At 39.5% G+C, this 57,671-nt stretch carries 55 protein-coding genes and 1 riboswitch (2 of these 56 running past the window's edge); of the genes, 13 read left to right on the plus strand and 42 right to left on the minus strand.

Features of this window, described 5'->3' with window-relative positions; genetic code table 11:
• The 4 genes from mrcB to PMAN_RS10765 all read right to left on the minus strand — a co-directional run.
• On the minus strand, positions 1-321 hold the 5' portion of the coding sequence (mrcB, locus tag PMAN_RS10750) for a penicillin-binding protein 1B (RefSeq protein WP_010556987.1). Its footprint begins 2,022 nt before the window's first position; only the first 321 of its 2,343 coding nucleotides appear in the window; its start codon is at positions 319-321; the stop codon falls past the left edge of the window.
• A 144-nt stretch (positions 322-465) separates the two neighbouring features.
• Entirely contained in the window at positions 466-1,695 is a 1,230-nt protein-coding gene (locus tag PMAN_RS10755) for an ammonium transporter (RefSeq protein ID WP_010556986.1), read from the minus strand.
• A gap of 9 nt (positions 1,696-1,704) precedes the next feature.
• Positions 1,705-2,043, minus strand: coding sequence for a P-II family nitrogen regulator (locus PMAN_RS10760; RefSeq protein WP_004587162.1), 339 nt, complete (start codon positions 2,041-2,043; stop codon positions 1,705-1,707).
• Between the two features lie 212 nt (positions 2,044-2,255).
• Complete coding sequence (locus PMAN_RS10765; RefSeq protein ID WP_006791513.1) at positions 2,256-3,479, minus strand: response regulator; 1,224 nt, start codon at positions 3,477-3,479, stop codon at positions 2,256-2,258.
• Between the two features lie 391 nt (positions 3,480-3,870).
• Between PMAN_RS10765 and PMAN_RS10770 the strand changes: the two genes are divergently transcribed.
• Positions 3,871-5,382: a S10 family peptidase gene (locus tag PMAN_RS10770; protein WP_006791515.1), complete on the plus strand. Its 1,512-nt coding sequence runs from the start codon at positions 3,871-3,873 to the stop codon at positions 5,380-5,382.
• Between the two features lie 74 nt (positions 5,383-5,456).
• On the opposite strand, the gene PMAN_RS10775 is transcribed toward PMAN_RS10770, so the two are convergent.
• Positions 5,457-6,149 (minus strand): START domain-containing protein, encoded by a 693-nt coding sequence (locus PMAN_RS10775; RefSeq protein WP_010556985.1) that lies wholly within the window; start codon positions 6,147-6,149, stop codon positions 5,457-5,459.
• Positions 6,149-7,672 carry a CYTH and CHAD domain-containing protein gene (locus PMAN_RS10780; RefSeq protein ID WP_010556984.1) on the minus strand — a complete coding sequence of 508 codons (1,524 nt, stop codon included), beginning with the start codon at positions 7,670-7,672 and terminating at the stop codon, positions 6,149-6,151. The genes PMAN_RS10775 and PMAN_RS10780 overlap by 1 nt, the downstream gene beginning before the upstream one ends.
• A 213-nt stretch (positions 7,673-7,885) precedes the next feature.
• Here PMAN_RS10780 and PMAN_RS10785 point away from each other — a divergent pair, with 213 nt between their 5' ends.
• Positions 7,886-8,494 carry a TIGR04211 family SH3 domain-containing protein gene (locus tag PMAN_RS10785; RefSeq protein WP_010556983.1) on the plus strand — a complete coding sequence of 203 codons (609 nt, stop codon included), beginning with the start codon at positions 7,886-7,888 and terminating at the stop codon, positions 8,492-8,494.
• Between the two features lie 118 nt (positions 8,495-8,612).
• Here PMAN_RS10785 and PMAN_RS10790 read toward each other — a convergent pair whose 3' ends face one another.
• The 3 genes from PMAN_RS10790 to PMAN_RS10800 all read right to left on the minus strand — a co-directional run bounded on the left by PMAN_RS10790 (position 8,613) and on the right by PMAN_RS10800 (position 11,794).
• A complete protein-coding gene (locus PMAN_RS10790) occupies positions 8,613-9,680 on the minus strand; it encodes a DUF21 domain-containing protein (RefSeq protein WP_010556982.1) in 1,068 nt (355 codons plus the stop codon).
• 21 nt (positions 9,681-9,701) lie between these two features.
• Entirely contained in the window at positions 9,702-11,054 is a 1,353-nt protein-coding gene (locus PMAN_RS10795; protein ID WP_010556981.1) for a magnesium transporter, read from the minus strand.
• 257 nt (positions 11,055-11,311) lie between these two features.
• The gene (locus tag PMAN_RS10800; protein WP_033035753.1) at positions 11,312-11,794 is read right to left on the minus strand and encodes a winged helix-turn-helix transcriptional regulator; all 483 of its coding nucleotides are present in this window, start codon (positions 11,792-11,794) and stop codon (positions 11,312-11,314) included.
• Between the two features lie 168 nt (positions 11,795-11,962).
• On the opposite strand from PMAN_RS10800, the gene putA reads away from it, so the two are divergent.
• Both putA and PMAN_RS10810 read left to right on the plus strand, forming a co-directional pair.
• Positions 11,963-15,766 carry a bifunctional proline dehydrogenase/L-glutamate gamma-semialdehyde dehydrogenase PutA gene (gene putA, locus PMAN_RS10805; protein WP_010556979.1) on the plus strand — a complete coding sequence of 1,268 codons (3,804 nt, stop codon included), beginning with the start codon at positions 11,963-11,965 and terminating at the stop codon, positions 15,764-15,766.
• A 118-nt stretch (positions 15,767-15,884) separates the two neighbouring features.
• A complete protein-coding gene (locus PMAN_RS10810) occupies positions 15,885-17,078 on the plus strand; it encodes a cyclic di-GMP phosphodiesterase (RefSeq protein ID WP_010556978.1) in 1,194 nt (397 codons plus the stop codon).
• 46 nt (positions 17,079-17,124) lie between these two features.
• Here the strand turns inward: PMAN_RS10810 and PMAN_RS10815 are convergent, their stop codons facing one another.
• The 6 genes from PMAN_RS10815 to PMAN_RS10840 form a co-directional block, all read right to left on the minus strand.
• Positions 17,125-18,147: a general secretion pathway protein GspB gene (locus tag PMAN_RS10815; RefSeq protein ID WP_010556977.1), complete on the minus strand. Its 1,023-nt coding sequence runs from the start codon at positions 18,145-18,147 to the stop codon at positions 17,125-17,127.
• A gap of 11 nt (positions 18,148-18,158) precedes the next feature.
• Positions 18,159-19,076 (minus strand): ExeA family protein, encoded by a 918-nt coding sequence (locus PMAN_RS10820; RefSeq protein WP_010556976.1) that lies wholly within the window; start codon positions 19,074-19,076, stop codon positions 18,159-18,161.
• A 173-nt stretch (positions 19,077-19,249) separates the two neighbouring features.
• Positions 19,250-19,765, minus strand: coding sequence for an Lcl C-terminal domain-containing protein (locus PMAN_RS10825; protein WP_006791527.1), 516 nt, complete (start codon positions 19,763-19,765; stop codon positions 19,250-19,252).
• A 9-nt stretch (positions 19,766-19,774) separates the two neighbouring features.
• Positions 19,775-21,430, minus strand: coding sequence for an Lcl C-terminal domain-containing protein (locus tag PMAN_RS10830; RefSeq protein WP_010556975.1), 1,656 nt, complete (start codon positions 21,428-21,430; stop codon positions 19,775-19,777).
• Positions 21,431-21,495: 65 nt separating this feature from the next.
• Positions 21,496-21,828, minus strand: coding sequence for a hypothetical protein (locus PMAN_RS10835; RefSeq protein WP_010556974.1), 333 nt, complete (start codon positions 21,826-21,828; stop codon positions 21,496-21,498).
• A 22-nt stretch (positions 21,829-21,850) separates the two neighbouring features.
• A complete protein-coding gene (locus PMAN_RS10840; protein ID WP_010556973.1) occupies positions 21,851-22,558 on the minus strand; it encodes a DUF2982 domain-containing protein in 708 nt (235 codons plus the stop codon).
• 247 nt (positions 22,559-22,805) lie between these two features.
• On the opposite strand from PMAN_RS10840, the gene PMAN_RS10845 reads away from it, so the two are divergent.
• The 3 genes from PMAN_RS10845 to msrA all read left to right on the plus strand — a co-directional run bounded on the left by PMAN_RS10845 (position 22,806) and on the right by msrA (position 27,579).
• On the plus strand, positions 22,806-23,858 hold the full coding sequence (locus PMAN_RS10845) for an efflux RND transporter periplasmic adaptor subunit (protein ID WP_010556972.1): 1,053 nt from the start codon (positions 22,806-22,808) through the stop codon (positions 23,856-23,858).
• A 3-nt stretch (positions 23,859-23,861) separates the two neighbouring features.
• Positions 23,862-26,960, plus strand: coding sequence for an efflux RND transporter permease subunit (locus PMAN_RS10850; protein WP_006791532.1), 3,099 nt, complete (start codon positions 23,862-23,864; stop codon positions 26,958-26,960).
• An 82-nt stretch (positions 26,961-27,042) separates the two neighbouring features.
• Positions 27,043-27,579 carry a peptide-methionine (S)-S-oxide reductase MsrA gene (gene msrA / locus PMAN_RS10855; RefSeq protein WP_010556971.1) on the plus strand — a complete coding sequence of 179 codons (537 nt, stop codon included), beginning with the start codon at positions 27,043-27,045 and terminating at the stop codon, positions 27,577-27,579.
• A gap of 45 nt (positions 27,580-27,624) precedes the next feature.
• Here msrA and PMAN_RS10860 read toward each other — a convergent pair whose 3' ends face one another.
• Positions 27,625-29,451, minus strand: a complete 1,827-nt coding sequence (locus PMAN_RS10860) for a TonB-dependent receptor domain-containing protein (RefSeq protein ID WP_010556970.1) — start codon at positions 29,449-29,451, stop codon at positions 27,625-27,627.
• A gap of 33 nt (positions 29,452-29,484) precedes the next feature.
• Positions 29,485-29,648: riboswitch (cobalamin riboswitch) on the minus strand.
• A 176-nt stretch (positions 29,649-29,824) separates the two neighbouring features.
• Positions 29,825-30,307, minus strand: coding sequence for a YajQ family cyclic di-GMP-binding protein (locus tag PMAN_RS10865; protein WP_006791536.1), 483 nt, complete (start codon positions 30,305-30,307; stop codon positions 29,825-29,827).
• Positions 30,308-30,459: 152 nt separating this feature from the next.
• Between PMAN_RS10865 and PMAN_RS10870 the strand changes: the two genes are divergently transcribed.
• Together PMAN_RS10870 and PMAN_RS10875 are read left to right on the plus strand one after the other, a co-directional pair.
• A complete protein-coding gene (locus tag PMAN_RS10870) occupies positions 30,460-30,810 on the plus strand; it encodes a VanZ family protein (protein ID WP_006791537.1) in 351 nt (116 codons plus the stop codon).
• Complete coding sequence (locus PMAN_RS10875; RefSeq protein WP_010556968.1) at positions 30,803-31,705, plus strand: ketopantoate reductase family protein; 903 nt, start codon at positions 30,803-30,805, stop codon at positions 31,703-31,705. The genes PMAN_RS10870 and PMAN_RS10875 overlap by 8 nt, the downstream gene beginning before the upstream one ends.
• Before the next feature lie 38 nt (positions 31,706-31,743).
• Here PMAN_RS10875 and thiI read toward each other — a convergent pair whose 3' ends face one another.
• Together thiI and PMAN_RS10885 are read right to left on the minus strand one after the other, a co-directional pair.
• Complete coding sequence (gene thiI, locus PMAN_RS10880) at positions 31,744-33,201, minus strand: tRNA uracil 4-sulfurtransferase ThiI (protein ID WP_010556967.1); 1,458 nt, start codon at positions 33,199-33,201, stop codon at positions 31,744-31,746.
• A gap of 98 nt (positions 33,202-33,299) precedes the next feature.
• Positions 33,300-33,953: a TetR/AcrR family transcriptional regulator gene (locus PMAN_RS10885; protein WP_006791540.1), complete on the minus strand. Its 654-nt coding sequence runs from the start codon at positions 33,951-33,953 to the stop codon at positions 33,300-33,302.
• A 188-nt stretch (positions 33,954-34,141) separates the two neighbouring features.
• On the opposite strand from PMAN_RS10885, the gene coaD reads away from it, so the two are divergent.
• Entirely contained in the window at positions 34,142-34,633 is a 492-nt protein-coding gene (gene coaD / locus PMAN_RS10890) for a pantetheine-phosphate adenylyltransferase (RefSeq protein WP_010556966.1), read from the plus strand.
• 59 nt (positions 34,634-34,692) lie between these two features.
• Here coaD and PMAN_RS10895 read toward each other — a convergent pair whose 3' ends face one another.
• The 14 genes from PMAN_RS10895 to argC form a co-directional block, all read right to left on the minus strand.
• Positions 34,693-35,208, minus strand: a complete 516-nt coding sequence (locus tag PMAN_RS10895) for a hypothetical protein (RefSeq protein ID WP_010556965.1) — start codon at positions 35,206-35,208, stop codon at positions 34,693-34,695.
• Positions 35,208-35,738, minus strand: a complete 531-nt coding sequence (locus PMAN_RS10900) for a hypothetical protein (RefSeq protein ID WP_010556964.1) — start codon at positions 35,736-35,738, stop codon at positions 35,208-35,210. Before PMAN_RS10900 ends, PMAN_RS10895 begins: the two co-directional genes overlap by 1 nt.
• On the minus strand, positions 35,738-36,268 hold the full coding sequence (locus PMAN_RS10905) for a hypothetical protein (protein WP_010556963.1): 531 nt from the start codon (positions 36,266-36,268) through the stop codon (positions 35,738-35,740). The genes PMAN_RS10900 and PMAN_RS10905 overlap by 1 nt, the downstream gene beginning before the upstream one ends.
• Positions 36,268-36,798: a hypothetical protein gene (locus tag PMAN_RS10910; RefSeq protein ID WP_006791546.1), complete on the minus strand. Its 531-nt coding sequence runs from the start codon at positions 36,796-36,798 to the stop codon at positions 36,268-36,270. The genes PMAN_RS10905 and PMAN_RS10910 overlap by 1 nt, the downstream gene beginning before the upstream one ends.
• Positions 36,798-37,328 (minus strand): hypothetical protein, encoded by a 531-nt coding sequence (locus tag PMAN_RS10915; RefSeq protein ID WP_010556962.1) that lies wholly within the window; start codon positions 37,326-37,328, stop codon positions 36,798-36,800. The genes PMAN_RS10910 and PMAN_RS10915 overlap by 1 nt, the downstream gene beginning before the upstream one ends.
• Positions 37,328-37,861, minus strand: coding sequence for a hypothetical protein (locus PMAN_RS10920; protein WP_010556961.1), 534 nt, complete (start codon positions 37,859-37,861; stop codon positions 37,328-37,330). Before PMAN_RS10920 ends, PMAN_RS10915 begins: the two co-directional genes overlap by 1 nt.
• The gene (locus PMAN_RS10925) at positions 37,862-38,368 is read right to left on the minus strand and encodes a hypothetical protein (RefSeq protein WP_010556960.1); all 507 of its coding nucleotides are present in this window, start codon (positions 38,366-38,368) and stop codon (positions 37,862-37,864) included.
• 351 nt (positions 38,369-38,719) lie between these two features.
• Complete coding sequence (locus PMAN_RS10930) at positions 38,720-39,253, minus strand: hypothetical protein (RefSeq protein WP_010556959.1); 534 nt, start codon at positions 39,251-39,253, stop codon at positions 38,720-38,722.
• A 16-nt stretch (positions 39,254-39,269) separates the two neighbouring features.
• Positions 39,270-39,476: a hypothetical protein gene (locus tag PMAN_RS10935; RefSeq protein ID WP_010556958.1), complete on the minus strand. Its 207-nt coding sequence runs from the start codon at positions 39,474-39,476 to the stop codon at positions 39,270-39,272.
• Positions 39,477-39,734: 258 nt separating this feature from the next.
• A complete protein-coding gene (argH, locus tag PMAN_RS10940) occupies positions 39,735-41,600 on the minus strand; it encodes an argininosuccinate lyase (RefSeq protein WP_010556957.1) in 1,866 nt (621 codons plus the stop codon).
• 48 nt (positions 41,601-41,648) lie between these two features.
• Entirely contained in the window at positions 41,649-42,851 is a 1,203-nt protein-coding gene (locus tag PMAN_RS10945; protein ID WP_008130621.1) for an argininosuccinate synthase, read from the minus strand.
• Positions 42,848-43,780: an ornithine carbamoyltransferase gene (locus PMAN_RS10950; RefSeq protein WP_010556956.1), complete on the minus strand. Its 933-nt coding sequence runs from the start codon at positions 43,778-43,780 to the stop codon at positions 42,848-42,850. Before PMAN_RS10950 ends, PMAN_RS10945 begins: the two co-directional genes overlap by 4 nt.
• A gap of 7 nt (positions 43,781-43,787) precedes the next feature.
• Entirely contained in the window at positions 43,788-44,555 is a 768-nt protein-coding gene (argB, locus tag PMAN_RS10955; protein ID WP_010556955.1) for an acetylglutamate kinase, read from the minus strand.
• Positions 44,555-45,565 (minus strand): N-acetyl-gamma-glutamyl-phosphate reductase, encoded by a 1,011-nt coding sequence (gene argC, locus PMAN_RS10960; RefSeq protein WP_008130610.1) that lies wholly within the window; start codon positions 45,563-45,565, stop codon positions 44,555-44,557. Before argC ends, argB begins: the two co-directional genes overlap by 1 nt.
• A gap of 221 nt (positions 45,566-45,786) precedes the next feature.
• On the opposite strand from argC, the gene argE reads away from it, so the two are divergent.
• Positions 45,787-46,932, plus strand: a complete 1,146-nt coding sequence (gene argE, locus PMAN_RS10965; RefSeq protein ID WP_010556954.1) for an acetylornithine deacetylase — start codon at positions 45,787-45,789, stop codon at positions 46,930-46,932.
• A 54-nt stretch (positions 46,933-46,986) separates the two neighbouring features.
• Here argE and panP read toward each other — a convergent pair whose 3' ends face one another.
• Entirely contained in the window at positions 46,987-48,615 is a 1,629-nt protein-coding gene (gene panP / locus PMAN_RS10970) for a pyridoxal-dependent aspartate 1-decarboxylase PanP (protein WP_010556953.1), read from the minus strand.
• 276 nt (positions 48,616-48,891) lie between these two features.
• Between panP and PMAN_RS10975 the strand changes: the two genes are divergently transcribed.
• The gene (locus tag PMAN_RS10975; RefSeq protein WP_033035756.1) at positions 48,892-50,775 is read left to right on the plus strand and encodes an EAL domain-containing protein; all 1,884 of its coding nucleotides are present in this window, start codon (positions 48,892-48,894) and stop codon (positions 50,773-50,775) included.
• 59 nt (positions 50,776-50,834) lie between these two features.
• Here the strand turns inward: PMAN_RS10975 and trmB are convergent, their stop codons facing one another.
• The 8 genes from trmB to folB all read right to left on the minus strand — a co-directional run bounded on the left by trmB (position 50,835) and on the right by folB (position 56,997).
• Positions 50,835-51,503, minus strand: a complete 669-nt coding sequence (gene trmB / locus PMAN_RS10980) for a tRNA (guanine(46)-N(7))-methyltransferase TrmB (protein WP_006791560.1) — start codon at positions 51,501-51,503, stop codon at positions 50,835-50,837.
• A complete protein-coding gene (locus PMAN_RS10985) occupies positions 51,503-52,270 on the minus strand; it encodes an ABC transporter permease (RefSeq protein ID WP_006791561.1) in 768 nt (255 codons plus the stop codon). Before PMAN_RS10985 ends, trmB begins: the two co-directional genes overlap by 1 nt.
• Positions 52,271-53,200, minus strand: coding sequence for an ABC transporter ATP-binding protein (locus PMAN_RS10990; protein WP_006791562.1), 930 nt, complete (start codon positions 53,198-53,200; stop codon positions 52,271-52,273).
• Positions 53,200-53,820, minus strand: coding sequence for a flavin prenyltransferase UbiX (locus PMAN_RS10995; protein ID WP_008130602.1), 621 nt, complete (start codon positions 53,818-53,820; stop codon positions 53,200-53,202). Before PMAN_RS10995 ends, PMAN_RS10990 begins: the two co-directional genes overlap by 1 nt.
• 1 nt (position 53,821) lies before the next feature.
• On the minus strand, positions 53,822-55,177 hold the full coding sequence (mpl, locus tag PMAN_RS11000; RefSeq protein WP_010556950.1) for a UDP-N-acetylmuramate:L-alanyl-gamma-D-glutamyl-meso-diaminopimelate ligase: 1,356 nt from the start codon (positions 55,175-55,177) through the stop codon (positions 53,822-53,824).
• Positions 55,178-55,351: 174 nt separating this feature from the next.
• Positions 55,352-56,152: an undecaprenyl-diphosphate phosphatase gene (locus tag PMAN_RS11005; RefSeq protein ID WP_006791565.1), complete on the minus strand. Its 801-nt coding sequence runs from the start codon at positions 56,150-56,152 to the stop codon at positions 55,352-55,354.
• On the minus strand, positions 56,149-56,637 hold the full coding sequence (folK, locus tag PMAN_RS11010; protein ID WP_006791566.1) for a 2-amino-4-hydroxy-6-hydroxymethyldihydropteridine diphosphokinase: 489 nt from the start codon (positions 56,635-56,637) through the stop codon (positions 56,149-56,151). Before folK ends, PMAN_RS11005 begins: the two co-directional genes overlap by 4 nt.
• On the minus strand, positions 56,638-56,997 hold the full coding sequence (folB, locus tag PMAN_RS11015) for a dihydroneopterin aldolase (protein ID WP_006791567.1): 360 nt from the start codon (positions 56,995-56,997) through the stop codon (positions 56,638-56,640). It lies immediately after the preceding gene.
• 244 nt (positions 56,998-57,241) lie between these two features.
• On the opposite strand from folB, the gene plsY reads away from it, so the two are divergent.
• A protein-coding gene (gene plsY / locus PMAN_RS11020) for a glycerol-3-phosphate 1-O-acyltransferase PlsY (RefSeq protein ID WP_006791568.1) crosses the window boundary here: on the plus strand, positions 57,242-57,671 show its 5' portion. The gene runs 182 nt beyond the window's last position; 430 of the gene's 612 nt are visible here — the first part of the coding sequence; its start codon is at positions 57,242-57,244; its stop codon lies beyond the right edge, outside the window.

Consider the following 57,671-nt stretch of genomic DNA (forward strand, 5'->3'; position numbering starts at 1 on the left):
TACTTCTTGACTTGATAAGAATTGCCCTGGGTAAAACTGCATTGCACGCGCATACACTTGAGCGGGGAGTTGCCATTTATTTCCTTCAAATACACGTGTTGTTTTTGAATCTAAATAAATAAAGTACATGGCCATAGCAATAAAAACAGCCAAACTCAGCTTCCAAAAAACTGACCATGTTTTTCTCATAAATGAGCGTTTAACAACAGTAGTTGCCGTTTTTTTTGTAGATTTGGGTTTAGCTTTACGTGGCGAACTGCTTGCTTTCGTTGCACGCTTTGAAGGGGTTTTACTACTAGGTGTTTTTTTATTATCAGCCATGTAAGTGTAATATGTTCCAACGGTTTATTTACAAAGGGGAGCTTAGCATATTGGCTATAACCCTAACACCTGAAAAATTAACCTTCCCTGAAACGAAAAAAAGCTCTACCTAAAGTAGAGCTTTAATGAACACACTATATAAATTTAGTTATTACGAACAGATACAAACTCAGGGTAAGCTTCTACACCACAGTCGTGTTGATCCATACCGTTAAGCTCTTCTTCTTCTGTAACACGTATACCCATTGTGTATTTTAATATAGCCCACACAATAAGCGATGCTACAAAAACAAATGCCAAGATTGTTACTAAGCCGATTAACTGATTAACAACGCTTGCATCACCGTTTGAAAGTGGAACCAGCATAATACCTAGTGCACCACATATACCGTGTACAGAAATAGCACCTACTGGGTCATCAATCTTAATTTTGTCTAGAGCTATAATGCTAAATACAACTAATGAACCACCTAGTAAGCCTAGTAGACAAGCCATTAATGGAGAAGGTGAAAGAGGGTCTGCAGTAATAACAACTAAGCCCGCTAACGCACCGTTAAGTACCATTGTTAAATCAGCTTTGCCCCATAATACTTTACAAACAAATAGTGCTGCAATTGCACCCATTGCCGCAGCCGCGTTAGTGTTAAGTAAGATTTGACCTACTGCCGTTGCGTTTTCTTTATCAGATAGTAATAACTGTGAACCACCGTTAAAACCAAACCAACCCATCCACAAAATAAATGTACCTAAAGTAGCAAGCGGTAAGTTAGAACCTGGAATTGGATAAACTTCACCATTTTTTCCGTATTTACCTTTACGAGCACCTAGTAAAATTACACCTGCGAGTGCTGCTGCTGCACCTGCACCATGAACAATGGCAGAACCTGCAAAATCAACAAAGCCCATTTCAGACAAGAAACCACCGCCCCATGTCCAGTAACCTTCCATTGGGTAGATAAAACCAGTTAATACAACAGTAAATGCTAAGAAAGCCCATAGTTTCATTCGTTCAGCAACCGCACCAGATACAATTGACATGGCTGTTGCAACGAAAACTACTTGGAAGAAAAAGTCAGACTCTAAAGAGTGGTCGGCATCAGCAGCTTGCGTACCAATTAACGCGCCCAGTGATGGCATAATTCCGCCCTCAGCGTTGTCTACATACATAATGTTGTAACCAACTAACAAAAACATGGTACACGCGATTGAATAAAGCGCGATGTTTTTAGTTAAAATTTCAGTGGTGTTTTTAGAACGAACTAAGCCCGCTTCTAACATGGCAAAACCAGCAGCCATCCACATAACTAATATACCCGATATCAAAAAGTAAAATGTATCGAGTGAAAATTTAAGTTCTACAATTGTATTTTCCATAAGCCCCTCTTAAATTGCCTCTTCGTCAAGTTCGCCAGTACGGATACGAACTATTTGATCTAAGTCGTACACAAAAATTTTGCCGTCACCAATTTTGCCTGTTGATGCAATTTTTGTGATTGCTTCAACAACGCGCTGACAATTTTCTGTACGAGTTGCAATTTCAAGTTTGATCTTTGGAATAAAATCGACTTGGTACTCTGCACCACGATATAGCTCTGTATGACCTCGTTGACGTCCAAAACCTTTAACATCAACTACAGTCATCCCCTCAATTCCTAAATCAGCGAGCGCTTCACGCACATCGTCTAATTTAAATGGTTTTATGATTGCACTAATCATTTTCATAGCGGCCCCCTCGGACTCTTTATTGTTATCCTGTTGGGTAACATAATCCAACCTTTGTGCCACTATTTAATTTAATTTAAAAACAACAACTTAACCTTTAAAACTAAACTCACCATAAAAAAAACGCACCATTTAGGTGCGTTTTTTTAACAACTCCGCTACATTGGTGCACATATAAAAAAGACCCCAAAATTGCGCTATAATATAAACAGTTACCCGATACAGTTTCTGCCTTTGCTTTTTGCTTCGTATAACGCCTTGTCGGCAACACGCATCGCATCTTTTAAATTGGTATTTTGAAACTCTGCAAGCCCAATACTCGCTGTTATCGTGCAAGACTTGTCACTAATAGAAAAATCGTAACTCGCCATTTTTTTTCTAAACGCTTCTAAATATTCGCGTGCTCTGGCTAAATCGATATCAGGTAGAACAATGGCAAATTCTTCACCACCCACCCTTGCTACAGTAAATTTTGCAAAAGTTGAGCGAATAAGAGACCCAACCTGCTTAAGCGCTTGATCGCCGCCTTCGTGACCAAATGTATCGTTTATATTTTTAAAAAAGTCCACGTCGAGTAGCGCTAGCGTATTATTTTGATTTTGGTTTTTTAATAACTTTTCAGCATATTGATAAAAATAACGTCGATTGTATAAACCGGTTAAGTGATCTCTAAAAGCACTTTCTTTGATATCTGCAATCAGTGATAACTGTTCCATTGTTTGCAACACCCTGCAGTGAAATTCTTCATTCATAAAGGGTTTAGTCAAAAAGTCGTTTGCGCCATATTTTATAAAGCGTGCTGATAAACCGTGCTTGCCCGCTCCAGATAAACCAATTACAGCTAAATCATCGCGCCCTCTAAAATTACGAACTGCTTTAACTAGCTCAAAGCCATCCATTGTTGGCATGGCGTAATCGGTCATTAGCAGCTTTATATCTGGATCAGCTTTTAATATTTCAAGCGCTTGCTGCCCGTCATTCGCGGTGCTTACATCAAACAATTGCTTTTCGAGCATTTGCTTCATTAACGAACGACTCAACATAGAATCGTCCGCAATTAATGCCTTACAACCTTGGTTTCTTAAAAGTTGAGAAACCAATTTAACGGCATAATGATAAGAATCACGGTTATCTTTTATAACGTAATCTACCACACCATCTTCTAGCATTTGCTGACGTTTGTACTCGTCTATCTTTGATGTAAGCACAACCGTAGGAATTGCTTTAGAAAGTGTATATTTGGCAACTTCGCCATTTGGGGCATCGGGGAGAGTTAAGTCAACAAGTGCTAATGAATAGTCGTACTTTTCTACGTGCTCCTGGCATTCAGCTAATGACCAGGCAAAATCAACGGCAACATCTAAATACTGGGCAGTTAAGTGGCGTAAAACCTGCTGGACTACTTTACTGTCTTCAACCACTAATACTCTTTGCATAGACCTTCTCTTTGTTCTCATTATTTTTGCAACATCTGCTGCAAACACAAAATAATAAAACTTACTGGTACCACACTTTAAGCAGCAAAAATAAGTAAATAAAAAACATCCCAGAGTCATTGTTATTTAACGCTTTAAATATTAAAGCACATTCCATTAACCAGCTTGTAAATCAATAATTGTAATAAAAACAAACTTGCTGGCAAATATACCCGATTTTAATTCTTAGCTAAATAATTAAACAAAAATTTACACCATAAATAATTGATTATTTTACTTATCGGCTTATGTTAATTAACTCAACCATTAATATCGGCAGCTAGTCTCATTACTTTTGTTATTTTGCTTATTTTTATCTTTAATAGGTTATCAAATATAATAAGGACACCTCATGAAGCTTAGTCGTATTTTACCAATCACAGTTTTTGCATTAATGCTCAGCCCGCTTGCTGATGCTGATAATCAGCGCCGTATTGATGTAGACAGTAAAGTAGTCACCCAACACAAAGCTAAAATTAATGGTCAACGCTTTAATTATACGGTTGCCACAGGCACTCAACCCGTATGGGACAACAAAGGTGATGCCGTTGCTACACTACAATACACGTATTACACGCGCGATAAAGTTGATGATAGAGCCAAACGCCCGTTGCTCATTTCTTTTAATGGTGGTCCTGGCTCAGCCTCAGTTTGGATGCACTTAGCCTACACAGGCCCTCGCGTATTAAAAATTGATGATGAAGGCTATCCTATTCAGCCCTACGGTGTAAAAGACAACCCGTACTCTGTGCTTGATGTTGCCGACATTGTTTACGTAAACCCAGTAAATACAGGCTATTCGCGAGTTATTGAAAACGAAAAAGGCGAAATGCTTTCTAAAGCTCAACAAAAAGACATGTTTTTTGGCGTTAATGCCGACATTAAATACCTTGGCGAGTGGTTAAATACTTTTGTAAACAGAACAGAGCGTTGGCGCTCTCCAAAGTTTTTAATTGGCGAAAGTTATGGCACAACACGCGTATCAGGCCTTGCACATGAATTACAAAATAGCCAATGGATGTATATTAACGGTGTTGTATTAGTGTCACCAACAGACATTGGTATTAAACGCGAAGGCCCCGTTAAAGCGGCAAATCGCTTGCCGTACTTTGCAGCCACTGCGTGGTATCACAAAGCACTAAACGCCGACTTACAAGCAAAGGACTTAGATGAACTCCTTCCTGAAGTTGAGCAGTTTACTTTAAACGAACTAATACCCGCATTAGCAAAGGGCGGTTTTTTAGCGCAAGACGAAAAGCGTCGTATTATTAAAAAAATGGCTGAGTATGCAGGCCTTTCAGAAACCTTTGTCGATCAAAACAACCTCGATATCCCTACACAATACTTTTGGAAGGAATTATTGCGTGACCGAGGACAAACAGTCGGCCGTTTAGACTCTCGCTATTTAGGTATAGACAAACGTGATGCTGGTGACTCACCTGATTACTGGGCAGAGCTGACTTCATGGTTGCACTCCTTTACGCCTGCAATCAATTACTACCTACGCGAGGAGTTAAACTATAAAACCGACATCAAATATAACTTATTTGGCAACGTTCATCCTTGGGATAGAAGTGGCAATAATACCGGTGAAAACCTTCGTCTTGCGATGGCTCAAAACCCATACTTGAATGTAATGGTACAGGCGGGTTATTACGATGGTGCAACTAATTACTTTGATGCCAAATACACAATGTGGCAATTAGATCCAAGTGGAAAAATGAAAGACCGTCTAAGCTTTAAAGGCTACAGAAGTGGGCACATGATGTATCTTCGCCACGCTGATTTAGAAAGCTCAAATAACGACTTAAGGGAGTTTATACAAAACTCACTGCCTAAAGATTCTAAAGCTGCCAAATATTAAAATATTGATCAACCACCTATAAATGGCTTACCTGAGTCATTTATAGGTGCACATCCTTCCAGTTTTACAATAACTTATTTAACGGTTAGTTCGCGTAAATTACAACTTCCAACTTTAATAACCGGTTCGATTGCGGTGTAGCTTTTAGTTTCTAACATTGTGCGTAAATTAACGAGCGTTTTGAAGGTACTTTTAAGCCCCACTTTATTGTATAGCCACGTTGGTATATTTCCCCCTGGTAAAGCATAAACCTGATACTCAACATTTAAATCTTCGCCCTTTTGTGTAAGTAACCAATGTGCATTTAGCGTTTTTATTCTAACTACCCGCTTAGTTAATGGCAATTCTTCTGGACGCGATTCAATAGAAAGCTTGGTTTGCTGAGGAGAGAGCCTTGAATAACACGAATAGGTAACGGCATCACGGTTTGCCACAGGCCAAGGGGAGTCGATATAGCTATAAACGAGGTTTTCTGAAGGGCTTAAAGCTTTAATTACACGTACCTTAGACGTGTTTTCAAGCCAGCTTGAAGCAATACGCGTATCACTTAATAAATCTAAAAAGTCATTGGCTGTTACATCTTCAATATTAAGCTGACCTTTAACAACAAACGTATCATCAGAAAATTCCTGATATTCAATGCTTACTTCTTGCTCGTTTTTGTATAATTGCCAACGGGGCTCAGAGTAAACATTAAAGCTTAACAAAATAATTAATAAACTAATGCACTTTTGCATAGGGGTTAACTTACAAAAGTGCTTTATCATCATTTTTGCCAATAAGGCTCTATGTCATAAGAAGCAAGTCTACTTTGCTCCATTGCACTGACTAAATATTCAGACTTTTGCTCCAGCCAAGATTGAATTTTTGCAAGTTGCTCATCGTCTTGACCTGCGCATAATTGCTTTAAGTACTCTAGGGTACTGAGTTCATAAACACCATGCGAAATATCTAACCACGGCAACCTAAACTCAAGACGTTCTTCTTTATCGAACATCGATCCTAAGCAATTACCACTTAGCAAGCTGTTTTCAAGCTGCATTCTTAAATTAAGGTAGTCAAGTACACCTAGCGTTTGCTCTTTAGGCAATAATTGATGTAGGTTTTTCCAGTCTTTATTAAATAATCTTTCAGCAATAGAAGACACTGGATTTTCTGCAGCTTGGAGCTCTACCTGCCCCCAATCTTTTCGCCATTGCTTGTCAATCAACCACGTTGTTAACGAGAGCAATAAACGATTGTAACGAGCACTATGAAAAAGCGCATTAATGTCATCAATACTAGGCTGTAGCTCTTTTAAATCGTTAATAACTTGCGCCAAAGCTGGCGCCGCATTTATTTTTTTATAAAATGCATGACGTTTTGACGTATAAGTTTTTAACTGAATTGCATTTTCTACCCATGCTAACTCACTCAAAAGCCACTTAAGCTCGGTGCGTAATTGTTCGGTACTGTCTTTAGAAACTATATCGTCAAACAACCAAAAAGTATGGCGAATTAAACTAATACCATCAGTCACCCTTTTTAAAGTTTTTAAACTCGGTTTATCGAAATAACACTGCTCATGCTTTTGCACAAACCGAATACCAAAGTTCATTGCTTCTTTTAAAGCGCTTTCTTGGGTTGCAGAACGAGGAAGCTTAACAAAGCCAATCGACTTACTAGGCTTAAGCGGATTGTCGTCGGCTAAACGGTAGCCGCGTGCTGCTTTTGAATACAAACCGAGTCGGATACAGTTTTGGCTAACTAAAATATCAGCCAAAGCAAACAGCTCATTGCGGCTACCTTCAATTAATTCTATTTCCAGCTCGCTGATCATCTCAACTTGCCCTGAGGCTGCAATTTCGCCTTTATCAAGCACCACTTCAATTTTTGCACCAGCTTGCGTTTCAATTAACCACGTACGGCGAATAAAATTAGTGCTAAAAATAGGGTACAAATTTTGTGAAATTGCATCTACTTGCATGCCATGTGGCCAAATATCAGCACTAAACGCCATTAAGTTAGGGCGGCTGGAATCAATAGGTAAGTTATATTCTGGGCGCTGATGAAGGCCCCCTACAACTTCGCCGGCAAGCTTGATAGTTTGTTCGCACTGATTGTCAGAACAACGGGTTCTAAAGCCAATATCAAGAGCTCGAAGTTCACGGCTTGGCGTATCATAATAGGCATTTTGCAAACTACGCGATGGTTTATTTATAACCGTTTTAGCAAATTGAGTAATTAGTGAGGGGATCAGTGGGACAACGGCATCTGATACCAAAAATTTCAGTTCTATCTCAGTATCCATTCGGTCTGCGGATTACCTTTAAAATAAATAAGTGGTCAAAATAAACAAAGCGCTCTAACAATGCAAATTTTTTAGGCTTATTAAGTGCTTTAATCATGTCAGGGTTACAATATCAGCCTTGCTTTTAAAAGGCTAAATCCCTACTATCTTGCATTATATGTGAATTAAAAACCATGTTCATAACGGACTCAGTAAGAACAACAAGGTAGATAAATGCTAAAACATTGTTTATTCGGGCTACTTTTAACAGCCACTACGTTTATAAGCTACGCACAAGATGAAGCACAAACAGCGAGCTCATCAGATGCAAATACCGCTTACGTTATTGATAATTTGTATACATTTATGCGTTCAGGCGCGAGCAAAAATTATCGACTACTTGGCTCTGTAGACGCAGGAACAAAAATAACCGTACTATCTAGCGAAGAAAACGGCTATATTAAAATAAAAGACGATAAAGACCGCGAAGGTTGGATTGAAACTAAATTTATTTCTACTACGCCTGGGTTACATCAACAATACCAAGTTTTAAGCAGCGAAATGAGCACCATGCAGGAAAATTTACGCCTTGCTCAAATAGAACTACCGCAGCTACAAAAGCAAAATCAAACCTTAACCGATCAAAACCTGCAATTATCAGCGCAAATTACAAGCCTGCAAACAACACTCGCGCAAGAGCGCACGCAAAAAGAAGCCGCTAGTTCAAAAGAAAAACGACAACTACTTACCTACGGCGGTGCGATTGCATTTTTAGGGTTGTTTTTGGGAATTATTTTAACCATTGTTTTGTCGCGCCGTAAGCGTTACGAAGGCTGGGCATAAATTAATTTAATGAAAATTGTTCAATAAAAAAGCCGCTATTAGCGGCTTTTTTATTCGCATATCAAATATTGAGCTATGCATATATAGCACTGGCTTAACTATAAAAAAATAGATTAACTTACGATTTTGCCAGCGGCTGTACTTCTTTATTTTCGTTCATCTCTAACTTTGGCGCATTCATTCCCTTTAATAAACGACCGAATATATCAGCACCAGTAATAATACGCTTCTCATCACCCCATACCAGCACAACGTCGTGATCAATAGCACCATCAAACGATTTATCGAGCGAATGATTTGCGCGTATTTTTAAAATAACCTCACTTAAACGCAGTGTTTCATCCGTTACAATAATAGGTCTGTGGCAAAAATGGTAAGGGTCAAAAATATCTGGCTCAAATAATGCTGATCGTAAAAAACCATCTGCATCAACCACTAATAACGGCCACCCATCGTTGTTAGTCAAAATTACCCAGTTATAGCCCGATTTGTGTAATTTACGTAAAAACTCATTATCGGCTGATAATGTCAGTTCAGGAAAAATAGGTAAATCAAGTTTAGTAGGTAAAGAGATTATAGAATCTGGATCAATTATTTCCCCTTCTTTAGTTACACTGATTTCGTCTAAGCTAAAAAAGTTAAGTGCACCAATACCTTCAACATGTTGCACATCAACTTCTTCGGCCTCAATGTGTTTACGTATTATTCCTCTAAGCTCGCTTTCAGCAAAATAGGTAATACCTTCTTTGCCCAGCCATGCATCAAGTACCAAGGCCGTTGGTTTAGCAACAACATAAAACAAAACTTGATAAAACTTTATTAATGGCGAAAGCATACTCGCCATTTTTAATGCATTACGAGAAAAATAAGCTTGAGGTGTTATCTCACCGATTATCGTAATCGCAATCGTTGAGAATAAAAACGAGCTAGCGCCCATTAATACAGAATCAGAGAGCAACGTGAGTAAAACGTTAATACCCACGTTACCCCACAAAATGGTTGCTAGTAAAAAGTTAGAGTCGTTACGAAGTGCCATAACCTTAATTGCCGCTTCGTTTCTTTTTGAACTTTCCATTTCAAGCTGTAATCGGCTTAACGAAAAGAACGCCAAATTCAAGCCCGAAAATATTGCCGATTGCGAAATACACAGAGCAATAGCACACCAAATCATGACATCAAACGTCATTTTATTTTCCTGTTAAAAAGTTTATAGCAGCAACAAACTGCCTAAACCTAAAAAGGTCACAAACCCAACAATGTCGGTAACCGTTGTTAAAATAACAGAGCCAGATAACGCTGGATCTATTTTCATTTTGTCTAAAATCGATGGTATTACAACGCCCGCGAGCGATGCCGCTACTAAATTTAATAAAATAGCGACTGTAATCGTTACACTTAACATCAAATCGTTAAACCATAAGTAGGTGAGTAAACCAATTACAAATGCCCACACTAAACCGTTAACAGCCCCGACTCTTAGTTCTTTTTTAAGTAACGCATTGCGGTTTGAATCAGTCACCTGCCCCAAAGCCAAACCACGCACGATAACGGTTAATGTTTGACTACCCGCAATTCCTCCCATTGAGGCTACAACCGGCATAAGCACCGCTAAAGCAACCACTTGTTCTATAGTGGCGCCAAATAGACCAATGAACCACGATGCTAAAAATGCAGTGGCCAAGTTTATACCTAGCCAAATACCACGGTTTTTAGCACTTTTTCGTACACTGGCAAATAAATCTTCGTCCTCTCGTAAACCACCCGCCTTTGCGGTGGCTTCATCGGTTATTTCTTGGCGAAGTTCGTAAGCAGAGGCAATTGTTAATCGCCCTAATAATTTATTATCTGAATTTACAACCGGCATAGCCATTTGCTCAGAGTGAATTACGACTTCAGCAGCTTCATATAAATCATCGTCTGCATGCAACGATGAAAAATCATGATTTGCCAGCGTCATTAAATTATCGTTATCGTGTGCTTTGATAAGATCGTTAATGGCCACTTCACCAATCAAACTGCCTTTTCGGGTCACTAAATAAATGACTTCACTGTATTGCGGTACACCTTTAAATAAAAGCTTTTTTGCGCCACCAGCGGTTAACTTGTCAGACACCTTTAATATATCAAAACCTAGCCAGTGACCGAGTTGTTCTGGTGGGTATTGCTGTGCTAAATCGTACTGCTTGGTTTGCGCTTCATCTAATTGCTTTTTTGCATAGTCGACAAACCGCTCAGGTATAACTTCTTCTAATTCGAGTAGCTCTTCTACATTTACTTCATCAAGTAATTTAAATGCATCACTGTCATCAAGTGTTTGCAGTAACCATAAACAACTGTCAGGGCTTAAATTTACAAAAATTTCATGCTGTGTATCTTCATCAAGCAATTGCCAAATTTCGAGTCGCTGCTCTTTGGGTATTGCTTCAAACAATAAAGATAGATGCTCTGTAGAAAGTGTGCTTTGTGCGTCGATCAACAGTTTATTCTTACGTTCTGTGGTGTCGCATTGCAGTAAGTCGTTTATGAGTTGTGGAAGCTGATCTACCGGATACTCAATCATTAAAAAACCTTAAAATTAAAAAGCACATTATTTACAGTTTACCTTCTCAATTAAAAATTGCAGAAAAAACGGTACTTTAATTAAAGATGTGCATGCTATTTTGCGCATTGTATGGGCAAAACAAAGGCAGTACTATTTATTTTTATATAAATTAAAAGTATGAAATTAAAGTATTAGAAAACAAAAGGGAAAGAAGTTGGGCAACTATGAATACTAAAGCATACAGGCATTATTTTGTATGCTTTAAATATGTGGGATTAAATTTCGATTAATAACCCTTTGTCTTTTTTTACTTTTTCAATAACCATATAAGTATGGTGTGTGCCTACACCGGGGATATCAACTAAGTCACCCAACACTTGCCTGTACTCTTCCATGTTAGATACACGTATTTTTAATAAGTAGTCGTAACCGCCTGCAACCATGTCACATTCTACAACTTGTTCCATTTTTAATATGTGTTCTTTAAATACTTTAAATACAGCAGTATTTGAGGTAACCAACGACACTTGAACATGAGCCACTAAGCTTTGGTTTAACTTAGCTTCGCTTAATTTAGCATAATAACCCTCAATATAGCCTTCTTGCTCTAATCGCTTTACGCGATCAAGGCATGGGCTTGGGCTTAAATTAACTTGTTTTGCTAAGTTAACGTTAGAAATTCTGCCGTTTTTTTGCAAAACGTCTAAAATTGCTAAATCAATGCGATCTAGCATGCGTAATCTATTTGGATTTGTCATACAGAATTTTATGCGGATAAGTTAAATTTATGCCCTGTAAATTATCGTAAATCGACAAATTTAACCAGCATATTCTGCTGAATTTTATTTAGAATGCACTCTCAATATCACTGGTATTTTATTGGTAATTAAATTTACTTTAAATCTTAACACTGCTAAGGGTTGCTTATGTTATTCAACGGCGATTTAACAACTGACTGTCCTATAAGACAAAAAATCCGTGACTTTTACCGCATAGACGAAAATGCGGTTATCGATCATATTTTACCGCTTGCAGAAGTAGGCGTTAAAGCACGAAGCCGTGCCTGGGAAAGAGCCCGCCAAATTGTTTTAAACATTCGTAAAGAACAAGATGGTCAAGGCGGTGTAGATGCGCTACTGAATGAATTCTCGCTTTCAAGTGAAGAAGGCGTAGTGTTGATGTGTTTAGCCGAAGCGTTGCTTCGTGTACCAGACAAAGAAACCCAAGAAGCCCTTATTCGCGACAAGTTAGCAAAAGGTGATTGGAGCTCTCATTTAGGCAGTAGCGACTCTTTATTCGTAAATGCATCATCTTGGGGCCTATTAGTAACTGGTAAAATGGTTAACTACACAGATAAAACCAAAGACCAACAGTTTGGTATGCTTAAAAAGACCATTGGTCGTTTAGGTGAGCCTGTTATTCGTAAGTCTGTAAACTTTGCAATGAAAATTATGGGTAAGCAATTCGTTATGGGTCGTACCATAAACGAAGCAATTGAACGTGCTGCCGACACAGAGCAAAAAGGCTATGTATATTCTTACGATATGTTGGGTGAAGGCGCGCGCACAAGTAAAGATGCTAAACGCTACTTTGACAGCTACATGAATGCCATCCACTCAATTGGTAAAGCGGCAAATGGCCGTGGTCCTATTAAAAGCCCAGGTATTTCTGTAAAGCTTTCGGCTATTCATCCGCGCTATGAATTTACGCATAAAGACCGTGTAATGGCTGAAATTGTACCTAAGCTAAAAGAGCTTGCTCTGGCTGCAAAACAGTACGACATTGGTTTTACCGTTGATGCAGAAGAAGCTGACCGTTTAGATATTTCACTGGATATTATCGAAGCCGTATTTAGCGATAAAGATTTAGATGGCTGGCAAGGGTTTGGCTTAGCTGTTCAAGCGTATCAAAAACGTGCGATTTTTGTTATTGAGTGGCTAACAGAGCTTGCTACGCGTGTAGGTCGTAAACTAATGGTGCGCTTAGTTAAAGGCGCATATTGGGATACTGAAATTAAAACTACACAACAAGATGGTTTAGATCACTACCCTGTATTTACCCGAAAAGCGACAACCGACGTATCTTATAAAGCATGTGCAATTAAAATGCTAGAAGCACGTGATGTGCTATACCCACAATTTGCAACACACAATGCATACACTGCAGCAACTATTCTAGAAGTGGCTAAAGGCGATAACACAGGGTTTGAATTCCAACGCTTACACGGCATGGGTGAATCGTTATTTGATCAAATTGTAAATGCAGAAAAAATTCAGTGTCGTGTATACGCTCCCGTTGGCCAACACGAAGACCTATTGGCCTATCTTGTTAGACGTTTACTAGAAAATGGTGCAAATTCATCGTTTGTAAATGCCATAGTTGATACCTCTAAACCGGTAGAAACACTGCTGCCAGATCCGGTAGAAACGCTGCAAGGGCTTCGCAACAAATACAATACGCAAATTAAAATGCCAATTGATTTATACGGCGAAGAACGCGCTAACTCTAAAGGCATGGACTTAACCGATATAAACGTAATTACACCGTTTAAAGAAAACCTAGACAACTGGTTTAACGAGCACCTAATAGATCAAAGCCAAGTCCCTGATGGATCACTTGCTGTTAAAAACCCAGCAAACCATAAAGAAATCATCGGCCATGTAAAACTACAAAGTGGCGATGAGATGAAAACACTACTTGCTAATGCAGAAGCAGCGTTTGAGTCATGGTCGCAAACCCCTGTAAAAGACCGCGCTAATTTATTACGCCGCATTGCTGATATTTTAGAACGTCATCACGACGAGCTCGTTGCTATTTGTATCAAAGAAGCGGGTAAAGTAGCACAAGATGGCATAGACGAAGTACGTGAAGCAGTCGACTTTTGTCGTTACTACGCTGCACGAGCCGAAGAACTCTCAGAAGATGAGCGCTTTGAAGCACGGGGTGTAATTCTGTGTATTAGTCCATGGAACTTCCCACTCGCTATATTCTTAGGGCAAGTGGCTGCTGCCATTGTGACGGGTAATACTGTTATTGCCAAACCGGCTGAACAAACAAGCTTAATTGCACTGCGTACCATTGAACTAATGCTATCGGTTGGCTTACCTGAGCATGTTGTGCAACCTGTTATTGCACGCGGTAGTGAAGTGGGTAAAACAATTGTTCCTGATGAGCGTATTCAAGCAGTCATGTTTACAGGTTCAACTGAAACCGGCACATTAATTTCTCAAACGCTTGCAGCACGAAACGACATACAAGTGCCATTAATCGCCGAAACAGGTGGTCAAAACTGTATGATTGTTGACTCTACAGCACTGCCTGAGCAAGTAGTTGATGATGTTATAAGTTCGGGTTTCCAAAGCGCTGGTCAACGTTGTTCAGCACTGCGAGTATTGTTTATCCAAGAAGACGTAGCCGACGGCATCATTGAAATGCTTAAAGGTGCTTTGGCTGAATTACATATTGGCGATCCGTCATTGTTATCTACCGATGTAGGGCCTGTAATCGATGAAAAAGCACTTAAAAACTTAACCGAACATGTTGAGTATTTAAAAGGCAATGCAACACTTCATTACGAATGTAAAATTCCGGACAACAGTGAAAATGGTGCGTACTTCTTTGCACCACGTCTTTACGAAATAAAAGACCTTTCTGTACTTAAGCGCGAAGTATTTGGTCCATGTGTTCATATTATTCGCTTCAAAGCGAATCAACTTGATGACGTAATTGATCAAATAAACAATACAGGTTACGGCTTAACAATGGGTGTACATTCACGTATTGAAGAGCGTTGCGAATACCTTGCTAAAATGTCTCGTGCGGGAAATGTATACGTAAACCGTAATATGATAGGCGCAATTGTTGGTGTGCAGCCATTTGGTGGCCGAGGCCTATCGGGTACAGGCCCTAAAGCCGGTGGCCCTAACTACCTACAGCGTTTGGTGAAAGAAAAAGCATCGCCAGAAAACGTACAAATGACAAACCTAACGCCAGATGAGCTTGATTTACACCACTACAGTGGCGCAAATGCTCAAGTAGAAAAGCTAATGGCTAATTCAATGCGCGATGAAAAAATTTGGCGAGCAACCCCGCTAAACGATCGTGTATCTGCTGTTCGTCAGCTACTAGCCAAAATTGCTACGGTAGAAATTATTGATGACCTTGCTGACGATTTAGCTTTAACGCTAGCCGATGCGCGCGCACAGCTAAACCGCCTTGAAAAGCATATGCGTAAATTTACAACGTTGCCTGGGCCAACGGGTGAGTCTAACACGCTTCACTTAGAAGCTCGCGGCTGTGTTGTTTGTTATGCGGATAAGAGTACCTCTTTTAACTTTTGGGCGTTATCTATTATCACTGCATTAGCTGCGGGTAATACGGTAATTACAGTTGCCTCTGAAATGTTTTACGAAGAAGCTGAAGCATTCAGAGAGAAGTTTATTGCCACAGGTGTTGCCGAAGGGGTATTTCAGGTAGCTAAACCTAATCAGTTACAAGCTATTTTGGGTCACCCTCATTTAGCAGGTGCAGTTGTTGCAGCGCGTTCGTCGCGTTTAGGTTACTTCAGCCAGCAACTTGCACAACGTAAGGGCGCTATATTACCTGTGATCAGTTCTGAGTATTACGACACATTAATCAAGCGTCTTATTACTGAAAAAACAATTAGTGTAGATACAACGGCGTCAGGTGGTAATACATCCTTGATGACCTTAGTTGAAGATGATGATTAATTAAGCTAATACTAATTACTTATAATGTTTATTAAAGGCACCTTTTGGTGCCTTTTTTCTATTTAAAGTACGTAAAGTTTGCTATTTTCAATATAGATTTATTAGTTAAGTAGTTAAATTGAAAAAGCTCCCTGTTTCTAAATTACTCCCTGGTATGTTTGTGCAAAGCGTCACAAAACAAACGGGCAGAGTAAAAATAAAAAGCCAAGGCTGGGTAAAAACCCAAACGAGTATTGATAAGCTTATTAAGGCGGGTATTTTAGAGGTCGAAATTGACCCAGATAAAACACTCACCGAAACAGTGCCTGAAAAAGAACAAACCAAAACACCTGCCACAAAAATAAAACGCGATCCTTGGCAAAAAACGCATAGTGCAGCTCAAGAAATGAATAAAGCTAAAAAGCTTTATGACGAAGCTAAAACGCTGCAAATAAAAGCATTTAAAGATATAAAGTCCGGCCTGAACATTGATATTGCTCCATTTAAAGAGCTTGCTAGCGGTTTTATGGATTCAGTTTTTAGAAACCAAGACGCCCTAGCCTGCCTCACGCAAATGCGCCAAAAAGATGCATACTTACTAGAGCACTCTATAAACGTATCTATCTTAATGGGTATTTTTGCAAAACACCTTAATATTGAAAAAGACATTATTGTAGAGCTCACCACAGGTGCGCTGCTGCATGATATCGGTAAAATAAAAACGCCAGATGAAGTCCTCAATAAGCCTGGGCGCTTAACCGAAGCCGAATTTGAAATAATGAAGCAGCATGCGGTTTACTCTAAACAAATTTTGGAAGAGTCAGGTTTAACTGGTATTGCTGTAGATATTGCAGGCATGCATCATGAACGTATAGACGGAACTGGTTACCCTTTTGGTAAAAAAGGAAATGAAATAAGCCAGTATGTTCGCATGGCTTCTATTGTAGATGTATACGACGCCCTAACAGCAGAGCGAGTTTATAAATCGGGCATGGAACCCATTAAGGCATTTAAAATATTAAAAGAAGGCTGCCCAAATAGCTTTGACGGCGAATTACTAACTAAGTTTATTCAGTGTATTGGAATTCACCCTGTAGGCACATTAGTAAAGCTTTCAAGCCAAAAAGTCGGGCTTGTGACAGAAAGTAATCCCGCGATGCCATTAAAGCCGATTGTTAAAACCTTTTATAGTGCAAAGCATAGCCGTTATACAGAAGTGCTCGATATTGATTTGTCGAACAAGCGAATTGAAGACTCACTCGAAACAACCGTAAAAGCCGGCGACTTCAACATTGATTTAGAGCGCTTTTACAAAAACTCTGTATTACCTTAAATAGTCAGTATAAGCTCAATGTTACTCATTGAGCTTATACTTTTTGTTACTCTGGCCAGTCTTGCAGGGCTTTTAAACTAAACTCGTAACCGTCAAAATCTATTACGCTTTGCTCAGGTGTAATTTCTTTTACCATTAATGCACCAATGCTCTCACCTTCGTGAAGCTCTCGCCCATTTAACTTTATCCAGCGTTTATCTGCACTTGATGAATAGATATGTGCTTGATACTTTATGCTAGGTAGCATTGCTTGTAGGCCATCTGGTAACAATTCGATAGGCTCTACCCGAGATGACGATTTAGAGGCCTGAGTTACCTCATAATCTTGGTTTTTATCGACATCTTGCACTGCCTGCGCAAACGCATTTTTAAGTGTAGTTGGCACAGCATCAAGCTCAGGGTCACTTTTAGGTTCAGCTTGCGCTGCACCACTAATTGGCTTACCCAACACTTTATATTTACTCATATCAATACTTGTTGACGACGTACTTTGAGTTTGTTCAAAACCACCTTGGTTATAAGTTAACTGTGTATTTGAATTAAGTTGACCTTGGTTTGGCTGATTATAATTTTGCGTATTTACAAGCGGAGGTTGATTAAAAGTTTGTTGAATGCCACTAGCTGCACCTGTTGATGGCATTGGAATATACTGCCCAGTTGGTGTTAACAACATTTGCTGAATACCCGTTGGTGTTTGCACGTGCACTAACTGCCCTTCAATAGTCGCTGTATTGCTTGGCGCTTTTTCAGGTTTAGGCTTTACATTCACCTCAGCTTGTTCAGTGGCAGGTAATGCTGCTGTCTGTAACTCAGTCGTTACTTGTTCATTACTTTGAGTGCTAACTACATTTGAGGGTTCAACAGAACCAGGTGATTGGACCCATTTACCAAAAGTAAATCCGGCCGCCACCGTTACAAAGGCCGCCAAGCTGCCACCCAAAACAAAGGCGATACGCCGGTAGCGAGCGAGTGCTTGTTGCTGTTTTAACTGCTCCGACTGTAAATCGTATTGCTCGGCGCTCATATCAGCTTGTTGAGATTGCTTTAATGCATCTAATAAATAAGACATAAATCACCTAACTATAAAATAAAGGAAAGCCCAATACCTGCGGCAAACAAAGCGCCGAAAGCAAAGCAATAAATTAAAATCGATGGCGACTGCTCAGGCTTATTCGTTGTTGCAACAAAGTCAGAAGGTAGTGATTCTTGCGCAGATTGTTTAACAATTTCAGCATCTACAACAAGTTGCTGCTTCGAAAAAGTACCCACTAAAGCTCGTTCACACACTAGGTTCATCAAGCGAGGTATACCGCCTGTCATTTTATGAACCATCTGCATTGCATCCATCGAAAACAATCCTTTATCGCACCCAGCAATGTGTAACCGGTGCTTGATATACGCCACTGTTTGGCCTTGTGTTAAAGGTAATAAGTGATAACGCGCGGTGATCCGTTGAGCAAGCTGCCTTAACTCATTACGTTTTAATAAATCTTGAAGTTCTGGCTGACCTACAAGCACGATTTGCAATAGCTTTTTGTGGTCGGTTTCTATATTAGTTAATAAACGAAGTTGCTCTAGCACATTGGGGGCAAGTAGCTGCGCCTCGTCAATAATTAAAATAGTATGGCCACCCGCCTTGTTATTACTCTCTAAGTGTTTTTTTATTATATCGGTTAAACTTTTAAGCGTCGCATTTTGTGCGTCATAACTAATTTTCAATTCATCGCAAATACTGGCTAACAACTCAAGTTCTGACAGTGCAGGGTTATGAATCATCGCTACTTGTGTATTTTCAGGTAATTGCTCTAGCATGCTGCGGGTGATTGTTGTTTTTCCGGTGCCTACTTCGCCCGTTAGTAATACAAAACCACCGTCTTCACCCAATCCATAGGTTAAGTGTGCTAAGGCTTCTTTATGGCGCTCGCTTAAAAATAAATAATGAGGGTTAGGCGAAATCGAAAAAGGTTTTTCGTTCAGGCCAAAATAGCTTAAATACACCGCGATGTTCCTTCGTAATTAAATCACCGCCTATAATGGCAAAAAAACGCGCACAGTAACATCGTTGTAAGCGCTTTATTGTTGAAATAAAGTAAATTTATGTAAAAACAAAAAAGCGCAACTACCGGAGTCACCTCCAATAACTGCGCTTTTTAATCAAACTTATTTGGTCTTTATTTTTCGTAGCGAACTAGGCGTAAATAAACATCACTGGTTTTAGGACGTAAACTATTTAGCCCGCTGTCAAACTGATACACCCAGGCCGAACTCATACTGCTAACACCCGATGTGCTAGACCAATAGTTTTGAGATTTAGTGCCTAAAAAAACAACTTCATTTATGCTTGGCTCTGTACAACTGTGCTCTAAAATACTGGCTAGCTCTTTAATATTAGGCACCTGCCAATCATCATAATTTGCAGTTGTATCGTTAGTCGCGCCTCGTAAAGCTTCTTGCCACGTCACTGCAGGCGTAGATCCTTCGCACAGTAATGTTTCTGTATTATAGGTTTGAGAATAACTACAACGCTGCCACATTAGGCCAGTTTCAGTGTCAGATACTGTACCATCAGCATTAACGGTAAACCTATCGGTTGGGGTTGTTGTGTCAGCACCGCCATAACATGTTTGCGCAGCTACATTAAAACTAAAGCCAAAAACTATAAACGTATTTAATAATTTTAATTTCATAACACTCTCCTATCGGCTTCTGACTAAACGAACATATGCGTTGTTCTCTTTTGGATAGGCAAGGTCATTACCATTGCTCATATCAATAATATAAGCTTGCGATAAACTGGTGCCATCTGCTGCAGTTTGAGATGTCCAATAAGGTAAATTAACATTATCGATAGCACCCGCTTCTGGCATATTTGGAAAGAAAGCTAAATCAATTAAAACGCTTTGCCCTTGTTTCCCATAATCAATTAACCCCAAAAGCTCTGTATACGTGGGTACTCGCCAATTTGTTCCCCCACAAAAATCGATAGCATTAACTTCATTTATATAGGTTTGTAGGCCACAGCTTGTGTCGTTAGGGCATGTTGTATTTGCTGTGCTGTCTGCATCGGTAGTTGTGTCGCCAATGTCCCAATAATAGCTGTTTTGTGCATCCCGTAACGTTGTGTTTGGTAAAGAACCAGACGACGGTGATTTAACTTCCCAAACAAGCCCTGTGACGTTGTCACGAATACAGCTAAAGTCTTCACTTGAGTCATCCACCTCGTCGGCAAACTGATTAAGCTTTGTATAATCAAACGCGAGATTACCTATGCCTGCTTTATCTATGCGGTTAGCAAAGCTATCTCGACCGAGCTCTGCGTCTTGCTCAGGAAAGTCATCACTGCCACAATTTATGCGCTGCGTATTGTTGTAACATTCTCCCATACCACTATCGTTTATCAGACCAAGCGCCTTTGGCGTTATATCAATAAACACAGTATCTGTATCGGTGCGTCCTTTCGAATCGGTAACGGTTACTTCAAAGCTAAGCGTGGTGTTGGTGTCTACATCGGAGGCAAAAAAGGTAGATACACACTGTTGGCTATCGCTTAGTGTTTCGGCATTCCCGGTTAATTGTTGCCACTCGCACTGATAAGTATCCGTGACTGTTTCGCTATTGCTTGCATCTAGTGTTACCTGGTCAAATTCTTCAACATTTTGATCATCCCCTGCATTTGCGGCAACTAGCTCATTAGTTTTATTAAGGCTCATTGTGAATTGAGTACTGGCTTCGCCACCCTCATCGTCAGTAACCGTTAAGCGCCAAAGCAAAGTTGTGTTTGCTTCTAATAAAGGGTGAGTAAAACTTAATGTTGAACCATCAAAGCTGGAAATATCTAAGTCAGGGCCTGATATTAGTTCCCAAAAATAGCTATTCACCATCCCATTTTCATCCGGATCACTAGAATCAACACCGCTCAGTATAACGGTATCTTGGTATATAGAAGGGAGTGTATCTGGTGCTGTTTGTGTTATTACAGCAATAGGGAGCTGGTTATTAGAACTAACCGAAATTAAAAGGTCGTCACTTACTGTGCTATTGCCAGTGCTTTGATAACTGACCCTTAGTACAATTTCACTGTCTGCTTTAACATCAGGTGCCGTAAGTGTTTGCTCAGCGCCTTCAAGTGGAAAACCATCTATACTTGGTCCGCTAACTTGTTGCCAAGTAAAAGTTCCATCCGTTGGAGAGCCTTGTGCAGTGATTGTAAAATCAATTTTTTCAATAACTTGTATATCTGAACCCGCATTCACTGAGGCTTCAATATTTGTGGTGCTGTCACTACCGCCACCACCGCCGCAGGCTGTGATAAAAATGCAGGAAAAAAGAGGGATTAACGCTAACGCTTTCATTCGTAGCACCTTGTGTCAAATAATTACTATAACGCAATCGTAAGCAATAAAGGTGCCACTAAGCTTTACATATAAGCATCTTGATGAATACGAACAAACAATTTAGTGCCAATTTTACTGTAATCGACTTTATATTCACGCCCATCTAACGACTGAATAAAAAGTAACTGCTTTTCTTCACCAAATACTTCAGCACTACTTATATATACCATTTCTAGGTAACGGTCTTTTGCGTCGCGTCTATTTTTTGGTAACTCTTCTTTAAAGGGCTCTAAGCCGTTTTGAGTTACTTTAATTCGTGGGTGGATGTCAGAGTTAACAACCACTAAATCAAGTTTTTTGTCTTTATGTATTATGGTATTTCGACCACTTTTTAAAAAGGCTCTTTCTTGGCTCATTGTCTTTTCCTACAGCCGCAGTTTAATCTTTAAGCTGCGACGCTATAAACTGATGTGGCTCGCGCTTCCATTTATTTAAATTAGCGCTAAAAGCCCAAATATCGGTGTCTAGTACACTGGCAGGTAGTAATAAATCATACCCTGTTAGCAGCTTGAGGTGCTTAGTTCTGTTTGCAAACATAGCTATTAAACCATTATAGCTAATTCCGCGCGCAGATCGATGTTGTGTATCTTCTACTAACCATTCTGATGGGCAATTGCCATTTTTGCAATGATTTTGAACAACCTGCATAAAAAAATGTCGTTGTTCTATAAGTAATTTACCCGCAATTCTAGGAGTTATACTCATTAAAAACTCATCAATATCATTTAGTTTTAGCCCAACCGCGTTTAGCTCTAAATGCTCTAAGCCTTTTTCGACTTTTGGAACACCGCAAGAATGAAAGTTTTTATGAGATAGACACCAACGGCCATATTTATGCCTATACTCTATAGCAGATTCGCTCAAAATTAAGCTGTAATAAGGTTCTTGAGTTTTTAAAAAACCCACAAAAATAGCCCCAAGGCAGGCACTGACTAAAAAAATTTCAACAATGCTAATAGTGCCTGATTTTAGTAAATTAAATGCCATAATAAAGACTAAACCAATAGCGCCCACAATCAGGATTTCAATACCATTACGTGAACCTTGCGCACGGTATTTAATGTGTTTTTTAGTGTGTTTATCCATACTGATAAAAAGCCATATAAAATATAAACATAATAATAGCCCATAAAATTACTTTTCTGGCTGTCATGCAGGCCTTACAAGATGTTTTAAAATTCATATATTTATCGCTTTAATTAAACAAAAACCGGTACACACCTTTAATATTACTTACTTTTACGCCTAACGCACAAAATTATGAGACACATAACAGACTTTATCCGGTCTTATTTCGTACAATACTTATAATTAATTTTCAGGTATGAAAACGATGTACTCTAGACAATCAGGCAAAGCTCTTTTTCCATTCATTATTACACTACTTTTAATATTTAGTGTTTACTTATATTTACCCTCAAGCCATGGCGAACAAGCCAATTTTTCTAACATGTCTGCACAGGTTTCTGCACATACAGTAACTTCGCAAGAAAACGCTGTAATGATAGAAGCAATTGGTAGCGCACGCGCAAATCAAGCTATTTACATTAAAAGCGCACAAAACGACTATGTTACCGACATATTTTTTAAAGATGGTGATTTAGTGAGTAAGGGCCAAAAACTTGTGCAATTGCAAAGCAGACAAGAAGAGTTAGCCGTTGAAGAACTCAGCATTAATTTACAAGAAGAAAAGCGTCAGCTTAACCGTCTTACAGAACTTTCACGTACACAGTCTACAGCTAAATCGTTGCTCGAAGAGCAATTATCTGTTGTAGACGCGACCAAGTCACAACTCGAAAGCGCTAAAACAACGTTAAGCGAAATGACCATTCGTGCGCCTTTTTCTGGCCTGCTAGGTAAACGCGAAATATCTGTAGGCGCTTATGTTAATAATGCAACCATACTCACTACCCTTGATGATATTAGTATTATAAAAGTAGACTTTAAAGTCCCTGAAAAATATTTGGCGCAACTTGCCATTGGCATGAAAGTATTAACGCAAAACGACGCTTACCCTGATCAAACATTCACAGGGAAAGTAACACATATTAGCTCACGTATTGACGCCGTGACACGCAGCATTGAAGTAACTGCTAGTTTTGCCAATAAATCGGGCCTATTACGCCCAGGAATGTTGCTAAATACCGCACTTGAGCTAAGTACAAGCCAAGCACTTATGGTTCCTGAAAAAGCGGTTATACCACTGCAAGACAAACACTACGTGTTTAAAATTACAGATGGCGTTGCAAACAAAATAGAAGTGCACGTTGCAGGCAGAAATAACGGTTGGGTAGCCATTGATGAAGGCTTAACCGATGGCCAGCAAATTATTACTGAGGGGCTGATAAAAATTCGCTCAGGCAGTAAAGTTAGCGTTAAGGGGTAATACGTGAAAATTACCGACACTAGCGTTAAACGCCCCGTTTTTGCAATTGTAATTAACTTATTGCTACTCACCTTTGGTTTAGTCGCATTTAGTATGTTACCGCTACGCGAGTACCCCGATATAGAAACTCCGATTGTAAATATTAGTACCTCATATACCGGGGCATCAGCGGAGATAATCGAAACTAAAATAACCCAAGTTATCGAAAACCGAATATCCGGTATTGAAGGTATTAAAAGTATAAACTCATCAAGCCGTAATGGCCGCTCAAACATTACTATTGAGTTTAATATAAGTCGCGATATAGATGCGGCATCTAACGATGTACGTGAACGTGTTGCAAGAGCACTCGACAGTCTCCCAGAACAAGTACGTCCGCCTGAGGTATCTAAGTCAAACAGTGATGAAAGCCCTATTGCTTGGTTTGTACTAAATAGCGAAACCATGGACTCGTTGCAACTTTCTGATTATGCGCAGCGCTTTATAGTTGATCGCTTAGCAGTTGTAGATGGGGTATCTAATGTTCGAATTGGCGGAGAGCGCCAATACGCGATGAAAATTTGGCTCAACCGCCAAGCCATGGCTGCACGCGGAATTACCTCAAGCGATATAGAAAACACCCTGCGCACAGAAAATGTTGAGTTACCTGCTGGTGAAATTGAATCAATTGATCGCGACTTTACGGTACGTACGGCCCGAAGCTACAAAGATCAGCGCGACTTTAAAAATTTAGTTATTAAACGCGGTGAAGATGGCTATTTAGTTCGCCTTGGCGAAGTAGCCGATGTTCAACTAGAGGCCGCCGACGACGAAAGTTTGTTCCGTGGTAACGGCCGCAACATGATTGGCTTGGGTATTGTAAAACAAGCCAAGGCAAATACTTTAACCGTGGTAGATAACGCACGGAGTGAGCTTGAAAAAATCAAACGTAACCTACCTGAAGGCACAACAATTCAAGACAGTTACGACTCGTCTGTATTCATTAAAGAGTCGATTAGCGAAGTATACAGTACGCTTGCCATTTCTATGGGCTTAGTTGTTTTAGTTATATTTTTGTTTTTAGGCAATATCCGTGCAACGCTTATCCCTGCTGTTACCGTACCCGTAGCCTTGGTAGGCAGCTTTATGTTTTTGCTCGCTATGGGGTATTCAATCAACTTACTAACCCTACTTGCGTTAGTACTTGCCATTGGTTTGGTTGTTGATGACGCCATAGTAATGCTTGAAAACATTCACCGCCGTATAGAGCTTGGCGAGCCACCATTACTGGCAGCGTACAGAGGCGCACGAGAAGTAGGTTTTGCAATTGTAGCAACTACACTTGTGCTTATTTCGGTGTTTGTTCCTTTAGTATTTATGGATGGCCGGATAGGCGCGTTATTCACCGAATTTGCAATGGCTGTAAGCGCAGCTGTTTTTTTCTCAAGTGTAACCGCGCTTACGCTTGCACCAGCATTGTGTTCAAAAGTTCTAAAAAGTGCCGACAAACCTAATAAATTTAGCCAATGGATGGACCGCCAGTTTACTAAATTAGAGCGCAGTTACCGTAATTCACTTTCAACCAACATGACCAAAAAGTGGGGCTTGTTAGTTAGCTTAGTATTAGCGGGTTTTGTGAGTTATTCATTATTACTGCAAGTACCTTCAGAGCTAACACCTAAAGAAGACCGCGGCACCTTTTTTATTATGATGAGCGGGCCTGAAGGGGCTAGCTACGAAAACAATGCCGCCAATATGGCAAAAATTGAAGAACGCCTTATGCCTTACTCTGAGTCTGGCGAGCTAAGCCGTGTGCTTGTTCGTGTTCCTGGCTGGGGCGGTAGCGGCGGTGTTGCTATTGTTGGTATGGCTGATTGGGACAAACGCAAGCGCTCTACGTGGGAAGTAATGGATGAAATTAGTGGCAAAATGCGCGAAGTCACCGATGTACGTGCGTTTGCTATTATGCGCCGAGGTATTGGCGGTGGCGGTTCATCTCGCCCTATTGAATTTGTTCTACAAGGTAATGATTATGCTCAGCTTGCCGATTGGCGTGACCGCATTATTAAACGTGCAGAACAAAACCCAGGCCTTGTTAGAATCGATCACGATTACAAAGAAACATTCCCACAGTTTTTAGTAAGCATTGATAAAAATAAAGCGGCCGATCTAGGGGTGTCTGTGTCTGATGTTGGTCGTACACTCGAAACCATGCTGGGTCAGCGTCGTGTGACAACCTTTATAGATAGAGGTGAAGAATACGATGTCATTTTGAAAGGTACAAAAGAAGACTTTAATAACCCGACCGATATTTCAAATATATACCTTAAATCACGCAGTGGTGAGCTGGTTCCGCTAGACAGCCTAATAAGCTTAAAAGAAGAGGCTACAGCCTCACGCTTAAACCGTTACAACCGTATGCGCTCAATAACCTTAAGCGCAAACTTAGCCGATGGTTACACACTCGAACAAGCACTTAACTTTTTAAACAATGTTGCCGCAGAAGAAAACGACATTGACGGCGCAATAGACTACAAAGGTGAATCTCAGCTTTATTACGAAGGCGCATCAGCAATGACCTACGTATTTGTATTAGCGCTAACAGTTACCTTTTTGGTATTGGCAGCACAATTTGAAAGCTTTATGCACCCATTTGTAATTATGCTAACGGTCCCCCTTGGTTTAATGGGCGCGATGTTTGGTCTTTGGTCTACCGGACTTACGCTTAATATTTACAGCCAAATTGGTATTGTTATGCTCATAGGTTTAAGCGCTAAAAACGGGATACTCATTGTTGAATTTACCAACCAATTACGCGACAAAGGTGTAGAATTTAGCGAAGCAATATTACAAGCGGCTACACAACGTTTACGCCCAATAATAATGACATCGCTAACAACGGTTATGAGCTCAGTGCCATTGGTATTAGCATCAGGCCCTGGCGCTGAAAGCCGTATGGTAATTGGTGTTGTGGTATTTACCGGGGTTATTGTTTCAACGCTACTTACTTTATTTGTTGTGCCAGCAGCGTATTATGCGCTTGCTCGTAACACACAATCGCCTGAATATTTACAACAAAAACTTAATAAACAAGCAGCCGAAAAACCGCTTGAAGAGATCTAAGCAAGCTAACGCGTCGTAACCTTGTTGTTATGGCGCTAAGCTTTATGCTTTGCGTGACCTTTGTCAAATATTAGGAATAATTATGAGTTCAACAACGCAAGTAGCAACCTTTGGTGGTGGCTGTTTTTGGTGTATTGACGCAGCATTTAGGCGTGTAAATGGCGTGTCTGATGTAAGCTCGGGTTATACCGGTGGCAATACTGACAATCCAACATACAAATCAGTATGCAGTGGTACAACGGGCCATGCCGAAGTAGTAAAAGTTGAATTTGATAGCACCATTGTAAGCTTTGAAACATTGCTCGCTATGTTTTTTACTTTGCACGATGCTACGCAATTAAATCGCCAAGGTAACGATATTGGCACACAATACCGAAGTGTTGTTTATTACCATAATGACGAACAACTTGCGCTTACTAACACTATGATTGAACAGCTACAAACCCATGTTAGTGAGCCTATTGTTACCGAAGTCAGCCCGGTGACAACTTACTACCCTGCTGAGCACTATCATCAAGATTACTACAACGAAAACCCACAACAGGGTTATTGCAGTATGTTAATCGCACCAAAATTACATAAGTTTGAAACCGTATTTAAAGAGTTTTTAGCTGAGTAAAAACACAAAAAAGCCCGGTAAAACCGGGCTTTTTATTTAGATTATTTAAAACTGGTAATCTATGCCAGCAAAAAAGCGGCGCTCTGGCGTGTTGTAGTAATACACCTGCCCTGTTGTAAAATCAGCGTTAGAATCAACTGCGTTGTATTCCTTATCGAATACGTTTTCTATACGAAGCGACACCGTAATTTCATCATTTACTTGGTAATTGCCTGCTAAATTCCAAAGCGTATACGAACCCAATTGCGAAACCGCCCCTGCTCGCTCACCGCGATATTGCATTGCTATGCTTGTATCAAATGCACCAAACTGTTTTGCAAGCTCCCAATTAAAGGTTCGTTTGGCAACGTTTCTAAGCGCTTCGCCTGTTTCTTTATCTTCGGCACTTAGGTAAGCAAAATTCACATTACTATCAAAACCCAAAATTTGATTGGCTAAACTAAATTCAACACCTTCATATTGGGCCTCATTAATATTGGTGAGTGTAAAATTAGCGTCATAATCAATTTTATCCTCAATTTCATTTCTAAAAATAGCGACATCGACACGCACAGTATCAAAGTCGACGTTTAAGCCAAGCTCACGATTCACTGACGTTTCAGGTTGAAGATTGGCATTGCCGTAAAGAGGAAAGTACAAATCATTAAATGTTGGCGCTTTAAAGCCCGTGCTTTGGCTTATTCTGAAAGTTGCGTCTTCAGATAAGTGATAGCCAGCTGCCGCTGTGTACGTTGTTTCATTACCAAATTGCTCATCGTCATCTTGACGAACAGTTAAATTGGCAAGCAACTCATCCGCATCGTAATATGCGCCAACAAATACAGCTAATACATCGCGCTCTTGCACTTCAAACGTGGTTGAGCTTTGTGATACGTCATCATTGTACCAATTAATACCACCACTAATGTTTAACGTGTCGTTTAAGCGGTATTGGCCGTTGTAGTCAATTTGTGAGCGCTTAGTAACAAACGTACTTGTTGTTGGCCCTTGAGAAAAATCAACATAACGGTTGTCTGAGTCATCCGTTGCAAATGCTATATCAAGGCTGTGTGTTTGATTGTTATAGTCTTTATTCCAACCAGCCGAAAGCTGGTAATTTTTAAAATCACCTCGCTCAATCGTACTATCGGCAGGACTAAAACGGCTGTCGTAATCAGCAAAGCCTTCACTGTATTGCCCTAGTAACTTAAAGTCGCCGTAGTGCGCATCGGTATAGTTTACTTTAAAGCCAAGGTTTTTGTTTTCAAAACCGTCTTCATCGGGTGCTGCCCCTTGAAGTACATCAAAGTTGTCCGTCTTTTCAAATCCTGCATTAAAGGCCGTTGTTACATCGCCTGCTTTTACAGAACCAGCAATCTGGTAGTCTTGGTACGCGTCAGATCCAAACGTAGCACTGACCGAAAGGTTATCTGACTCGCGCGTTATAATATTAATAACACCCGCTAGCGCATCAGAGCCATACACTGCAGCACGTGAACCTTTTATTATTTCAATGCGCTCAATACTATTTAATGGCACATTGCTTAATGCTTTTTGACCAAGCGTTGCCGAACCGGTGCGCACACCGTCTATTAAAATTAGCGTATCACCCGATCCCGTACCGCGCAGTGAAACACCGGCATTTTGACCAAAGCCGCCATTAGGGTTTACCTGAAAGCCAACTTGAGACGTTAATAGCGTTGGTAAGTCGCGAACATTACTGGTTTCAATGTCATTACGAGTTATAACATTTACACTCGCTAATACATTAGTAATTGATTGTTCAAACTTATTAGCGGTTACCGTAATGGTTTCGATTGATTGCTCTGCAGCAGATACAGATAGTGACAGCGCAGCAGTAATTGCAACGCCAAGAGTTGTTTTTTTTAACATGAAGTTCCCCTTCTTTGCCCACCGCAAAGAACTAAGTAAGATTACATCAAGGCCGGTCTCCGGACTCAGTAAATACATAGCTTTATGTACTACTTTACCGTTGCGGGGGCAGTGTTGGGATTGTAGTCATCATGAAAACGCACCAACTTCCCGATTATCTTATTAAAAAAATCAAACCATTGAAAAGATTAATAAGCACCTTGAAAATAGGCCGCTATTGTGAGGAGTTTAATAAAAAATGTCAACGGACGTCTATACAGCTAAAAAGAAAATCAATTAAAAACAAAAACTATGCCGCGTTCATAAAAAAAGCCAAATAACCTGCGCGGCTATTTGGCTTTTTATTTATAAAGCGCCCAAAAGGCTTTTATAATTAATCGCGGAAGTTTTTAAACTGAAAAGGCTGACCTAAATCGGCAGTACGCACCACTTGCATAGCAGCTTGTAAGTCATCACGCTTTTTACCCGTTACGCGTACTTCCTCGCCTTGAATAGCCGCTTGCACTTTTACTTTAGAATCTTTAATGGCTTTTACTACTTTTTTAGCCACATCTTTTTCAATACCTTGCTTTAGCGCAACATTACGAAAAACATTTTTACCTGCACGGCTAATATCTTGTAACTCTAAGCTCGCTACATCCATACCACGCTTAGAAACTTTACCCGCTAAAATATCAAACAATTGCATAACCTGTGAATCAGCTTCAGCTTTTAGCTTAATTGTTTTGTCGTTTAGCTCAATAGATGCATCAACACCTCTAAAGTCAAAGCGAGTCTCAAGTTCACGGTTTGCATTATCTACCGCATTTTGTGCTTCGTTCATTTCTACTTCAGATACAATATCAAATGAAGGCATTGGTTTTCTCCTAACTATTCAATCTTAATTTTATGGCGCAATTATAACGCTAAAATTATAAATCTTTACATTTTTCTGCATCTTGTTCAGGTGCGATACTAATTTAGTTTGATATACTTAAGCTTCTTTTTTAAGCGACTCTAGGATTTTACGTGACAAGGCGTGTTTACCAAGCTGTTTTTTTGCTCAGCATCGTAGCGTTTACTTTTTTATTTGCCAAAGAAATAAAAGGCGCAGCTAACCTATTTCCACACATTGATAAAGTAGCTCATTTTGGGATTTTTTTTGTGCTTGCTATTATTATGGATAAAGCGTTTAAGCTTCCTTTGTACGCACAAATTTTGTTATTGGCCGGTTACGGCGCATCAATTGAAATAATGCAAGACGCACTCCCCTACAGGCAGGCCTCTATTGGCGATTTTATAGCTGATTTTGCTGGTGCTGCTAGTTACTTTTTACTAAGAGTTATTTTTACACCTCGAAAAAAGAATCCCTATGACTAATATTTTAATTGTAGGCGATGGCGCTATTGGCTTGTTACTAAGCCACTTTTTAAGTCACAAAAATAATGTTCATGTTTTAACACGCAAACCAACCTGCAATACGCGTTTTTATAGCCGTAAAAACGCTCCGTCACATAACATTAATGCACGCTTTATTAATTTAAGCGATCTGGCGCAACAACCTAGTTATGATGTTGTTATTTTTACAGTTAAAGCTTTTCAGGTCCAAGATGCGTTTTCACAAGTAAAACCTTATCTTGCTGCAAATTCAATATTAGTCGTTTCTCATAATGGAATGGGAAATATTGAAGAGCTTATTCCTCAGCTAAACACTCAGCAAGCACTATACTTTTTAACCACCAGCATGGCCGGATTTAAGTCTACCCAGTACATTGTGCAACATACCGGTGAAGGGCAAAGCGTGATTGGTGGCTGTAATAAACTTGCAGCTAAAAACTCACAATTTATATCACCACTACTTCAAGCAGTTCCCAATTTAAAAGTGGTCAATAACATTGAGCAACTTCGCTTTGAAAAGCTGTTGGTTAATGTGGCTATTAACCCGCTAACTGCACTTCACAATATAAAAAACGGCCAATTGCGTGCCCCTGTATTTAGCGCAACGATAATGAGTTTACTCTATGAGGGCTGCAGGGTTGCTAACGCAAAAGGGTTGAATATTGCTTTAGCTGATGCGTTAGATAACGCTTACACAGTAATGGCGCTTACCGCTGAAAATTATTCTTCAATGCAGCAAGATATTGCTAATAACAGGCCAACAGAAATAATGGCTATTTGTGGGTATATTAGCGATCAAGGCAAACGTTACAACATCAAAACCCCAATTAATAATGAGTTACTTGCTAAAATTCAGGCAAAAAAAAGCGTGGTTTAAACCACGCTTTATAAACTATTAACGTATTTACTTACCCTTTAAGGACGATACACTTTTACAGTTGTAAAGCCTTGCTCGTGTAAAATAAGCGCTTGCAACTGGCTCATTACACCTCTATCACAATATAGGTAGTAGTCTTTATCTTTTGGTAGGTCGCCAAACTTTGTAGCTAAGCGGAAAAACGGTAGGTGGATTACTTCAATACCTTCAATCTCAAGCGGCGCCGCGTCTTCTTCTTCTGGAGAGCGAATATCAACAACAACTGAACCTGGCGGTAAATCGGCAACCGATTCTGCCTCTTTAAGCTCTTGCTTAGCTTCTACGTCGATATCACGAACATCCATAACGCGCGCGTTATCAATAACGGTATCAAGTACATCAAAGTCGAACTTTTCTTCTTCGCCTTTAATCACGTCTATTTTTGCTTTTACCGTTGGCTTTTTAGATATAACACCACAGTATTCTGGCATAGTTTCGGCCATTTCAGCGGTACCGATTTGGCGCGCAATGTTTATAATCTCTTGCTTATCATGCTGAATTAGCGGGCGTAAAATAAGGGTTTCGGTTACGCGGTCAATTACACTTAAATTAGCCAACGTTTGGCTGGACACCTGCCCAATACTTTCACCCGTTACAAGCGCTTGAATATTTAGCTTTTCGGCCACTGCGCTACCGGCACGCATCATCATACGCTTGAGTACAACGCCCATTTGGCTGTTCTCAACGTTTTCTAAAATTTCGGCAACAACAGGTTCAAAGTCGACCGTAATAAATTTTACTTTATGAGTAGAGCTGTATTTTTTCCATAAAAAGTAACTCGCTTGTTTAACGCCAATTTCGTGGGCAGCGCCACCTAAATTAAAGAACAAAAAGTGCGTACGCGCGCCTTTTCGTATCATTTGGTAGCTAGCTACGCCTGAGTCAAACCCACCCGACATTAACGACAGCACATCTTCTTGAGTTGGCAAAGGGAAGCCCGCCATACCCAAATGTGTTTGCGTTACAATGTAGGCTTTGTCATCTTTTACTTCTAGACGAATAGTCACCTCTGGGCGGCTAAGTTTTACGCGGGCACCTTCAACGTGTTGGTTTAAACCACCACCAACGTAACGCTCTAAATCAGTTGAAGTAAAGTCGTGTTGGCCTATACGTTTTGCACGTACACAAAATGTTTTACCCGCAATTGTGTGGCCAATTAACTCAAAGGTTTTTTGATAAATTTCGTCCAACGTACTAAATTCGACTTCAGTCACTTCAATAAATTGCACTATACCTGGAATGCGTTGCAAACTATCAATAAAGTCTAACCGAGTTTGCGCGTCAGTTAATTTGGTGACAACTGAAATGTTATCCCAGTTGTTTCTTACTTGTACTTTTTCGTCAATACGACGCAATACAATTTTAATGTTATTTTCTAACACTTTAGTAAAGCGTTTACGAACCGAGCGGCTTTTGATAGCTATTTCGGGGTGTAGTTTGACGATAAATTTAAGCATAGTTCACTCTTAGACTGCGGGAATTCGCGCTCCCAGGCATTTGGCGCGCGATTATAGCAAAAATTTTAACGTCTAGGAAACAGCCAATAAATGAAGCGTTATGCTACTGCCGGTGCTTGCTGTGCAAGTGCCGTGTACTTTTCGCGAAGTTGGTTCATCTGTACGCTGCTTTTTTCTGTGCTGTAGGCCCTAAATAAAGCCAATACTTTTAAAATACCATAATAAATATCTTGCTCAGCAAGCGAACCACTAGGTCTTCGTGCTTTTATGTAAGGTGTCCAAAAGCTAACAGTGAGTTTAAGCGTGTGGGCTAATTCGGTCACGTCTTGTTCGTCAATGGCGATCATGCCTTTGTCACGCAATCCCAAAATAACGTTACGAACTTGCTCTAATAACTCAAGCTGAAAATCAATATACGCTTGTTTTAAGTCGGTATCTCTAGAGAGGATATCGCCAAGGTTGTCGTAAAAAAAGTGAAAACGCCACATAAGTTCAAATAGCGAGTCGAGATAAGCAGTTAAATGACTAAATGCATCGTCGTCTTTATCAATAGGCTTAAAATGTGTACTTAAGTGATCACGGTAAAGCGCAAAAATATGGCGAATAATATCTTCTTTATTTTTAAAGTGATAATAAAGATTACCCGGACTCATCCCTAAGCTCGATGCAATATGGTTCGTTGTGATTGCACGCTCACCATTTTCATTAAACAACGAAATACTGGTGTGTATTATTTTTTCCTTGGTATTCATATGCTAATACTCAAATAGTCTATTGGCTACATTACACTCAAATTTGGATAGGCAGTATAAACAAAATTAACAATTAAAACACGCCCTAAACAAGGCTTAAAATTACCGCTAATGGCTGCACTAGCAACTGGGCTGATTTGTTCTGTAAACACTGTTAAACTGCTACAAAATTATAATTTGTGAACCTTATGAACGTTACTGCAATTTACCCCGGCACTTTTGATCCACTTACTAATGGGCATACAGACCTAATACAGCGTGCTGCCAAAATGTTTGACACTGTTTTGGTTGCTGTTGCTAATAACCCAAGTAAGCAGCCATGTTTTAACCTTGAAGAACGTGTGGCGCTAGCAAACACAATATTAAGCCACTTAGATAACGTAAAAGTCATTGGTTTTTCTGGATTACTGGCCGATTTAGCACGCGATCACAATGCACACGTACTTATTCGCGGTATAAGAGCGGTGTCTGACTTTGATTATGAATTTCAATTAGCAAACATGAATCGCCGCCTAAACCCCGATATTGAAAGTGTATTTTTAACACCTGCTGAAAAAAATTCTTTCATTTCATCTACTTTAGTTAAAGAAGTGGCTCGTCATCATGGCGATGTAAGCGAATTTGTAGACCCTATTATTGTAAAAGCACTCAAAGAAAAAGTAGGCTGCAATACTAATTAAACCTAGTGAGTGCTTTACCAAAGCAAAAAATATAGAGGTATTAAGCCTCTAATAATACATTAAGCACGTGTGGTTAGTTTTTTAGTTAACCACACCAGTTTTAACAAATCTTTATTAGTAACAAGTACGACAGCCATTGTTATATCAACAAGCGGCATCACTAACCCGTAAACTCCCCATAACCACCAATAACCGCAATATGGGTTTACTATAAAATCAACATGCATTGCCAGAAAAAGCGTGGCGTTAATAGACAACCCCCCTACCAAGTAGTAAAAGCTGACAGGGATCACTTTTCCTAGGCTGTAACGCCAAATAATAATAGTCGCAATCGTAACCGCATCAAAAATAAATAACTGTAAATGCCTAAGTGGTGTATACATATCTATGTATAAACACAAAGTATACGAAACCATCATAATGAATGAGAGTTGAGTTCGGCTATTATCGGTTTTATTAATAGTCGCAGACAAGTTATATAAAAAGGAGAAAACAAATAGCCACGTTATAAAAATACCAAAAGGTTCAGCTATTGAAACCATCATCCAAAAGTAATCTTCCAAAAAACTACCCATTACCTAGCCACCAGTGGTTTACGATTCAGCACACTGTTTTTTAATTTAACCAAACCTAAAATATCTTTATTTGTAATAAGTACTACAGCCATCGTTAAATCAACAAGCGGCATCACTAACCCGTAAACTCCCCATAACCACCAATATCCATCATATAGCCTTACAATTGATTCAATATATACCGCCATAAAAAGTGTCGCATTTATAGTGAGCCCTACTATTAAGTAATAAAAACTAATTGGTATGATTTTACCAAAGCACAGTCGCCAAATAAAAATGACGATAATGGTGACGACATCAAAGACAAATAACTGTAAATGAACTGATGGCGTATATACATCTATGTACAAACTCAACGAATAAGAAATCATCATAATGAATGACAGTTGAGTGCGGCTATTATCAGGTTTATTAATGGCCGCAGACAAATTATATAAAAATGTGAAAACAAATAGCCATGTAATGAGTATGCCAAAGGGCTCAGCAATTTCAGCGAGGCTAAAAAAGTTGTTTTCCAAAAAACTCCCCATTACCTAGCCACCGGTGCTTTTCGATTCAACACAACATTTTTCAATTTAACCAAGCCTAAAATATCTTTATTGATAATGAGTACTAAAGCCATGATTAATTCGTCCAAAGGCATCAATAAACAGTATACCCCCCATAACCACCAAAATTTGTAATTCTGATTGATTCCATTATCGATATGCATGGCCAAAAAAAGCGATGCGTTAATGCATAGCCCTGCAATTAAATAGTAAAAAGCAATGGGAGGTACTTTGACAAAACAAAACCGCCAAATAAAAATAACGGCAATGGTAACTACATCAAAAGCTAACACCTGAAGGTGAGCAGAGTATTGGCTTATATCTATATATAAACTCAACGTATAAGAAACCATCATAATTAATGACAGTTGAGTGCGGCTATTATCAGGTTTATTAATAGCCGCAGACAAATTATATAAAAAAGTAAAAACAAATAGCCAAGCTATAAAAATACCATAAAGTTCACCGATAGAGACCATAAACCAGAAAAAGTCTTCCAATTTATTCCCCATTACATAACTGCCTGTGTTTTACGATTCAACATAACATTTTTTAATTTAACCAACCCTAAAATATCTTTATTGACAATAAGTACTAAAGCCATCGTTAAATCAACAAGTGGTACCACTAATCCGTATACCCCCCATAACCACCAATATCCATCATAAGGCTGTATTATTGTATCAATATGCATAGCCATAAAAAATATTGCATTAGTAGTGAGCCCTACGATTAAATAATAAAAGCCAATTGAAATTATTTTACCAAAGCACTTCCGCCAAATAAAAATAACGATAATGGTAGCGACATCAAAGGCAAATAGTTGCAAGTAAACTGATGGCGTATATGCATATATGTACAGTGTCAACGTATAGGAAATCATCATAATGAATGACAATTGAGTTCGGCTATTATCAGGTTTATTAATAGCCGCAGATAAATTATATAGAAAAGTAAAAACAAATAGCCACGTAATAAAAATACCGAGTAGATCACCAATTTCAGCTAGGCTTAAAAAAATACTTTCCAAATTACTATCCATTACCTAGCCATCGGTGTTTTACGATTCAAGACAACACTTTTCAATTTAACCAACCCTAAAATATCTTTATTGGCAATAAGTACTAAAGCCATTATGAAATCAACAATAGGTGCTGAAAAGCTATAAAGCATCCATAACCACCAAAATTCATGTGTTGGATTTACTATAGTATCGATATGCATGGCCATAAAAAGCGATGCGTTAATACAGAGCCCTACTATTAAATAATAAAAACCAATAGGGATCACTTTACCTAAGCACAGCCGCCAAATAAAAATAACGGCAATAGTGACCACATCAAAGGCAAATAATTTTAGGAACAGTAATAGAGTAGACATGTCAATGAACAAACTCAACTTATAAGAAACCATCATAATTAATGACAGTTGAGTACGGCTATTGTCTGATTTATTAATGGCCGTAGACAGATTATATAAAAATGCAAAAACAAATAAACATGTGATAGGTATACCTAAGAGATTGCTAATTGCAGCGAGACTCCAAAAGAAGTCCTCCAAAAAACTACCCATTACCTAGCCACCGGTGTTTTACGATTCAACACAGCATTTTTCAATTTAACCAAACCTAAAATATCTTTGTTAATAATGAGTACTAAAGCCATTATTATATCACTAGAAACCTGTCCAATAGCATACAATCCCCAACCCCACCAATAATCATAATTAGCCGAAACAGCATAATCGTAATGCATAACCAAAAACAGCATAGCGTTAAGACTCAAACCAAGAATAAGATAATAATATGCAATTGAGTAAGGCGCTTTGTAAAAGTGTGAAAAGGTCACGATTGCAAAAATAGCAACCACGTCAGATAGAGCAAAATCTAAATAAAACGAAGTCGTAATAATTAACTGCGCTTTTCCCATTATTAAGGTCAGCGTATACGACAACATCATTATTAAAGACAGAAACATAACGCTTCTGTTTTTAACATTTATGCTTATTGTTAAATTATAAAGAAATGCAACAGCAAAAAACCATGTGATAAAAATACTCAAATGGGCATTGATTGAACCAAGCATTAATGTGGCATGTTCAAGCATTTATAAACTTCGACTCAATTGTTTGTATATGTATGATTTTGCTTTAACCAAACCCAAGAAGTCTTTTTTAATGAAGAAAACAGCAACCATGGCAAAGTCGTTAAAGTTAACTAGCCAAGAGTAAAGTACTGTAAAAAGCCACGGTTCGTAGTTTTTATAAACCACGGTATCTAAATGCATTCCTAAAAATAGGATGGCATTCACTGAGAGCCCCGTTAATAAATAGGCGGATATAAGCCTCTCTTTAATAAATAAATTAAGCACCACTAGGGCAAAAATAGTGGCTATATCAAAATAAAAAAAATCGAGGTACCGTATTGTTTGAATATCTATAAAAAGGCTTGATAGATATGAAACAGTCATCACTAAAGATAACCAAACACGCTTTTTGTCAGCCTTATTAATGCTAGAAACGAATGAATACAAAAAGGCCATTAAAAAACCCCACTGTACCAATGCTCCAATATAAAAACTTACATCAGGACTTAACATCAGATCATCTAACATAATAATCGCTAATGTAATAAGAGCAGGTCATTCTGGTCGGTAAGTGCACGTTTAATTTGATAGGTTTGCATATGTTTGAAACCAATCTGAATAAAAAAGTCATTAAAAATACCCATTATAAAAATGCACTAATGTACATAGATAATTGGGGCTAGTTTTAAAGCGTTTCATGATTTAGTTGTTTACCACGTTTTAGGAGTATGCTTCTATTTTTCAGTCTAAAACTGAGTGACATGTGGCTTATACTTTATAAAGTATAGTTGTCAAAATACAGTTATTAGAAATAAAGTAACCGCCCTTAAATTTATGCTTTGACGTTTTTTCATCGTAAAAATAAAAATGAATTTTAAGCTAGGGCATTTTTGAATTAGCGCTTGGATTTAGTAAAGTGCGGATTGCATTTTTAAGTTTATGAAGCCCTAAAATATCTCTATCAACTATCAAAGCTACAATCATTGTAATATCAACTAGGTTTACAGTGTATAAGAATACCTCCCACAACCACCAATGTTGTTTGTTTTCATAAATGTATATATCGATATGCATTAACGCAAAGAAGACGGTATTGATACTGAGACCTATTATTAAATATAAAAATGATTGGGTAGTTTTTTTTACTATTTTATATAAGCACAGAAGAGCGGTAATTGTAGCTATATCATATAAGGCGAAATTTAAGTAGAGTGAGTTTTTTAGGGAAAGCCAAGTAAAAAAGTAATCTGATAAGGTGTATGAACACATCATAACAAAAGAACTTAGTAAGAGGGTTGTGCCTCTTTTCACACCCAGTGAATAAACAAATGCATTAAAAAAAAAAGCCATTAAAAATCCCCACATAAAAAAAGCAGAGAGTGAAAACAGCCCAAACAAATCTTGTAATAACATCTAACGCCTTAAATTATCACTTTGGTTTTTTAGGAACTAATTCTGGTAACAAAATGGCAGAACGGCTTAAATCAGCACTCGCTGCACTCAAACCTTCTTGCGAGAAACTCACTGTATCAGATTGTAGGGTTTTAGTGCTAGTAGTTTGTTGAGCCAAAGGCTGTAATTGTTGTGTTTTGTTGTATGCTTGCATTTGCACTTGGCTATTAGCTGAAATTTGCATGTAATTGATCCTTATAAAAGTTTAAATTTAATTGGCGTAAAACTAAATCACACCATTGTGTAGGTATATGCACTACTCATGGCGGTAGTTGCTATTTATAACTACATAGCTAATTGCAAGCTATGTACCAACTTTTATTTAAATTTTATTTTTAAGTAAATTACTAGGAATTGACACAATCAAAACACCTCCGACCAGATTAACTCTGGCATAAAAAAACGCACAGGGGTAACCGTACGTTTTTTGTATCCAGGGAGTTTAAGCCACGAATTTACACGGGATCGCCGCTTTATTACTTGGCTTTAAAATGTATTCCATTGCTACTTCGTCGCAGTTTTCTTTACGAAGGCACAATTCACAATCTTTCATTACTTTTTCTGGCAGGCTGTCTTTACTGCAAAAAGCAAAATCTTGTTTTTCAAAAAAGTCTGGCACGCGAGTAAGTACAATTACGCGATTAAGTGCCAATTTTTTGGCTTTTATTAGTAAATGGTCAACTAATTGCCGCCCTTGCCCAGTTACCGCACTTTGCGGATCAATACCCAAAGAGCGTATTTCTGCTAGGCCTGTATCGTATATATACAGCGATGCACAGCCCGACACCTTGCCGTCTATTTCGGTTACAGCAAATTCATTAATCGAATGCACCATGTCGCTTTTAGCACGCGGCAAGTTTTCGCCGACTGTTGCCCAGTGTTGAATAAGTTTTGCAATTGATTCAACGTCGTCTAGGTTAGCATCACGAACCGTTATCTGCTGTTTTTTTTTGGCTGCTTTAATTGCGCTAGTGACTTGCTCAATGGAGGTGCCGCCAACTGCTTGACGCGCTTTAATACAGGCGTCTATTTCAAGTACCGGATAAACATCGTCTTCAAACACATCATTTACTGATTTATATTGTTCAAGTGAGAGCTCCTCAAGGGTTTTATCTTCACTTATTGCAAGCTGTACCAACACACCTACAATATGATGCCCCTCTCTGAAAGGTACCCCCTTAGCAACTAAGTAATCAGCCAGCTCGGTTGCATTTGCATGGCCGCCTTTTGCCGCAGCCAATGTACGCTCACCTTTTACTTTTACGCCTTTAATACACGCTTGTGCCATATGAATACACGCAAGCCATGTTGGCATCGCATCAAAAATGCCTTCTTTGTCTTCTTGCATATCTTTATTGTAAGCAAGAGGGAGTGCTTTAAGGGTCATCATCATGGCGCTAAAGGCACCAAATACACGACCTGTTTTACCACGGATAAGCTCAAGTGCATCTGGGTTCTTTTTTTGCGGCATTAAGGACGAGCCAGACGTAACATTGTCGGCAAGTTCAATAAAGCCCGCTTCACCTGAGTTATAAAAAATTAAATCTTCAGACATACGCGATAAGTGAATCATTGAAATAGACGCACAACTTAATAGCTCAACAACAAAGTCACGGTCTGAAACGCCATCAAGGCTATTTTTTGTCGCCCCTGTAAAGCCTAAGCCTTGTGCAAGTGTTTGGCGGTCAATTGGGTAAGCAGTGCCAGCCAATGCGCCACTGCCTAGCGGGCAATAGTTCATACGGGCTTTAGCGTCCTGCAAACGGCTTTCGTCGCGTTCTAGCATTTCAACATACGCCATACACCAGTGGCTAAATAGTACGGGTTGTGCACGTTGCAAATGGGTATAACCAGGTAAAATAGTACCTAGTTCGCGTTCAGCCAACGCAACAAATTCAGCTTTTAATTGCGCAATGGCTTTTAAAATATGATCGGCAGTATCACGGCACCATAATCTGAAATCGGTGGCTACTTGGTCATTTCGACTGCGACCTGTGTGTAACTTTTTAGCTAGGTCACCCACTTTCTCAATTAGAGCCGCTTCAACATGCGAATGAATATCTTCAGCACCTGAGGTAGCTACAGCGGTTGGGTCTGCTTTTACCTCTTCGAGTAACTCGTATAATGCCGATACTAATTCTTTGTGCTCATCGTTTGATAGCACGTTAACTTGTTCAAGTGCGCCAGCCCATGCAACAGAGCCAATAATATCTTGCTCTGCTAGTTGGTAGTCAAATGGAAGAGAGTCGTTAAATTGTTTAAACGCCTCGTCTGGACCCGTAGAAAAACGTCCGCCCCATAATGCCATGAAATATCTCCAAACCCTGAAATGCCCCTTTTACAAGGGGCGTAAAATTTACTTTTTAGACAACGCCGAAATTCTGCTTGAAAGCGAGAATAAACGAATAAAACCTTCAGCATGTGATTGGTCATACACATCATCTTCGCCAAAGGTCGCAAAGTCTTCGCTGTATAGGCTGTTAGGTGATTTTTTCTGAACCGCAGTCACTTGGCCTTTATAAAGCTTAAGTACCACTTCACCCGTTGCTAATGTAGATAACGCCTCAGCGCCCGCTAAAATAGAGTCTTTTAGTGGTGTGAACCAACGACCGTCGTACACTAGGTGCGAAAATTCGCCGCCTAATACTTCTTTCCACTTACGGCTTGATTTATCAAGTACTAGCTCGTCTATTGCTTGAAGCGCAGCCATGATCACCGTACCACCTGGGGTTTCGTAACAGCCGCGCGATTTCATGCCTACTAAACGGTTTTCCACTATATCAACACGGCCAACACCATGCGGTGACGCAATGTCGTTTAATTTAACTAAACAATCATAAGGTTTAAGCTCTTCGCCATTGACGGCAACCACTTCACCTTCAACTACTTTTAATGTTACTAGCTCGGCTTTATCGGGTGCTTGCTCTGGAGAGTTAGTCCAAGTCCAAACTTGATCGCTAGGCTCACACCATGGATCTTCAAGCTCGCCGCCTTCGTGCGAAATATGCCATGCGTTTGCATCACGGCTGTAAATTTTTGTTGCAGAGGCAGAGCACGGAATATCACGCTCGGCTAAGTAATCTAATAGTGATTCACGGCTTGATAAGTCCCACTCTCGCCATGGTGCAATGACTTTTAAATCAGGTGCAAGCGCTGCAAAACACGATTCAAAACGTACTTGGTCGTTACCTTTACCCGTACAACCATGCGACAGCGCATCGGCACCTACTTTGCGTGCAATTTCAACTTGCGCTTTAGCAATGATTGGACGCGCCATTGAGGTACCTAGTAAGTAAGTACCTTCATAAATAGAACCTGTTTTAAGCGTTGGGTAAATGTATTCACTTACCATTTCATCTTTTAAGTCAACCACGTAACACTCTGATGCGCCTGATGCGATGGCTTTTTCTTCAACGCCTTCAAGCTCTTCTGCGCCTTGACCTACATCGGCAACAAACGCGATTACTTCACAGCCGTAATTTTCTTTTAACCATGGCACGATAGCCGATGTATCTAGACCACCTGAATAGGCTAAAACGACTTTTTTAATTGAACTCATAGGTGTTCCTTAACAAAATTTGGATTTAGTAATGTAACTAGCAGAGCATTTTGCGCATGCATGCGATTTTCTGCTTGTTGAATAATTTTTGATGCTGGGCCATCCATTACCTCAGAGGTAATTTCAAACTCACGGTGTGCCGGTTGGCAATGTAATACCGTAGTCGCCCCTGTTTGATCTAGCAATGCTTGGTTTAACTGATAAGGCATATATTTTTCTTTAACTTGCTCAAGAGGCGTATCATCGCCCATAGACACCCATGTATCGGCGTAAACAACGTTTGCGCCAACCGCCGCTTCTACACGGTCGCTCACCATTACTGATGCGCCATTCATAGCTGCTATTTGCTCTGCTTTTTTAAGAATTTGCGAATCAGGCGAACTGCCTTTAGGCGTTACTGCTACAAAATCAGTACCAAGCGTTGCCGCTAATAGCATAAGTGAATGAGTTACATTATTGCCCTCGCCTAGGTAAGCTACTTTAAGCTCACTCACATCGCCATGTACTTCTTGAAGCGTTAAAAAGTCTGCCAATGCTTGGCACGGATGATACAAGTCACACAAGCTATTAATCACAGGAACAGAAGAGTACTCACCTAATGTGGTTAACGTGCTGTGCTGGTTTACACGCGCTACAATACCGTCAGCCCACGTTGAAATATTTAGTGCAAAATCTTTTACAGATTCACGTGCGCCCATTGCGCCATTTTGCTGATCTAAATAAACCGCATGACCACCTAAACGATTAATGCCAATATCAAACGATAAACGTGTGCGTAAGCTCTGTTTTTCAAATAGCGTAACAACTGACTTGCCCGCAAGTACTTGGCTGTATTTTTCTGGCTTTGCCTTTAAATCACGCGCGAGGTTTAATAAATTAAGTGCGCCTTGTTGGTCTAATTCTAGACCCGTTAAAAAATTCTCTAACATGGTAACCCTATGGTGTAATCTTTGTTCCGACATGCTCGCCTTGCAGCAAAGCAGTTAAATTTTCTGGCTTTTGCCAGCTGGAAATATACACACCGCGTCGTAAGTGTAGGGCAGCGTGAAGACTGGTCTTAACTTTGACCTCCATCCCGCCCACAATTACTCCCTCTGCAATTAAAGTCTCAATGTGTTTTGTATCTAATTGATGTAATGGCTGCTTATTAGCGTCAAGTACGGCCTCTACATCAGTCATAAAAATAAGTTCTGCATTTAAATTATTGGCGATAGCTGCCGCTGCCTCGTCTGCATTAACGTTGTACCAAAGCCCTTGCTCGTCAAAACCTATAGAGCTAACAATTGGTAAGCGCCCGACGTTTAGTAAATCGTTAATAATAGAGTCATTGTTACTTTCGCATTTTCCTACTAGGCACAATGCTTTGAGCTTTTGCGATGCGGTTACGCCTGCTTCGTAAAGGCTTAAACCCACAGGTTTGTGGCCAGCAGCAATAGCTTGAGCCATTAGCTGCTTGTTTGCACAGCCTGCAAGTGCACCAACTATATGGGGCATTTGTTCTGCCGGGCTAATACGTAGACCTTGATGCTTAGCGCTAACAAAACCGGCTTCTTTTAACCATGTATCGACTAATGCCCCGCCACCATGCACAATTACAAAGTTATGACTTGGCTGATTAGACAACACATCAAATAACGCACGAGCAGCATTTTCAGTATTAAGTACAGCGCCGCCAAGCTTAATAACCCACGTTTTTTTAGCCATTAAAACGCTCCTTTTAAGCCTGTGGTGTGGTCTAAATTCATTGATAAATTAATACACTGCAGAGCTTGCCCTGCAGCACCTTTTAGTAAATTATCGATGGCTGCCATAACAATGAGCTGAGAGCCTTGCTGCTGCCAACCAATATCAACATAAGGCTGCTTTGCAACTCCCTTAATTGACGGGATCTTACTACCTAACAAGCGGATTAAAGGCTCGTTTTCAAGCACGCTGTAGGCCTTAGCCACTTGCTCACTTGTAACATTAGGTTTTAGTTGCACGTAAATGGTTTCTAAAATACCGCGAGCAAAGTTACCTAAATGAGGTGTAAATAAAACCTGGTGACCAAGGTGTTGCTCTATTTCTGGTCCGTGGCGATGATTAAATAAACCATATGGCGCTAGCGACACTTCACAAAAGTGAGTACCTACACTGGCTTTACGCCCTGCACCAGTTACACCCGACACTGCATTAATAATAATTTTGTCGTCGCTTAACAAACCTGCTTGCTGTAGTGGCTTTAACGCATTCAGCGCCGCAGTAGGATAACAGCCAGCAACAGCCACTAAATTTGCATTTGCAATGTCGTTGCTATTCCATTCAGCTAAACCATAGGCCGATTCATTTAATAACTCAGGGTGCTTATGTTCAAAGCCGTAATAAGTAACGTAATCATCATTGCTTGCAAGGCGATAACCACCCGATAGGTCAAACACCTTTTTGCCCATCGCTAAAAATTGCGGGGCTAAATCTACACTTACTTTATGGTCGGTACACAGGCATACGTAATCTGCATTCGCATTAATGTCGTCGAACGCTGACTTTGTAAGAGGAAGTAAAGGAGTATCAAGTAAACCTAAGTGCTCTGGATATAAATCACTCAGTAATTTGTGTTTATCTAAGCTTCCTTCAGATACATAGCTACCTGACAGTTTTAAATTTGGGTGTTTAGCCACAAGGCTTGCTAGTTCTGCGCCGCTGTATCCACTTGCGCCAATAATCGCTACATTCATTATTTACTCATTATCTTAAAATCTATTACTACTTATTTGTGTGTTCGCTTACACTAGCTTAGGTGCTAAGTAAGTCTTTTTTGTTAATGAATTTTGATTATCGTCGCATTATCTTCATTGTGTTACTTAATATATTTATGCTTAAAAAGTGAATTGATATTCATCATAAATACTTTTATATTGTTATGCAATTAAATTGAATAGTTATTTTGGAATTTTTTATGTCTTTGCCTTCGTTTATTTCTATGTACCAGCAATTAATTGCAGCCCCGTCTATCAGTGCAATTGAAGACAGCGAATGCATGAGTAATAAAAGCGTTATCGAGTTACTTGCCCACTGGTGTGAAACGCTCGGTTTTACTTGTGAAATAATAGAACTGGAAGGCAAAAAAGGGCGTTATAACTTATTAGCAAAACGAGGCACCGGGGATGGTGGTTTAATGCTTGCTGGGCATACCGACACAGTGCCGTTTGATGACAGCCGCTGGAATCATGATCCGTTTAAATTAACAGAACTCGACAACAAACTGTATGGGCTAGGTAGTATTGATATGAAAGGATTTTTTGCTTTCGTATTACAAGCTATAAGCGAAATAGATGAAAAACAACAAACACAGCCAATTTTAATACTTGCCACTGCAGATGAAGAAACCACCATGGCAGGCGCACAGCAAATTTGCAAACATCCTAACTTAAAGCCGGCACGCTGTATTATTGGCGAACCCACTGATATGACTCCGGTATTTACACATAAAGGCCATATGAGTACAGCTATAAGGGTCGTAGGACGCTCAGGGCACAGCTCAGATCCCGAACGTGGTCTAAACGCCATTGAAGTTATGCATAAAGTGATTTCAAAATTACTGATCTTAAAAGAGCAATTAAAGAATAAGTATTCACTAAATCACTTTGAAATACCTTATCCTACTTTAAATTTGGGTAATATTCATGGTGGTGACAACGCAAATAGAATATGTGGGTGTTGTGAAATGCATATTGATATGCGCCCATTGCCAGGGTTGAGCGTACAAGAGCTACAAGCTCTGCTGCTAGATGCAACAAAAGACATAAACGAGCAATACCCAAACTCAGTAAGTGTTATTGACCTACATGACCCAATACCAGCATTTACTGGCAGAACCGACAGCGCGCTAGTTCAACTAGCTGAAAAGGTAGCGGGCCAAAAAGCCATTGCAGTTAATTACTGCACAGAAGCACCTTTTATTCAGCAACTGGGTTGTGAAACCATAGTTATGGGACCAGGTTCTATTAATCAGGCGCATCAGCCTGACGAATTTTTAGCAATGGAAAAAATAAAGCCTTCACAGCACATCATTAGCAATATTATAAAAACCTGTTGCTTTTAGCTAAGCAATAAAAAAAGACGCTTAACAGCGTCTTTTTTATAAATGCTAAATTTACTATTTCATGTATTTGCTTAAATACTTTTTAAATACAGGGTCTGTTTTAGCAAGCTCTTTTTGCTCAGCTAATATCTCTTTTAAAATCACACCCGAGGTAAGCGGATTTGCCAGTACAACCCTAAACACAACCGTAGGTTGATTATCGTATTGAACTGGAGTCAAACGAGTACGCGATACAAACGAGCGTCCAGATTCACGCTGGCGTTTTTGCATACTGGCTGTAAAACGATTTAGTGAAGCAAAAATATCAATCCGTGTTTTTTCATCAGCCTCAGCAATCGCTTGTTTTATTTGCTTAGGCACATAGCGATAAGTAAGCAAACATAGCTCAGGCTCTGAAATAAGTTCAAAATCTTCGTCTGCCTTGATTAAATCAGCAAAATACTTTGCCTTTTTTATACTTCGATCGATTAGCATTTCATAGCCTTTACGGCCTATAACACGTAAGCAAGCATGCACTAACATAGCCATACCAGGGCGGCTACCCTCTAGTGTGTGGCTACCTAAATCTTTAGAGCCCTTACGCAATATATACTCAGCATGATGCTCTATTGCATCGGTTGCAGCGGGATCTTTAAACAGCACTAAACCTGCGCCCATCGGGACATACATTTGTTTGTGGGCATCAATTGTTATTGAGTCTGCTCGCTCAATACCATTGAGCAGAGGACGATAAGTATTAGATAATAACGTTGCCCCACCCCAAGCCGCATCAACATGAAAATGACAGTTAATCTCTTGCGCTAAATCAGCCATTTCGTTGAGGGGATCAATATTGCCGGTTTCGGTTGTGCCTGCAACACCAATAATTGCCATTACTTTAATGCCTTTAGACTCAAGCTCGCGGGCTTTGTCTCGCATAGCATTTACATCGACCTTGTTGTCATCAGTTGTTTTAATACCAACCAAGTTGTCGCGCCCTATCCCTAATAAATCAACTGATTTACCTAATGAATAATGACCACGTTCTGAAATTAATACCGCTAAACCTCTGTATCCATAATGCAGCATACCTGCCACAATTCCTTGAGATGCAATACCGGTAAATTCACCATCGGCTTTTAACAAACGATTTCGAGCAATCCAAAGCGCAGTAATGTTTGCAACCGTACCACCAGAGCAAAATGCACCTAATGACGTTTTAGCGCTGTGCATCCATTTAGAGTAAAACGCATCATTTTGGCCATAGGCTAAATGATGCATCATACCTAACACCTGACGCTCAAGGGGGGTAAATGCCTTAGATGTCTCAATTTTTACTAGATTTTGATTTAGTCCCACCATCAACTTTGAAAGTGGCAGTAAAAAATGCGGTAAAGCGGATGTCATATGGCCAATAAAACTTGGTGCAGCCGTATGCACAGAATGAGCAACAAGTTGCTCCATTATGTCTTGAGCATAAGCAGATACAAACGTTGGGTTTTCTGGGATCACCGCAGCTTGAAAGTCTTTTTCAATTTCATGTAATGGTTTTTCGATTGCCGCTATATTTTCGTTTAAAAAACCTGCTAAATTACTCGATATTTCAAGCTCAATTTTGCTTAAAGTTGAGTCAGGCGCTTCAGGTACAGTAAATATACGCTTGAGGCTTTCTTTAGAGGCGACGGCACAACGCTTTTGATCCATCTTAATACCTAGTGTGTGTGTTGCTAAAACACCTGTTTAACTAGTAAAAACGCCCAAATATGGCGGTAAGTTAAGCAATAGTGTTTCTAAATAATTGCGCTAACTGTACTGCAATATAAGTAAAATGTCTCGTTAAAAGCCTTAAAAGCAACACCACGCATGACAAAAAAGTGTTAATTTAATTAAAATTTTATTTAATCTAATAAATACTAATTATTTATTGGGCAATTTTGTATTTTAAGTATAATCATTAAAACAACAAAAAAGGGACAGGCAATGCTTAAGGGAAGAGTGAAAGTGAGCTGGTTAGTGGCTGGTTTTGCTTTATTTTTAGTCAGTTTAGTGGTCTATATTTACTACACCTACCACACAACCCGCGCTGAAATTATGGAATCTGTTGATGCGCGCCTTCTTAATGCCGCAGCCAGTGTTAAGCATATACTCGGTGATGACTACCTAAATACCATGAACCAAAACGGTCAAATTAATTTTTTTGACTATGAAGTCAAAAGCAGGCAACTTTCTGAGTTTGCACAAGCGCTAGATGTGGCATATGTATATGCAATGATATTAAAAAACAACCGCGTATACTTTACTGCATCAAGCTATACGCAAGACGATATGAACAATGGCAAAATAACGCAATATTTAGATATATACCCAGAAGCAACCGATCTCAACATAAGCGCTTTTTACTCCACTGAGCCGGTATTTGAAGTGTCGGCCGATCAATGGGGGCACTTTAAAACTATATTTATCCCTTTTGTTGACGATAAAACAGGTAAAACTTACCTTACTGGCGCTGATATTACGATTCTTGATCTTAACCAAAAGCTAAGCGAAAGCGTCTCTAAAGCAGCAGCTATGGCAAGCTTCTTCTTTTTTATAGCTATCCTTGTTGCCGCTATTTATGTTTACTTACTTAAGCGCTCATTAGCAACTGACTCCAGTACAGGATTTGAAAACCACATTGCGTTGGAATACTTACTTAAAAAAAGTAACAGTCATCATATGCAGTTAGCCGTTGTCTGGGTTAATGAAATTGAAGATATAAATAGCTTTTACGGCACCGAAATCGGCGATAAAGTAATGAAAAACTTGCTTACGCATTTTAAGAGCCGCTGTTCTGCCAACTGTCATTTATACCGCTTAGCCACCAATAAATTGGTGCTGCTATCACCTAAAGAAACACCTTATGAAGAGCTGAACGATTTAATCGAAACCTATAATGCCAATACGCCTTTATTAACTGATCCATTTATATACATTACATTGTGTGCTGGTATTGCGACGGGTAATAAATCGCTATTACTTGAAAATGCTCATATTGCTGCACTACAAGCAAAGCAAGGTAGACACACAGTTATTAATTATTCTAAAGCACTTCACGATGTTAAAACTCAATATCAATATAATGTAGAAATGGCCAAAGAAGTGCATGATGCATTTGATAACAACCGTATTGTGCCTTACTTTCAGCCAATAATAGATACCAAAACAAATCAGATAGTTCAGTACGAATGTTTGGCGCGAATGGTTACCGCAAGCGGAGAAATTTTAAAACCCGATGCGTTTTTAAATGTAGTTACACGCTCCAGAATGGACGGGTTATTAACCCGCACTATATTTTCACAGTGTATTAGCCGCTTTAGAAAAACAAACATTTGTTGGAGCTTAAATATAACAGCGCAAGACATGTTAGACCCAAGCTTGAATGAATTCATCACAAACGAGCTTAAGCGCTATCCGCACCCAAGCAATATCACTTTAGAGTTAATAGAAACCCAAGCGATTGCAAATTATTCTGAAGTTAAAGCATTTATTTCTATGGTTAAAAGTAAAGGCGTTAAGGTAATAATTGATGACTTTGGTAGCGGTTATTCAAATATTTCAAATGTTCTAAAACTTGAAGTTGACGGTATTAAGTTAGATGGCGGATTGATAAAACAGATAATACACGATAACGACATTTACTTATTTATTGAGCATATAGCGGCATTTGCTAACCAATTAGATTTACTGCTTATAGCTGAATCTGTCGAAAATGCAGCCATTGTAAATGCGTTAGAAAAAGCAAATGTGACGCTCATGCAGGGTAACCATTTTGCCCAACCTGCGCCACAATTTGCTACACCAGAAAATGCTGACTTAGTCTGTTAATTAACCAAACATTAGTGATAAAGCTATTTTTAGCCGATAGAAAAACGCTTAAAAATAACTTAGGTTAAATCAATAATAAGCCGGTGACTTTGCTGACCACTGGCCCAATACTTTCGCTCAAACGGGGTAATTGCATCGTCGCTGTGATAAGGCTGCACTTCGCAAATATGGCTGGTTAGTTCAAGCGCCCTTGCAAATTCTTTAACATATATATCCCAGTTACTGCGTACTTCTAATAAGCCACCTAACTTAACAATATAAGGAAATATAGCTGCACCGTGCCATCTGCGTTGAATATGTTTAGATTTAGGCCATGGGTTTGGATACAACAAATAATGGTGGCTAGGCTGCCAATTTGCCGCAACTGCTAAGCGCCAAAAATCATTTAAATCAGCCTGTACCAAAATATACTGACCACTGTCGCTTTGCTTATATTGAACGTCGTGTTTATCAAGCCTATGCGACGACTTATCAATCCCGACCACAAGAGCATCAGGATGAAGCTTAGCTAAGTTAGCTGTACTTTCACCTACACCACAGCAAGAGTCTAAAATAAGAGGGCCATTGAATGCCTTAACTTTTTCATTAACCTCATCAAATGCCGCTTGCGTGTGCGCTGCAATGGGCTTTTTAAACTCGGCGCTTAAATGCTTATTTACTATTTCATCAAGCTTTTCGTGAATACCGGCCTGATTAGATACAATACTTCGAGAATTTGCATCACTCATTAGTGTCTTAGCCCCACACCTTTTTTGATTAATGTAAGCGCAACAGTAAATAGCACGGTAATAAACACTAAAATCACACCTAATGCGACGGTTAAATCAACATCCGATACACCTAAAAACCCGTACCTAAATGCGTTAACCATATAGATGATGGGGTTTATTTGCGATACATTTTGCCAAAACTCAGGTAGCAAAGTAATTGAATAAAATACGCCCCCCAAGTACGTTAGCGGAGTAAGTATAAATGTAGGAATAATACTAATGTCATCAAAGCTATTAGCATAAATAGCGTTAATTAAACCACCTAGCGCAAACACCGCCGAGGTTAAAATTACCGTTGCCATAATTACAAATATATTGTGTATTTGAATATCAACAAACAACAGCGATACACAGGTAACAATAAAGCCCACCATCATGCCACGCGTCATACCACCGCCCATATAGCCTAGTACTATTATGTAATTAGGCACTGGCGCAACAAGCAGCTCCTCTATACTTTTTTGAAATTTAGTTGAGTAAAAACTAGAAGCTACATTAGAATATGAGTTTGTAATAACCGACATCATTATTAAGCCCGGTACAATAAACTCCATATAACTAAACCCACCCATTTCACCAATGCGCGAACCTATAAGGTTACCAAAAATAACAAAATACAAACTCATTGTTATGGCAGGTGGTACTAGAGTTTGCACCCAAATACGTAGAAAACGAATACACTCTTTAATCCATATACTTTTTAGCGCTACGCCATATTTAAACATTTATTCGCCCCGCCCTTGCTCTAGTAATCCTACAAATAGCTCTTCTAATCGATTGGCCTTGTTACGCATACTTAATACAGTATTGCCTTGCTCTGTAAGCGCACTAAACACTGCATTTAAGCCCTGTGATTTAGCCACTTCAACCTCAATAGTGTGATCGTCCGTCATGGTAAATTTATAACCTTGCAACGTGACTGGCTTAGCTGGCATTTTTAAATCAAGTACAAACGTTTCTTTATCAAGCTTTGCAAGCAGTGCTTTTATCGTCGTGTTTTCAACAATGCGACCGGTATCGATAATGGCAATGTTTTTACACAACAGTTCTGCTTCTTCTAAGTAATGGGTAGTTAAAATAATCGTTACGCCTTGTTCATTAATTTTGCGTAAAAACTCCCACATAGAGCGTCGTAACTCTATGTCTACACCCGCTGTTGGTTCATCAAGTATAAGTAGCTTTGGCTCGTGCATCAGTGCGCGTGCAATCATTAAACGACGCTTCATACCGCCTGATAAAGTACGCGCTTGTTTATCTTTTTTCTCGAGCAAACCAAGCTGGGCTAAATATTTATCAGCACGCTTATGTGCTTCGCTACGCGGTACACCGTAATAACCGGCTTGGTTTACTAATATTTGGGTCAACGTTTCAAATTGGCTGAAGTTGAATTCTTGTGGTACTAAGCCTAAATGCGCCTTGGCAGCTTCAAGATGGGTATCTATATCGTAACCAAATACCTCTACTTTACCTTCAGTTTTATTGACCAAAGACGAAATAACACCAATCGTTGTTGATTTACCTGCGCCATTTGGTCCAAGTAATGCAAAAAAATCGCCCTCGTCTACTTGTAAATCAACACCTTTAACAGCCTCTACGCCGTTTTTGTATACCTTGGTAAGGCCTTCAATATTTAATGCAATACTTTGCTTACTCATTACTTACCCTCACCATAACCCCAACGTTTTGTTAGTGTATGCTCAATGTTTAAATGATCTAAAATGCGAGCCACCATAAAATCGACTAAATCTTCTATGCTTTGCGGCTTATGATAAAAGCCCGGCGCTGCAGGCATAATGGTAACGCCCAAACGCGATAGCTTTAACATGTTCTCTAGATGAATCTCGCTAAAAGGCGTTTCACGCGGTACTAAAATAAGCTGGCCACGTTCTTTAATCACTACATCGGCCGCACGCTCTAGTAAATTATCAGATGCGCCTACAGCAATCGCCGATACTGACCCCGCACTGCATGGGCACACAACCATTTTTTTGGGCGCTGCAGAACCAGAGGCTACAGGACTAAACCAGTTATCTTTACCAAATACTTGTAATTGTTGTGGCTGTGCATCAAATAGCGCATTTAACTGCTCAGTGGCTTTATCTTCATTTGCCGAGAGCTTTATGTTTGACTCAGTATCAAGCACAACGCGGGCTGCGCTCGAAATAAGTACATACACTTGGTATTGCTGCTCGAGTAACACTTCAAGCAGCTTTAAACCATATGGTGCGCCAGAGGCACCACTGAACGCTAAGGTGATTTTATCTTTAAATTGCAAATTATTCTCCGCTGAATTTATCAGCCAAACCATCTACTAGTTGCTGATGAAGGGCGTTAAAACCGCCATTACTCATAATTAAAATATGTTGATCAGGCTGCACATTTTCAAGCACCGTATTTATAATAGCTTGCGTACTATTAAAGCACTGCATGCCCGCTTTTTGAGCTTGCTCGTTAAGCGACCAGCCTAAGTTATCTGGTTCAAACAAAAGTACGTCATCAGCATCAGCTAATGAAGCGAGTAGCGTATGCTGATGTACACCCATTTTCATGGTGTTTGAGCGAGGCTCTAAAATAGCAATAATTTTTTCATCGCCAACTTTAGCGCGTAAACCCGCTAAGGTTGTTTTAATCGCTGTTGGGTGATGAGCAAAATCGTCATAAACCTTAATACTGTTTATGTCGGCCTTGAGTTCCATTCGCCTCTTCGGACTTATAAACTCGGCAAGTGCCTCAATACTGTGGCTAACAGCAATCCCTACATGGCGCGCTGCAGCAATTGCCATAATCGCATTTTTAACATTATGTTCGCCAATTGCGCCCCAATTAACCGTACCTTGGCGTTCATTATTCAAAAGTACATTAAACTCGCTGCCATCGGGTTTAATTAGTTCGTAACCCCAATCAATGCCTAGCGTTTCGCTTTCACTCCATAACCCTTGCGATATAACGTCTTCAAGTGCTTTGTCTTGTTTTGGCCAAATTACTTTACCGCTGTGAGGTAGTGTACGCATTAAGTGGTGAAATTGTTTTTTAATTGCGTTTAAATCATCAAAAATATCGGCGTGATCAAACTCTAAATTATTCAAAATTAATGTACGCGGTAAGTAATGGACAAACTTGCTGCGCTTATCAAAAAAAGCGGTATCGTATTCATCTGCCTCAATAACAAAAAAAGGGGTTTCACCTACCTTTGCCGACACACCAAAATTTTGCACTATGCCGCCAATTAAAAACCCCGGTTTTAAACCAGCATATTCTAATATCCAGGCAAGCATACTCGCTGTGGTTGTTTTACCATGCGTACCAGCTACCGCAAGCACCCACGAGTTTTGCAATAAGTTATGCTTTAACCACTCTGGACCGGAGGTATAAGGTAAGCGGTTGTCTAATACATATTCAACACACGGATTACCTCGGCTCATCGCATTACCAATCACTACCATATCGGGTTTTGGCTCTAATTGAGATACGTCGTAACCTTGAGTGAGCTCAATACCAAGATCTTCAAGCTGGGTGCTCATAGGTGGGTAAACGTTTTGGTCTGAACCTGTTACTTTATGGCCAAGCGACTTAGCAATGGCTGCAATACCACCCATAAACGTACCGCAAATGCCCAAAATATGAATATGCATATACTTTCCTTAAACCGTATGCTCACTTTGCAGCTGTGCAAAGTTTAATGGCGCTATAATGCCAAATTTCGTGCTTACTTACCATTATATGTAGGCATTTTACTAATGCTTAAAGTCATTATCACAAACAAAAAAGCCTTCTAAATTAGAAGGCTTTTTGCAAAGTAAATTAAATTACATACTTAAAAAAACAATTAAACCTAGGCCTAAAACTAACCGGTAAATTACAAAAGGTAACATTCCCATTCGTTCAATCACTTTTAAAAATAAATAAATACACGCATAAGCAGATAGAAAAGACAGTACCACACCTAGTAGTAATGTACCCCACTCAACAACATGGTCACCCAATGCAAGTTCTATTGTGTAATAAAGCCCCATCATTGAAATTACAGGAATAGCGAGTAAAAACGAAAAGCGCGCTGCACTTTGCTTATTCATGCCTAGCATTAAACCCGCTGTCATTGTAATACCTGAACGAGAGGTACCCGGGATCATAGCAACGGCTTGCGCTAAGCCAATCATTAAAGCCGACTTCCAATTAAGTTGATAAATTGTTTTAACTTGTTTCCCTTTAGCATCGGCGTACCAAAGCAAAAGGCCAAAAATAATCGTCGTGGCTGCAATGACCCATGCACTTCGTAGGTATAACTCAACAAAATCCTTAAGTAACAAACCAAATACAGCAGCAGGTATTGTCCCTAAAATAATCCACCAGCCGAGTTTACTGTCGTCTGTTTTACCTTGTGTGCCAAACGATTTAAACCACGCACTAAGAATATCAGCCACCTCTTTACGAAAATAAATAACAACCGCTATTAATGTCCCTACATGCACTGCAACATCAAAAGCAAGTCCTTGGTCTTCCCACCCTAATATTTGTGAGGGTAAAATTAAATGTGCCGAGCTAGATATGGGTAAAAACTCAGTAAAACCTTGAATTAGCGCTAAAATTATTATTTCTAAAATACTCATGGGTTAGAAAACTCCACCTTCCATAGTTTTTGTTGAGGGTTATTATATGCATTCCATAATTGAGCAATTGTTTGCTTAGCTACAGGGTGATAAAAACCGGGGGCAACCTCACTGAGAGGTTGTAATACAAATGCATTCTTAGTTATTTCGTCACGTGGTAATTGCGCGGGGCTATCGCAGATAACATCATCGTAAAACAATAAATCTAAATCAAGGGTTCTTGGGCTGAACTTTTTATCGTTTGGTGTGCGACCATTATCACGCTCTATTTTTTTTAGTAATGCACACACTTCAGCTAACGGCTTGTCTGTTTTTGCCCCAACGACCGAATTATAAAAGTTATTACCTACGAAACCGACAGCTTCGCTTTCAAAAACAGACGAGTGCTCTATATTCGTAAAATGCGTTTTAAGTGCTTTTAAGGCACTTTGCATATAGTGCTCTTTGTTAATATTTGACCCAAGGCTAATAAATATTTGCGCCATTTAAACGCTTGCCTTATTACGTGTTATTTCTACTCCAACAGTTTGCGCTTGCGCAACTGCAGCAGGTTTACTCACTCTTATTTTAACCTGAGTTGTATTAAACTCAGTTAAAATAATGTCTGCCAATTGTTCAACAAGTGTTTCAAGTAACTCAACAGGTTTAGCTGTGCTATGCGCAATGACACGCTCGCTTACTTTTGCGTAATCAAGTGCTAGATTAATGTCATCATTTGCGGCGGCTGGTTTAATATCACTTAGCATTTCAATATCAAAATAAAGGCTCTGTTTACTTTCTTTTTCAAAGTCGTACACTCCAATAATAGTGTCGACGTGCAATTGAGATATAAATACCTTATCCATTGATACTCCAAAAGACCAACAACTGTTCTAACCACATAAACTAATTATAAATTAATATTGTATATGCTTTAATCAGTGTTTAAATATGTAAAAATTCCTTCTACAATAGCAAAATAACGCGTTTAGCTAAATTTGGTAGAAGTATATTAATTTTCACGATAAATTTTGCCGCCAATAATAGCCCAAAAACGATGTTAATTGCATTAAATGTAATGGGTATAACGATAAAAATATAAGGAACTATGTGTTAGCTATTTTGATGTTTGTTTTAGCGTACCTACTTGGGTCGATTTCATCGGCTATCTTAGTGTCGCGTCTATTTAAACTTCAAGATCCCCGTACACATGGCTCAAATAATCCAGGCGCAACTAATGTTTACCGCTTAGGTGGCGCTTTTCCTGCTGTTTTAGTTCTTGTTTTTGATATTTTAAAAGGCACGATACCCGTGTGGGGGGCTTATTTTTTACAACTTGAGCCTTTGGTACTTGGCTTAGTTGCCGTTGGCGCCTGTTTAGGCCACATGTACCCTGTATTTTTTAATTTTAAAGGAGGTAAAGCCGTTGCAACAGCATTTGGGGCTTTACTCCCAATAGGTTTATCCCTAGCTGGGTTATTAATTACTACTTGGCTAATTATAGTCGCAGTGAGTCGCTATTCTTCTCTTGCCGCCCTAG

Source organism: Pseudoalteromonas marina (assembly GCF_000238335.3).
GTDB classification, from domain to species: Bacteria; Pseudomonadota; Gammaproteobacteria; order Enterobacterales; family Alteromonadaceae; genus Pseudoalteromonas; species Pseudoalteromonas marina.

Coding starts and splice junctions, on each gene's coding strand:
- PMAN_RS10760 (WP_004587162.1), bottom strand. CDS start 2,043: ATGAAAATGATTAGTGCAATCATAAAACCATTTAAATTAGACGATGTG.
- PMAN_RS10755 (WP_010556986.1), bottom strand. CDS start 1,695: ATGGAAAATACAATTGTAGAACTTAAATTTTCACTCGATACATTTTAC.
- PMAN_RS11005 (WP_006791565.1), bottom strand. CDS start 56,152: ATGAGTATTTTAGAAATAATAATTTTAGCGCTAATTCAAGGTTTTACT.
- PMAN_RS10925 (WP_010556960.1), bottom strand. CDS start 38,368: ATGTTAGATGATCTGATGTTAAGTCCTGATGTAAGTTTTTATATTGGA.
- PMAN_RS10875 (WP_010556968.1), top strand. CDS start 30,803: ATGACTAATATTTTAATTGTAGGCGATGGCGCTATTGGCTTGTTACTA.
- thiI (WP_010556967.1), bottom strand. CDS start 33,201: ATGCTTAAATTTATCGTCAAACTACACCCCGAAATAGCTATCAAAAGC.
- argB (WP_010556955.1), bottom strand. CDS start 44,555: ATGGCTAAAAAAACGTGGGTTATTAAGCTTGGCGGCGCTGTACTTAAT.
- PMAN_RS10780 (WP_010556984.1), bottom strand. CDS start 7,672: ATGGATACTGAGATAGAACTGAAATTTTTGGTATCAGATGCCGTTGTC.
- PMAN_RS10905 (WP_010556963.1), bottom strand. CDS start 36,268: ATGGGGAATAAATTGGAAGACTTTTTCTGGTTTATGGTCTCTATCGGT.
- PMAN_RS10765 (WP_006791513.1), bottom strand. CDS start 3,479: ATGCAAAGAGTATTAGTGGTTGAAGACAGTAAAGTAGTCCAGCAGGTT.
- putA (WP_010556979.1), top strand. CDS start 11,963: ATGTTATTCAACGGCGATTTAACAACTGACTGTCCTATAAGACAAAAA.
- PMAN_RS10825 (WP_006791527.1), bottom strand. CDS start 19,765: ATGAAATTAAAATTATTAAATACGTTTATAGTTTTTGGCTTTAGTTTT.
- argH (WP_010556957.1), bottom strand. CDS start 41,600: ATGGCATTATGGGGCGGACGTTTTTCTACGGGTCCAGACGAGGCGTTT.
- PMAN_RS10790 (WP_010556982.1), bottom strand. CDS start 9,680: ATGACGTTTGATGTCATGATTTGGTGTGCTATTGCTCTGTGTATTTCG.
- msrA (WP_010556971.1), top strand. CDS start 27,043: ATGAGTTCAACAACGCAAGTAGCAACCTTTGGTGGTGGCTGTTTTTGG.
- PMAN_RS10920 (WP_010556961.1), bottom strand. CDS start 37,861: ATGCTTGAACATGCCACATTAATGCTTGGTTCAATCAATGCCCATTTG.
- PMAN_RS10795 (WP_010556981.1), bottom strand. CDS start 11,054: ATGATTGAGTATCCGGTAGATCAGCTTCCACAACTCATAAACGACTTA.
- PMAN_RS10930 (WP_010556959.1), bottom strand. CDS start 39,253: ATGTTATTACAAGATTTGTTTGGGCTGTTTTCACTCTCTGCTTTTTTT.
- PMAN_RS10900 (WP_010556964.1), bottom strand. CDS start 35,738: ATGGGGAGTTTTTTGGAAAACAACTTTTTTAGCCTCGCTGAAATTGCT.
- PMAN_RS10835 (WP_010556974.1), bottom strand. CDS start 21,828: ATGAGCCAAGAAAGAGCCTTTTTAAAAAGTGGTCGAAATACCATAATA.
- PMAN_RS10885 (WP_006791540.1), bottom strand. CDS start 33,953: ATGAATACCAAGGAAAAAATAATACACACCAGTATTTCGTTGTTTAAT.
- PMAN_RS10865 (WP_006791536.1), bottom strand. CDS start 30,307: ATGCCTTCATTTGATATTGTATCTGAAGTAGAAATGAACGAAGCACAA.
- PMAN_RS10840 (WP_010556973.1), bottom strand. CDS start 22,558: ATGGATAAACACACTAAAAAACACATTAAATACCGTGCGCAAGGTTCA.
- PMAN_RS10990 (WP_006791562.1), bottom strand. CDS start 53,200: ATGAGTAAGCAAAGTATTGCATTAAATATTGAAGGCCTTACCAAGGTA.
- folB (WP_006791567.1), bottom strand. CDS start 56,997: ATGGATAAGGTATTTATATCTCAATTGCACGTCGACACTATTATTGGA.
- PMAN_RS10815 (WP_010556977.1), bottom strand. CDS start 18,147: ATGTCTTATTTATTAGATGCATTAAAGCAATCTCAACAAGCTGATATG.
- PMAN_RS10950 (WP_010556956.1), bottom strand. CDS start 43,780: ATGTTAGAGAATTTTTTAACGGGTCTAGAATTAGACCAACAAGGCGCA.
- PMAN_RS10910 (WP_006791546.1), bottom strand. CDS start 36,798: ATGGATAGTAATTTGGAAAGTATTTTTTTAAGCCTAGCTGAAATTGGT.
- PMAN_RS10935 (WP_010556958.1), bottom strand. CDS start 39,476: ATGCAAATTTCAGCTAATAGCCAAGTGCAAATGCAAGCATACAACAAA.
- PMAN_RS10785 (WP_010556983.1), top strand. CDS start 7,886: ATGCTAAAACATTGTTTATTCGGGCTACTTTTAACAGCCACTACGTTT.
- panP (WP_010556953.1), bottom strand. CDS start 48,615: ATGGATCAAAAGCGTTGTGCCGTCGCCTCTAAAGAAAGCCTCAAGCGT.
- PMAN_RS10770 (WP_006791515.1), top strand. CDS start 3,871: ATGAAGCTTAGTCGTATTTTACCAATCACAGTTTTTGCATTAATGCTC.
- mpl (WP_010556950.1), bottom strand. CDS start 55,177: ATGCATATTCATATTTTGGGCATTTGCGGTACGTTTATGGGTGGTATT.
- argE (WP_010556954.1), top strand. CDS start 45,787: ATGTCTTTGCCTTCGTTTATTTCTATGTACCAGCAATTAATTGCAGCC.
- argC (WP_008130610.1), bottom strand. CDS start 45,565: ATGAATGTAGCGATTATTGGCGCAAGTGGATACAGCGGCGCAGAACTA.
- coaD (WP_010556966.1), top strand. CDS start 34,142: ATGAACGTTACTGCAATTTACCCCGGCACTTTTGATCCACTTACTAAT.
- PMAN_RS10775 (WP_010556985.1), bottom strand. CDS start 6,149: ATGATAAAGCACTTTTGTAAGTTAACCCCTATGCAAAAGTGCATTAGT.
- PMAN_RS10845 (WP_010556972.1), top strand. CDS start 22,806: ATGTACTCTAGACAATCAGGCAAAGCTCTTTTTCCATTCATTATTACA.
- PMAN_RS10975 (WP_033035756.1), top strand. CDS start 48,892: ATGCTTAAGGGAAGAGTGAAAGTGAGCTGGTTAGTGGCTGGTTTTGCT.
- PMAN_RS10895 (WP_010556965.1), bottom strand. CDS start 35,208: ATGGGTAGTTTTTTGGAAGATTACTTTTGGATGATGGTTTCAATAGCT.
- folK (WP_006791566.1), bottom strand. CDS start 56,637: ATGGCGCAAATATTTATTAGCCTTGGGTCAAATATTAACAAAGAGCAC.
- PMAN_RS10985 (WP_006791561.1), bottom strand. CDS start 52,270: ATGTTTAAATATGGCGTAGCGCTAAAAAGTATATGGATTAAAGAGTGT.
- PMAN_RS10915 (WP_010556962.1), bottom strand. CDS start 37,328: ATGGGTAGTTTTTTGGAGGACTTCTTTTGGAGTCTCGCTGCAATTAGC.
- trmB (WP_006791560.1), bottom strand. CDS start 51,503: ATGAGTGATGCAAATTCTCGAAGTATTGTATCTAATCAGGCCGGTATT.
- PMAN_RS10830 (WP_010556975.1), bottom strand. CDS start 21,430: ATGAAAGCGTTAGCGTTAATCCCTCTTTTTTCCTGCATTTTTATCACA.
- PMAN_RS10945 (WP_008130621.1), bottom strand. CDS start 42,851: ATGAGTTCAATTAAAAAAGTCGTTTTAGCCTATTCAGGTGGTCTAGAT.
- PMAN_RS10800 (WP_033035753.1), bottom strand. CDS start 11,794: ATGACAAATCCAAATAGATTACGCATGCTAGATCGCATTGATTTAGCA.
- PMAN_RS10860 (WP_010556970.1), bottom strand. CDS start 29,451: ATGTTAAAAAAAACAACTCTTGGCGTTGCAATTACTGCTGCGCTGTCA.